Genomic DNA, 57,464 nt, shown 5'->3' on the forward strand with positions numbered 1-57,464 from the left:
CAGACCCCAAGCCGTTCATCTGGACCAAGACCGCCGAAGAGATCCTCGATTCCCTCGCCCGCTTCTGCCGACGGATCTCTGGCGCAGGACACTAGCCGCGCGTGAGCGACAGCAGTTCCCTGGCCGGTCCCACCGGCCGGTGCCCCGTGGGCCACACCGCCCGCAGGTCCCGCGCCAGCGACACGTCCGCCACCGGCACGCTCACCAGCCGCCGCATCGCCAGCTCCTCCCGCACGGCCAGTTCGCTCAGCACCGCCGGGCCCGCCCCGCTCACCGCCGCCGCCTTCACGGCCGTGGTGGAGGACAGCTCGATCAGCGGACGCGCCAGGCCGCCCAGTGCCCTGTCGAGGACCTGACGCGTGCCGGAGCCCTTCTCGCGCAGGATCAGCGGCGTCACCGCCAGCTCCGACGCCTCCAGCGGACGGCGACGGCGGGCCCACGGATGCCCCGGCGCCGTCACCACGATCAGGCGGTCGTGGGCGATGACCACGGAGTCCAGGCCGGTCGGGACGCTGAGCCCCTCGACGAACCCCAGGTCCGCTTCGCCCGACAGCAACCGCTCCGCCACCGCCGCCGAGTTGCCCGCGAGCAGTGACACCGCGGTGTCCGGCCGCTGGGCGCGCAGGGCGAGCAGCCAGCCCGGCAGCAGGTACTCGGCGATGGTCATGCTCGCCGCCACCCGCAGCCTCGAGTCCCGCCGGTCCCGCAGCGCCTGCGCCCCCGCGTCGAACGCCTCGGCCGCCTCCACGATCCGCCGGGCCCAGTCCGTGACGAGCGCCCCGGTGTCGGTGAGCCGGGAGCCGCGCGGCGAACGGTCCACCAGCGCCACTCCCAGCTGGCGTTCCATCGAGCGGAGCCGGCTGCTGGCCGCCGGCTGCGTGATGCCCAGCTCGCGCGCCGCCTGGCCGAGACTTCCGAGCCGGGCCACCGCCAGCAGCAGCTCCAGCGCCCCGAGTTCCGGCACCCGGTGCGACAGCGAGCCGCCCACCGCGTACCGGGAGTTCTCCTGTTCCGCATCGCCGCTCATAAAGACAGCTTATGTCCTCATAGAGACATACTCCCTGGTAGCGGCCCGTCCCCGGCGAGACGGTGGACACATGGTCACCGCAGCCCGGCCCCTCCCCCGTGCCACCGCACACCCGCCGCGCGCCCTCGCCGTCCGCCACCTCGGACCGAACTGGTACGCCTGCGTCATGGGCACCGCCATCGTCGCCACCGCCGGAGCCGGCCTGCCCCTCCACGTCCCCGGCCTGCGCACCGCCTGCACCGCCGTCTGGGCCCTCTCCCTGACGCTGCTCCTGGCCCTGCTCGGCGCCCGGGCCCTGCACTGGAGGCACCACCGCGACCAGGCCCGCGCCCACCTCCTCGACCCGGCCACGGCCCCCTTCTACGGCTGCCTCGCCATGGCCCTGCTCGCCGTCGGCGGCGGCACCCTCACCCTCGGCCGGGACTGGATCGGCACCGAGGCGGCGGTGGCCGTCGACGCCGTGCTGTTCACCGCCGGTACGGTCGTGGGGCTGGCTACGGCCGTCGCCGTGCCGTACCTGATGGCCGTACGCCATCGTGTGGAGCCCGGACAGGCGACGCCCGTGTGGCTGCTGCCCGTCGTCGCGCCCATGGTGTCGGCCGCGCTCGGGCCGCTCCTCGTGCCGTACCTGCCGCCCGGTCAGCCGCGGGAGACCCTGCTGTTCGCCTGCTGCGCGATGTTCGTGCTGAGCCTGCTCGCGACCCTGGCCGTGCTGCCGATGGTCTTCGCCCGGCTGGTCACCGGCGGACCGCTGCCCCTCGTCCTCACCCCGACCCTGTTCCTGGTGCTCGGCCCGCTCGGCCAGTCCACGACCGCCGTCGGCCACTTCGCGGACGTGGCGCCGGGGGTCGTACCGGCTCCGTACGGCGCGGGCTTCGGCGTCTTCGCGGTCCTCTACGGCGTTCCCGTCCTGGCCTTCGCCCTGCTGTGGTTCGGGCTCGCCGCCGCGCACGTCCTGCGCGCCCGGCGGCAGGGCATGGGCTTCGCGATGACCTGGTGGGCGTTCACCTTCCCGGTGGGAACCTGCGTCACCGGCGCCGAGGCGCTGGCCCGGCACACCGGGCTGCTCGCCTGTGACTGGCTCGCCGTCGGCCTGTACGGCGTCCTCGTCGCCGCCTGGGCCACCGCCGCCGTGCACACCACGCGCGGTCTGCTCAGCGGCTCGCTGCTCGCAGCGCCTCGCCCAGCACCCGCGGCGCCTCGGCCAGCGACGGTCCGTACCACGTCAGGTGCCGTCCGCTGACCAGCGCGCAGGGCAGGCCGGGGAAGGCCTCCGGGCCGTCGTCGGCGGTGAAGCGGTAGGGCTCGTCGGGCAGGACGACGACGTCCGGGGCGGCGGCCCGCAGGTCCTCGACGGGGACGCGCGGATAGCGCTCCGCGTGTCCCGCGTACAGGTGGTCGACGCCCAGGCGGGACAGGACGTCGCCCGCGAAGGTGTCCCGGCCCAGGACCATCCACGGCCGTCGCCAGATCGGGACGACCGCTGTCCTGCGGTACTCGGGCGGAGGTGGCGCCGACCAGGCTTCCTCGGCCTCGTCCAGCCAGCGGGGGCTGGTCCTCGCCCCGCAGGCGCGCAGCACGCGCCTCAGTTCCCGCAGGGCCTGCGGCACGTCCCGCACCTCGGTCACCAGCACCTCGACGCCCGCCTCGCGCAGGGCGGCCAGGTCGGGGACGCGGTTCTCCTCCTCGTTGGCGATCACCAGGTCGGGGGCGAGGGCGACGATCCGGTCGACCTTCGGGTTCTTGGTGCCGCCGACGCGCACCACGTCGAGGCCGGCCGGGTGCGTGCACCAGTCGGTGGCGCCGACCAGGGTGCCGGTCTCGGCCACGGCCTCCGTGAGGGACGGGACGAGCGAGACGACCCTCACCGGCGCGGCCGGTCCTGGACCGCCTCGATGTGCTCGGCCACGGCGACGACGACCACACGGGTCTCGGCCACGGTCGCCCGCCAGCGGTGCCGGACGCCGCCGGTCAGGTACAGGGTGTCGCCACGGCCGAGGCGGTAGGCGCGGCCCTCGGCCTCGATCTCGACGCCGCCGTCGGCGACGTACATCAACTGGTCGTTCCGGTACTGGAATTCACGGCCCGCGTCGTGGTCGCCGGTGAACTCCGAGGCGTGCATCTGGTGGTGACCGCGCACCAGGGAGCGCATCCGGGGTTCGAGCGGCTCAGCCTCGGCTCCCTCCAGGCGCACGACGTCGACGCTGCACGCCGGGTCGGCGGCGGCGAGGAGTTCGACCGCGGTGGTGCGCAGGGCGTCGGCGACCTTTTCGAGGGAGCTGCGGCTGGGGCGCGCGCGTTCGTTCTCGACCTGGCTCAGGAACGGGACCGACAGCCCGCTGCGCTCGGCCACGACGGCGAGGGTGAGCTCCAGCGCCCGGCGCCGACGCCGTACGGCCGCGCCCACCCGAAGGGGCTGTTCTTTGTGGTCGCCCATCGCTCGGCTCCCTCCTCGGCTCGTCGGTCCGCTTCCCTCGCGCCACGGTTCGGACTCACTGCTCCTGATGACTTCTCTGCACCCTACGCATGTTCGCCAAACCGTTTCATGCGCCCGTCACATCGCGGACACACCACCTGTCACCGGACCTCACAGATCGCGCCAGGTGATCGGCTCCCCACGGTCGCCGGACGTAGTCGTCTCCCGCGGGACGAAGCGGCCGACCAGCAGGCCGGACGGTGGTCGGGGCCAGAGGTCGGTCACTCTGTGTGATTGGCCGGATCCCGCTCGCGGAGGGGGATCCCTGACATGACCCGAGGACATGACCCGAGGGGCGGGCCCCACCACACGCTGTCAGGACGCGTGGGGAGGCCCGCCCCTCGGGCGGTTTCGGTGCGGCGGCTACCGCGGGGTCATCCGGCCGACCATGTCCGGGTGCTCCTTCAGCCACGCGGCGACCGCTTCCTCCTCGTGGCCCTGGCCGCGCTCGTTGATCTCGGCCTCCAGGCTGCCGAGCTCGTCCTCGCTCATCTTGAAGTTCTTGATCCACTTCGTGAGCCGGGGGTACTGCTCGGGGAACTTCTCGTTGGAGATGGTGCGGATCGTGTTGCCCTCGCCGAAGAACTTCTTGTCGTCCTTCAGCTTGGTGAGGTCGTACTGGCTGTACGCCCAGTGCGGCGACCACAGGACGACCGCGACGGGCTCCTTCTTGGCGTAGGCGCGCTTGAGCTCGGCCAGCATCGCCGGCGTGGAGCCGTCGACGACCTCGTACTCCTTGTCCAGGCCGTAGCCGGGCAGGACCTTCGTCTTGAGCAGGTTCATCTCGCCGGTGCCCGGCTCGATGCCGATGATCTTCCCGTCGAAGAGACCGGCCTTGCCCTTGAGGTCCTCGTAGGACGTGACGCCCTTGACGTACGAGGGCACCGCGATCTCCAGCGAGGTCGGCTCGTACCAGGTGCCCAGGTCCGCGAGTCTGTCCTTGCTCTTGTCCCAGTAGTTCTTCTGCGCGTACGGCAGCCACGCGTCGAAGTTGAGGTCGAGGTCACCGGAGGCGAGGCCCGTGTAGACCGGGCCGACGTCCATCTGCTTGAGGTTCAGCTTGTAGCCGCGCCGCTCCAGGACGTTCTTCCACAGGTAGGTGACGGCGATGTCCTCGTCCCAGGGGAACCAGGCCACGTCGATGGGGTTCTTGGCCTCGGCGGGGGTGGCGCCGGAGCCGCTCGCGAGCGGGGCCAGCTTGTCGACGACGCCGGGGTTCTTCTTCAGCCAGGCGCGGACGGCGTCCTGCTGCTTGCCTTCACCCGCCTTGTTGATCTCGGCTTCGAGGCCGGTGAGCTGCTTCTCGTCCATGTGGAAGTTCTTCAGCCACTCACCGACGACCGGGTTGTCGTCCGCGAAGCCCTTGCGGGCGACCGTGTGCACGCCGTCGCCCTTGCCCCAGGCGCCCTTGGGGTCCTTGAGCTTCTTCAGGTCGTAGTCGCTGTACGCCCAGTGCGGCGACCAGAGCGTGACGACGATCGGGTCCTTCTTGCTGTAGGCCCGCTTGAGCTCGGCCAGCATCGCCGGCGTGGAGCTGTCGACGACCTGGTACTCCTTGTCGAGGCCGTACTCCTTGAGGACCTTGCTCTTGAGCAGGCTCATCATTCCGGCGCTGGACTCGATGCCGGTGATCTTCCCGCCGAAGGTGGCGGCCTTGCCCTTGAGGTCCTCCAGCGAGTCGATGCCCTTCATGTAGGAGGGCACGCTCAGTTCCAGGGAGGTCTGGCCGTACCAGGCACCGAGGTCCTCGAGCTCGCCGCCGTACTTCTTCCAGTACTGCTCGTGGGTGGTCGGCAGCCAGGCGTCGGTCTGGAAGTCGACGCTGCCCTGGGCGAGCGAGGTGTAGAGCGGGCCGGCGTCGAACTGCTTGGTGTCGACCTGGAAGCCGCGCTCCTCCAGGATCTCCTTCCACAGGTAGGTGGAGGCGACGCCCTCGTCCCACGGGATGTAGCCGATGGTGATCTTCTTGCCCTGGCCGACGTCCTTGCCGTCGGCGACGGCCGTGGAGCCGCCCGTGCTGTTGCCGAAGACGCCCATGCCGCCCGCCACGAGGGCGAGGACGACGATGCCGACCACGGCGATCTGCGGGCGCGGCCGGTACGACCAGACCTTCACGCCCTGCGCGGCGCGTGCCCTGGCTGCGGCGCGGCGGCCCAGCGGGGAGACGTGGACGCCCAGGGCGCTGGTCATGCGGTCGAGGTAGATCGCCAGGATCACGATGGCGACGCCGGCCTCGGAGCCGAGCCCGATGTTGAGCTGGCCGATGGCCTGGTTGACGTCGCCGCCGAGGCCGCCGGTGCCGACCATGCCGGCGATCGCGGCCATGGACAGGCCCAGCATGATGACCTGGTTCACGCCGGCCATGACGGTGGGTAGCGCGAGCGGCAGCTGGACGCGCAGCAGTGTGTCGCGCGGGGTGGTGCCGAACGCCTGGGCGGCCTCGACCAGTTCCTTGTCGACCTGGCGGATGCCCAGCTCCGTCATGCGCACGCCGGGAGCGAGCGCGAAGATCAGGGTCGCGACGATGCCCGCGGAGGCGCCGGTGCCGAAGAACAGGATCGCCGGGATGAGGTAGATCATCGCGGGCAGCGTCTGCATGAAGTCCAGCACCGGCCGGACCAGTCCGCTGACCCGGTCGGAGCGTGCCGCCCAGATGCCCACCGGCACGGATATCACCAGCGCGATGAGCGTGGCGACGAGGACGAGCGAGAGGGTGATCATCGCGTTGTCCCACAGTTCGAGGGAGTCGATGAAGGCGAATCCCGCGAAGGTGAGGACACCGGCCAGCGTGCCGCGCAGCCAGAACGCGAGCACGGCGAAGATGCCGGCGAGGATCAGGGGTTCGGGCGCCTGGAGGACGGCGTTGATGCCGTCGTAGGTGCCGGTGAAGACGGTCTTGAGGAAGTCGAAGAGCCAGGCCATGTGGCCGAGCAGCCAGTCGACGGCGTCGTTGACCCAGTCGCCGAGCGGAATCCTAGGCACGGGACACCACCTTGTCCCCGCCCTTGCCCCGGGGGGAGTCGCAGGCCACCGGGGCGCCCTGCTCGTCGCCGAGGAACCCGACGAGCCGCTGTCTGGGTACGACGCCGACGGGTGCGCCTTCCGCGTCGAGGACCGTCACGGGGTGCGTCACACGGGCGCTGATCGCGCACAGTTCGGCGAACGGCGTGTCGGGCGTCGCGGTCTCGCACGAGCACCGGCCCTCGTCGCCGCGCACGTCCGTGTCCATCACGGCGGACGCGGTCAGGACGCGGGAGCGGTCGACGTCCTGGATGAAGGAGGCCACGTAGTCGTTCTCCGGGCGGATGAGGATGTCCTCGGCCGTGCCGTTCTGGACGATGCGGCCGTCGCGCATGACGGCGATGCGGTCGCCGAGGCGCATGGCCTCGTTGAGGTCGTGGGTGATGAAGACGATCGTCTTCTTCAGGGTCTGCTGGAGCTGGAGGAGCTGGTCCTGCATGTCCCGGCGGATCAGCGGGTCGAGCGCGCTGAAGGACTCGTCCATGAGCAGCAGGTCGGCGTTGGTGGCGAGGGCGCGGGCCAGGCCCACGCGCTGCTGCATGCCGCCGGACAGCTCGTCGGGCCAGGACTTCTCCCAGCCGGCCAGGCCGCACATGGCCAGGGCCTCGGCGGCACGCGCCTCCCGCTCGCGGCGGGGCACGCCCTGGACGGACAGGCCGTAGGCCGCGTTCTCCAGGACGCTGCGGTGCGGGAAGAGCGCGAAGTGCTGGAAGACCATGCTGATCTTCTTCGCGCGGACCGCGCGCAGTTCGCGGTCGGTGAGCGCGGTGAGGTCCTGGTCGTCGAAGCGGACACGTCCCGCGGTCGGCTCCAGGAGGCCGTTGAGCATGCGCAGCAGCGTGGACTTGCCGGATCCGGACAGGCCCATCACGACGAAGATCTGGCCGGGCTCCACCGTGAAGGAGGCGTCGATCACCGCCGCCGTGGTGCCGTCGGCACGCAGTTCCTCCCGGTCGGCGCCCTGCCGGAGCCGTTCGACTGCCTCGTCCGGTCGTCTGCCGAACACCTTGTAAAGCGCTTCGGCCTCAAGTCTGGATGACACGCGTACCTCTTGTCTCGACGGCCAGGAACGGAAGGCGAGGGGCCACTGAAAGTTGAATGCGCAACCGGCATCGCTCCGGAAGCCGCACCTGCCCTGGCCGGTTCGGGCCAAACGCACAGGTGGTCCAGTTCACAGGACGTTTACGCGCGGTAAGCGCTGCGTCGCCGACACGTCTCTGTCCGTGGCGTACGGCATGATGCGTGGCGTGACCGGACGACTGATGCTCCTCGACACCGCCTCGCTCTACTTCCGCGCCTACTTCGGCGTGCCGGACTCCGTGAAGGCGCCGGACGGCACGCCGGTGAACGCCGTGCGCGGACTTCTGGAGTTCATCGACCGCCTGGTCAAGGACCACCGCCCCGATCACCTGGTGGCCTGTATGGACGCCGACTGGCGTCCCCACTGGCGGGTCGAGCTGATCCCCTCCTACAAGGCCCACCGCGTCGCCGAGGAGCACGTGGCGGGCCCGGACGAGGAGGAGGTGCCGGACACCCTCTCACCGCAGGTGCCGGTCATCGAGGCCGTCCTCGACGCGCTGGGCATCGCGCGCGTGGGCGTGGCGGAGTACGAGGCGGACGACGTGATCGGCACTTTCACCGCGCGGGCCGAGGGCCCGGTCGACATCGTCACCGGCGACCGCGACCTGTACCAGCTGGTGGACGACGGGCGCGGGGTGCGCGTGCTGTACCCGCTCAAGGGCGTCGGCATGCTCCAGCTCACCGACGAGGCGTGGCTGCGGGAGAAGTATGGGGTCGACGGCAGGGGGTACGCAGATCTTGCGCTGCTGCGCGGCGACCCGAGCGACGGCCTGCCGGGGGTGCCCGGCATCGGCGAGAAGACCGCGGCCAAGCTGCTCGCCGAGTTCGGCGACCTGGCCGGGATCATCGCCGCGGTCGACGACCCGAAGGCGAAGCTGACGCCGACGCAGCGCCGACGCCTGGACGAGTCACGGCCGTATCTGGCGGTGGCACCGAAGGTCGTCAAGGTCGCGGACGACGTGCCGTTGCCGGAGGTCGACACGGCGCTGCCGCGGGTGCCGCGCGACGCCGTGGCACTGAAGGAGCTGGCCGCCCGCTGGGGGCTGGGTGGATCATTGCAGCGGCTGCTCGCGACGCTTGTCGCGTAGGCGGCAGGGGGTTTTCTTGAAGAGGTGTTTGCTTACCAACCTCTCATGTGGGGGGTGTTCACTAGAGGGGAAGTGCTAACTTAGGTAACCCTAAGCAAAGGGAACTGGGAGGCCGCCATGGCAGAACGACCGGGACGACAGCCGCGGAAGCCCCACTTCGCGCAGGTCATCCGCACCGAACGGCTGACCCCGCACATGCAGCGCGTCGTGCTCGGCGGCGAGAGTCTGGCCGACTTCTCGGCGGACACCTGCACCGACCACTACGTCAAGCTGCTGTTCCCGGCCGGGGGCGCGACCTACCCCGAGCCCTTCGACATACAGCGGATCCGCGAGGAGTTCCCGCGCGAGCAGTGGCCCGTGACCCGGACGTACACGGTCCGCGCCTGGGATCCCCAACACCGCGAGCTGACACTGGACTTCGTGATCCACGGCGACGAGGGCCTGGCCGGACCGTGGGCCCTGCGCGCCCAGCCGGGCGAAACCGTGTGGTTCATGGGCCCCGGCGGCGCCTACGCCCCCGACCCGGCCGCCGACTGGCATCTGCTCGTCGGGGACGAGTCCGCGCTGCCCGCGATCGCGCGTTCGCTGGAGGCGCTGCCCGCCGGCACCCGCGCCCACGCCTTCATCGAGGTCTCCGGTCCGGAGGAGGAGCAGAAGATCGACTCCGATGTGGAGGTCGTCTGGCTGCACCGCGGCGAGGGCCGCATCGGCGACGCCCTGACCGAGGCGGTACGGGCCCTGGAGTTCCCGGAAGGCCGCGTGCACGCGTTCGTGCACGGCGAGGCGCACTTCGTGAAGCAGCTGCGCCATCTCCTTCGGGTGGAGCGCGCGGTCGCCCGCGAGGACCTGTCGATCTCCGGCTACTGGCGGCTCGGCCACGACGAGGACGGCTGGCAGGCCTCCAAGCGGGACTGGAACGCGCGCATCGAGGCGGAGCAGGAGGGGGCGGCGCCCGCCGCCTGACCTGTCGAACTCAAGGGCGGCCCATGCTGGAGCACGGGCCGCCTTCGCGTCACCCCACGACCACCGCACTGAAGGGCCGACCCCCGAAGCAGACGCGATACATCGCGATGGCGAGTCGGCGGCAGGAGCGTGAGCACTTGGGCCCGCTACAGATACGGCGGCGTCATGCGGGCGAAACAGGGGCTACCTAATTTCTGTCACCCGACAGGAATTCCGCTCCCTGCGCTGAAGGCAGGTGCCGCCGTGACGACCACCACCACCTCCGAGGTACGCCCCGATCCCCCGCACTCCCCCGACGACCGCTCCCTCACCGAGTTCGGCTACCGCCAGGAACTGCACCGCAGCCTGGGCCGGTACGCGTCCTTCGCAGCCGGGTTCTCCTTCATCTCCGTCCTGACGACCGTCTTCCAGTTCTTCGCCTTCGGGTACGCGTTCGGCGGCCCCGTCTTCTTCTGGACCTGGCCGGCGGTACTGGTCGGGCAGCTGATGGTGGCCGCCTGCTTCGCCGAACTGGCCGCCCGCTATCCGATCTCCGGCGCCATCTACCAGTGGTCGTCGCGTCTTTCCAACCTCACCTTCGGCTGGTTCGCCGGCTGGATCATGGTGATCGGGCAGATCGTCGTGGTCGCCGCCGCGGCACTGGCGCTGCAGCTGGTGCTGCCGGCGATCTGGTCCGGCTTCCAGCTGATCGGCACCGACTCGGCGATCACCTCGGCGGACGGCGCGGCCAACGCGGCCGTCCTCGGCGTGATCCTGCTGTCGCTGACCACGCTGGTGAACATCCTCGACAACCGCGTGATGTCCGTGATCAACCGGGTCGGCGTCACCGCCGAGATCATCGGCGCGGTCCTGATCGTCGTCCTGCTGCTGACGCACTCCGAGCGCACCCCCGGCATCACCTTCCACACCGAGGGCGCCGCCCAGTCCGGTCTCCTCGGGGCCCTGCTGGTGGGCTCGTTCGCGGCGGCCTACGTGATGATCGGCTTCGACAGCGCGGGCGAGATGAGCGAGGAGACACACCATCCGCGGCGCACCGCGCCCCGCACCATCCTCGTCGCGCTCGGCGCGGCCGGCCTGCTCGCCATGCTGATCGTCCTCGGCGGCCTGCTCGCCGCCCCCAGCCTCACCGACGGGCGTCTGGCCGTGGACGGCCTGAGCTACGTCCTCACCAGCAGCCTGGGCGACGGCGTCGGCCGCGTCCTGCTGGCCGACGTGGTGGTGGCGATCGCCGTGGCCACCCTGGCCATCCAGACGGCCGCCTGCCGGATGCTGTTCTCCATGGCCCGCGACGGCCAGCTCCCCTTCTCCGGCCGCCTCGCCAAGGTCAACCCGCGCACGGGCATGCCGAGCGCCCCGGCCCTGGTGGTCGGCGTCCTGGCGGCGGCGCTGCTGCTGCTCAACTTCGCCTCCCCGGACGCCTTCCTGGCCATCGGCACCACCTGCATCGTGATGCTGTACCTGGCGTACGCGATGGTCACCGGCCCGCTCCTGGTCCGCCGCCTGCGCGGCGAGTTCGGCGCCGAGGGCGAGGCCACCGACGAGACGGGCGCCCGCCTCTTCTCGCTCGGCCGCTGGGGCGTTCCCGTCAACGCGCTGGCCCTCCTGTACGGCCTGTTCATGACCGTCAACCTCGCCTGGCCGCGGGCGGCGGTGTACGACCCGGCGGGCGGGCACTGGTACTTCCAGTGGTTCACGGTGCTGTTCCTCACCGTGACCGTGGTGATCGGCGTGGCCTACCGGGCGTACAAGGCTCGTGCGGCGGTGGCGGAGGTGCCCGAGGCGGTCGCGGTGTAACAGCCCGCTCGGTCGCGGCGTACCCGCTTACGCTTGCCCGTGATGACACGCAGCCGCCGGATCCCGCCCTCTCCCCTGCCGCAGCGCGAGGGGGTGGATCCGGTGCGGGTGCGGCTGCCCGTCGAGGGGCCGTGGGCCACCGTGCGCGCCCACCTGACGGAACGGCTGTCCGGAGCGGGTGCCGGCGTGGTCGACGGGCTGTTCGAGGCCGGGCGGGTCGTCGGGGCGGACGGGCGGGCGGTGGCGCCGGACGCGGCCTTCGTGCCGGGGATGTTCGTGTGGTTCCACCGGGACCTGCCGGCCGAGGTGTCGGTGCCGTTCCCGATCGAGGTGGTGCACCGCGACGAGCACATCGTCGTCGCCGACAAGCCGCACTTCCTGGCCACCATCCCGCGCGGCAGCCATGTCACCGAGACCGCGCTCGCCCGGCTGCGCCGGGAGCTGGGCATCCCCACGCTCGGCGCCGCGCACCGGCTCGACCGGCTCACCGCCGGTCTGGTGCTGTTCACGGTGCGGCCCGAGGAGCGCGGCGCGTACCAGTCGCTGTTCGGCGACCGCCTGGTGCGCAAGGAGTACGAGGCGGTGGCCCCGTACCATCCCGGGCTCGTCCTGCCCCGGACCGTGCGCAGCCGGATCGTGAAGGAACGCGGGGTGCTGGCCGCCTACGAGGTCGAGGGCGAGCCGAACGCGGTCAGCCGCGTCGAACTGGCCGAGGCCGGCGGGCCCGGCCTCGGCAGGTACCGGCTCACTCCCGCCACCGGGCAGACCCACCAGCTGAGGGTCCATATGAACGCCCTCGGCGTGCCCATCCTCGGCGACCCGCTCTACCCGGTGGTGACCGGCCCGGTGCCGGCCGGTGACTTCCGGCGTCCGCTCCAACTTCTGGCGCGGAGCCTGGAGTTCACCGATCCGGTCACGGGGGTGGCGCACCTCTTCCGGAGCGCGAGGACTCTTCAGGCCTGGTCCTCGTACGACGAGTGGGCGGGTCAGTAACCGCGCCACCAGCGCACGAAGCGCCGCCAGGCGCCCATCGGCCGGACCGGCTCCGGCGTCGGCACGGGCGGCTGCGGCGGGGCCGCGACCGGCTGGGGCTGGGCCACGGCCGCCGGAGCCGGCTCCGGCGGGTGGGTGCCGACCTGCCAGTTGGACCGCTGGGAGGGAACCGCGGCGTGGCCGGGCTTGTCCTTCACGTCCTGCTGCGGCCTCGGGGCGAACCGCACGGGCAGTTCCACCAGGTGGCGCGAGGCGATCGACTCGGCCCAGCTCAACTGTTCCTCGTCGCAGTCGAGTTCGACGTCCGGCAGTCGCATCAGCAGCGCGTCGACGCCGGTGTCGGCGATGGCGCGGCCGATGTCCTGGCCGGGGCACTCGTGCGGTCCGCCGCCGAAGGCGAGGTGGGAGCGGTTGCCCATCATGTTGGCGGACAGGTCCGGGCGTACTCGTGGATCGATGTTGCCCGGCGCGATGCCGAACAGCATGCCGTCGCCCTTGCGGATGCGCCGGCCGCCCAGTTCCGTGTCCTGCTTGGCGAAGTACGCGAGGACCGTGCTGATCGGCGGCTCGTCCCACAGGGACTGCTCCACCGCCTCGGGAACCGTCATCTGGCCGCCGCTGAGCTGGGCGCGAAAGCGCGGGTCGGTGAGCACCATGCGCAGCACGTTGCCGATGAGGTTGACCGTGGACTCGTAGGCGGCGAAGAGGACGAGACGCAGGTGCTCCCTGACCTCGTCGTCGGTCAGACGGGCCGGGTGGGTGATGAGGTGGCTGGTGAAGTCGTCCTCGGGCTGGGCACGGCGCCGGGCGGTGAGCCGGCTCAGCGCGTCCATGACGTAGCCATGGCTGGCGATCGCGGTCTCGGTGCCCTTGAGCGCGTCGCGGGCCGCCTGCACGAGCCGCTCGCTGTACTCGTCGGCCATGCCGAGGATCTCGCACATCACGGCCATCGGCAGGTGCTCGGCGAACTCGCTGACGAGGTCGGCCGTGCCCTGTTCGCAGAAGCGGTTGACGAGCCGCTGGGTGTGGCGGTTGATGTGCCGGCGGATGCCCCGGTGGTCGATGGTCGAGATGGCGCCGTTGACCGCGCCGCGCAGCCTGAGGTGCTCGTCGCCCTCGGCGTGCGAGGCGATGGGCTGCCAGGCGATGTGCGGCATGAGCGGGTGGTCGGGCTTGACCATGCCCTCCTGGAGCGGGGTCCAGATGCGGCTGTCGCGGCAGAACTGCGAGGGGGTGCGCAGCATGTGCAGGTTCTCGGTGTGGCCGAGCACCACCCACATCGGTACGTCGTCGTGCAGCAGCACGGGAGCCACCGGGCCGTGCTCCTCCCGGAGTTGCTCGTACAGGGACCCGAGGTCCTCCGCCTCGGGGCCGTAGAGCCGGTGCAGTCCGCCGGGGCCGCGGCCGTGGGCGGGGCAGCCGGGCGGCGGGCCGACGGAGGGGTCCGTACCGGTCAGGGAGTGGGATTCAGGCGTCACAGTGGTTGCTCCGAAGTGGATCCGGTGTCCGTGTCTGTCTGCGGGGCCGGGCCTGGCCGGCTGGGAAGCCGTGTCCGGCGTGGGAGCCGTATCCGGCCGGGGCCGGCCGGTCGCGGCGGGTGCGCGGTCATCGTCGTAGCGAGCCCGTCGTGGCGAGGGAGTGCAGGAAGCGCATCAGGGTCATCAGGGTGTCCCGGCTGGAGGCGCGGCGGCGCGCGTCGCACTCGATGATGGGGATGTCCGCGCTCAGGTCGAGTGCCGTGCGCAGTTCCTCGACGGGGTAACGGGGCGCGTCCGGGAAGGAGTTGACGGCGACCACGAAGGGCACACCGCGCTCCTCCAGGCGACCCATCACGTCGAAGCTGACCTCGAGCCGGCGGGTGTCGATCAGCACGACCGCGCCGAGCGCGCCCTCGAACAGGCCGTTCCACAGGAACCAGAAGCGTTCCTGGCCCGGGGTGCCGAAGAGGTACAGCACGAGCTGGTCGGTGATGCTGATGCGGCCGAAGTCCATGGCCACGGTGGTGGCCGTCTTGGTGTCGGAGCCGTAGTTGTCGTCGACTCCGACGCCGGCCTGCGTCATGGTCTCCTCGGTGGTCAGCGGTTTGATCTCGCTGACCGAGCCGACCATGGTCGTCTTGCCGACCCCGAAGCCGCCGACGATGACGATCTTCACCGCGGCCTCGGCGGTGTGCGGGAGGTGGTCCTCGGTTCGTGGACCCGTGATGGTGTCAGAGCTTTTGAAGTCCATGCATCACCGCTTCGAGGAGGGAACGGTCGGCCAGCGCCTGGCGGATGACCGGGGCGCGGACCGTCACCAGTTCGGCCGCCACCAGCTCGGTGAGCAGGACGGTCACCACGCTGAACGGCAGGCTGAGATAGGCCGACAGTTCGGCCACGGACAGGGGGGCGGTGCACAACCGGAGCAGCGCCGCCTGCTCGGGCGTGGCGGAGGGCGGTGGGTCGGCGCGCGCCACGATTAACGTGACCAGGTCGAGCTCGACGCGCTCGACGCCGTCGGGCCCGGTGATCACGTACAGCCGCTCGGGGTTCTTCTTCGGCCCCTCCGGGGGTTGCTGTTCCTCCTGGGGGGGTTGCGGAACCGGTTCTGGCGTGGGGAATCGCCGCTGGCGTTGCGGAGGAGTCATACGGTCTGGCCGTTGCGCCTGGGCGGGCTGGTGAGGTGCGCGCCGATCCGGATGACCAGGTCGCTCATGCGGGCGCTCATGAAGCCGGGTTCGGCGCGCACGTCGGAGAGCACCGCGAGGTAGGCGTTGGCGCCGGCGGCCATCAGGTAGAAGTAGCCGCCGTGGATCTCGATGAGCACCATCTTCATCTGGCCGTCGCTGCCCGGGATCTCCTGGGCGACGGCGGTCGCCAGGCTCTGCAGGCCGGCGCAGGCCGCGGCGACGCGGTCGGCGGTGTCCGGGTCACCGCCGTGGCGGGCGATGCGCAGGCCGTCGGCGGACAGCACCACGATCATCTGGATGCCCGGTACGCCTTTGGCGAGGTCCGTGAGCATCCAGTCGAAATTGCCTCGCTGCTGGATCACTGGGGGTTCCCCTCGTCGTCGGCCTCGACGCGGGCCGGTTCGTTGGTCGGCTGGGTGAATGCGGTGGGGGCGGGGCGCTTGAGTCCGTCGAAGAACGCCTGGACCCACAGGCCCGGCGGGGGACCGGGTGCCTTCTCGGGCTCCGGCTCGGGCTCGCGCTTCGCGGTCGACCAGATGGTCGGCCTGCCCTCCCGTTCCGCCTGTTCGATGGCGGCCTGTTCGGCGTACCGCTGGGTGAGCGAGGTCTTGACCCGGCTGCGGCGCTGCGGCAGGCCGTTTGCGGTCCACTCGGTGACCTCGGGGACGTCGTCCTCCATGGAGAGCGCGGCCGTGAACTTGGGGCTGGTGGGGCGGCGCTTCTTGACCGTGCGCTTGGGGCCCGGGAGGGCGCCGAGGTCGACCTGGGGCACGGCGGTGGCGCCGATGCCGTGGGCGAGTCCGACACCGGGTTCGGAGGTGAGCATGTCGCTCGGCACGACGAGGATCGCGCGGACGCCGCCGTACGCGGAGGCGCGCAGCGACACCTGCATGTCGTACGTCTTGCAGAGCCGGCCGACGACGGCGAGGCCCAGGCGCGGGGACTCGCCGAGGTCCTCGAGGTCGAGGCCCGCCTTGGCGCGTTCCAGCATGCCCTCGGCCTTGGCGCGGGTCTCCTCGCTGAGGCTGACGCCCGCGTCCTCGATCTCGATGGCGACGCCGGTCTGCACCTCGGTGGCGGTGACGTGGACCTTGGTCTGCGGCGGGGAGTAGCGGGTGGCGTTGTCGAGGAGTTCGGCCGCGGCGTGGATGACGGGCTCGACGGCGGTGCCCTTGACGTTGACCTTGGCGATGGACGACAGGTCGATGCGCCCGTACTCCAGGATCCGGGACATGGCGCCGCGCAGCACGCTGTACAGCGCGACCGGTTCGGGCCACTGACGGCCGGGCCGGCCGCCGCCGAGGACGGAGATGGAGTCGGCGAGCCGGCCGATCAGCGCGGTGCCGTGGTCGATGCGCAGCAGGTCGTCGAAGACCTCGGGGTTGCGGCCGTGGTCCTCCTCCATCTCGCGGAGTTCACTGGCCTGTTGGTGGACGATCGCCTGGACGCGGCGGGCGATGTTGACGAAGGAGCGCTGCGTGGAGTCGCGCAGGACTTCTTCCTGGTCGACGATCTTGAGCACGGTCTTGATCAGCGACACTTGCGCTTCGGGGAGGCCGCTCCACGCCGGGTTGAGCAGGCCGAGGTCGCGAATCACCTCCAGGGGTGTATGTCCACTGCGCATTCGGTCCAGCGCGGCCGGCGCGATCTCCTTGGCGAGGCGCGTCATCTCCTCGTCGTGGGCAGCGATCCGCCGTTCCAGATACGCGGTGTGACGGGCATGGTCCGTACGCAGGTCCCGCAGCGCGCGGCGGCGCCGGGTCGCGTCGGCCGCCGTCACGATCACCAGGAGCGTGGCCACGGCTCCGCACAAGCCGACGGCCAACCGGGCCGGTTCCGTCACCACGGCGACGGCGGCCCCGGTCACCGCGGCCATCAATATGGCGGGCAGCAACAGCACGCGCGCGTAAGGAAGTTCACGGCGACCTGGAGGAGATTGAACACTCACCATGTGGGCCCTCTGAAACAAATCGGCTGGGAGTCGGGGGAGCTTGCAGGGGGGTTTGTCATGGATCTGTCGGGATCTTCGGGATGTTTGGGAACAAGCGCACGAATACATCTCAACTCGGTGCGCTGCGGGCGAGCTTAGTCCGACCGGATCATCGCCGTGTCATATTCGGCAAGCACCTGAAACGGGGTCGCGGACAGGAGTACGCTCAGCTTCATTTACACGCTGGGCATTCATTCGCACACGGTGTGTCACGGCGTACGGGCATACGAAAACACCCACCGTGACGAGTGAAGTGCCCCTGGCGGGAGCGCGCGAGGAGCTCAGACCCCCGCGATGCGCAGCGCGGCGTCCGCCGTGGCCTCCGCGAACGCCGACACCGGGCGCTCGGGGTCGGAGCGATGGACGAGGATGACTCCCTCGATCAGCCCGAACACCAAGTCCGTACGAAGATCGAGCTCACCTTTGGCGAGCGTGCCGCCCGCCGCGGTGGCGGCGAGCAACTGCCGGTAGGCGTCCTTGAGTTCGGCGCGTACGGCATGGAAGCCGGCGAACCCCTCGGTGCGCACCTCGGGCAGCAGGTAGAGGACGCCGAGGTTGTGCGGCCCGCCGCACAGCACCTCGACGTCAGCGCGGCACAGCTCCCACAGCCGGCCCTCGGCCGGGGTGGCGTCGTCGGCCAGCAGTTCCCGGGCGTACGCCAGCGAGGGCGTGACCGTGGACTCCAGGAGCTCGGCGAGCAGCCCCTCCTTGCCGGAGACGTAGTGGTACATGGACGCCTGCCGCATGCCCGCCCGCTCGGCGACGGCACGGGTGGAGGTGGCCGCGTAGCCGAGCGTGGTGAACAGCTCCGCGGCGGCGGCGAGCAGTTCCTCGCGCGGTTCGAGGCCGCTGTCCGGCCGCTGCGCCGCCCGCGGCCTGCCGACCCGTCGGCTCCGGTCTGCACCTGCTGTCCCCATGCGTTCGATCCTCGCACACGCCCGCCCGCGGTGATCTTCGTGAGGGCCCGGTAACCGAGCGGCAACGAGGCGGCAATGCCGGCGACCCGCCCCGCCTCTAATTTCTGTCAAACGACAGAAATTAGGCATCAGCAGGACGAACGACACACGGAGCCGGAGGACCCGCGATGGCGACAGCGACCACGTACGGAGCCCGCGCCCATGCCCGCGCCCAGGAGGGCACGCGCACCGGGGCCATGCCCGTCGTACCGGCCGGCACCTGGCCGAACCCGCCCTGCGAGGCGGGTCATCTGGTGTGGGCCGAGACGGTGGCGGGCGGCAACTACACACACCGGGTGCTGGCCCGCGGCACCGAACTGCGCCTGACCGACCCGCACGGCGACGCCTGCGCGCACCTGCTGCTGTTCGCCGCCGACCGGCCCTGGGAACGGCTCAACGTCGCCGACACGGTGAAGGTCCAGTGGAACGCCTACCTCGGCGAGGACGGGCTGCTCCTCTCCGACCAGGGCCGGGTCCTCGCCTCCGTGGTCTCGGACACCTCCGGCCGGCACGACGCCCTGTGCGGCACCTCCACCCTCGTCCGCAACTGCGGGCGGTACGGCGACGGCACTCCGCAGAGCCCGTCCCCGGCGGGACGTGAGCTGTTCAAGCTGGCGGCCGCCAAGAACGGTCTGGAACCCCGCGACCTGCCGCCGTCGCTCTCCTTCTTCCAGGGCGTGGAGGTCCGCGAGGACGGCGCCCTGGACTTCACCGGCTCGGCCGGCCCCGGCGGCAGCGTGACGCTGCGCGCCGAGCAGGACGTGACGGTCCTGGTCGTCAACGTGCCCCACCCGGCCGATCCCCGCGCCGAGTACGTCAGCACCCCGCTGGAGGTGCTCGCCTGGCGCGCCGAGGCCACCCGTCCGGGCGACCCGCTGTGGGAGGCCACGCCCGAGGGCCGCCGCGCCTTCCTGAACACCGCCGAGTTCCTTGCCGCCAGGGGGATCGCATGAGCACGACCGTCGTTCCCGCACGCGCCGCCTGGTCGTCCGTGATCCGCGCCGGCGAGACCCTCACCGTCACCGACCTGCACGGCAACCAGGCCGTCGACTTCCTCGTCTACGACGCCCACGACACCTCGGTCCGCTACAGCGCCCCCGACACGATCCACGCGCAGGGCAGCATCTTCCTGACCACGGGCAGCGTGCTGCTGTCCAACGAGCACACCCCGCTGATGACCGTCCTCGCCGACGACGTGGGCCGGCACGACACGGTCGGCGGGGCCTGCTCCAAGGAGTCGAACACCCTCCGGTACGGCCATCACACCTGGTCGCAGCACGCGTGCGTGGACAACTTCCTCGCCGAGGGCGCGCGCCACGGCCTCAGCAAGCGGGACCTGGTCTCCAACATCAACTGGTACATGAACGTGCCGGTCGAGAAGGACGGCACCCTCGGCATCGTCGACGGCCTGTCCTCCCCGGGCCTCGAGCTGAGCCTGCGGGCCGAGCGCGACGTCCTCGTGCTCGTCTCCAACTGCCCCCAGATCAACAACCCGTGCAACGGCTTCGAGCCGACGGCGGTGGAGATGACGATCACCGAGGCGGGCACCGCATGACCTTCGACACCCTCCTCGTCGCCAACCGGGGCGAGATAGCCGTCCGGATCATCCGCACCGCACGCGAACTCGGCCTGCGCACGGTCGCGGTGTACTCCGATCCGGACCGCTCCGCCCCGCACGTCCGGCTCGCCGACGAGGCGGTGCGGCTCGGCCCGGCGCCCGCCAAGGAGTCGTACCTCGACGCCGACCTGGTGCTGAAGGCGGCCAAGGACACCGGCGCGGGCGCGATCCACCCCGGTTACGGCTTCCTGTCCGAGGACGCGTCCTTCGCACGCCGCTGCGAGGACGCCGGGATCGTGTTCGTGGGCCCGGCACCGGAGCAACTGGAGCTGTTCGGGGCGAAGCACACGGCCCGGGCGGCGGCCCAGGCGGCGGGGGTGCCGCTGGCGCCGGGGACGGGTCTGCTGGCGTCACTGGACGAAGCACTCGCACAGGCCGCCGAGATCGGCTATCCGGTCATGCTCAAGGCGACCGGCGGGGGCGGCGGAATCGGCATGTCGGCCTGTCACCGTGCCGACGAACTCGCCGACGCCTGGGAGCGCGTGCAGCGCGTCGCCGCCGCCTCCTTCTCCTCGGCCGGCGTCTTCCTGGAACGCCTGGTGGAGCGCGCCCGCCATGTCGAGGTGCAGGTCTTCGGCGACGGCGAGGGCAGGGTCGTCACCTTCGGCGACCGGGACTGCTCCCTCCAGCGCCGCAACCAGAAGGTGCTGGAGGAGGCCCCGGCACCGGGCCTGCCCGCCCCCGTACGCGAACAACTCGCCGTAGCAGCACGCGACTTGTGCGCCTCCGTCGACTACCGCTCGGCCGGAACCGTCGAGTTCGTCTACGACGCCGCCCGCCAGGAGGCGTACTTCCTGGAGGTCAACACCCGCCTCCAGGTGGAGCACCCGGTCACCGAGGAGATCTACGGCGTCGACCTGGTCGCCTGGATGCTGCGGCTGGCGCGCGGCGAGCAGGACGTCGTCCGCGACCCGGGCACCCCGCGCGGCCACGCCGTCGAGGCCCGCGTCTACGCCGAGGACCCCTCACGCGACCACCGCCCCAGTGCGGGCCTGTTGACACGGGTCGAGTTCCCGCCGGGCGTGCGCGTCGACGGCTGGGTGGAGACCGGCACCGAGGTCACGACGTCGTACGACCCGATGCTCGCGAAGGTCATCGCGTACGGCCCGGACCGGGCACACGCCCTGCGCCGACTGGACGAGGCGCTGGCCCGCACCCGCGTCGACGGCATCGAGACGAACCTGGGCCTGGTACGGGCGGCACTCGCGAACCGGGACTTCACCGCGGCCACGCACTCCACCGCGACGCTCACCTCCGTGAGCGATCCGACTCCGCGCATCGAGGTCGTCGCCGGCGGCACCCTCACCACCGTGCAGGACTGGCCGGGCCGCACCGGCTACTGGCAGGTGGGCGTACCCCCGTGCGGACCGATGGACGACCTGTCCTTCCGGCTCGGCAACCAGGCACTCGGCAACGCGGAAAGCGCCGCCGGCCTCGAATGCACCCTCCAGGGCCCGACGCTGCGCTTCACCCACCCCACCACCGTGTGCGTGACGGGCGCACCGGCCCCGGTCACCGTCGACGGCACGCCGGTCGCGCGGTGGGAGCCGGTGACGGTGCCCGCAGGGGCCGTACTGGAGATCGGCACCCCTTCCGAGCACGGCCTGCGGACGTACGTCCTGTTCGCCGGTGGCCTCGACGTGCCCGCCTTCCTGGGCAGCGCGAGCACCTTCACCCTGGGCCGGTTCGGCGGCCACGGCGGCCGGGCGCTGCGCACGGGCGACGTCCTGCACGGCGGGACGACCGTGCAGGGCACGCCGGTCCCGCAGACGGACCGCCCGGACTTCTCCGCCGTGTGGCACGTCAAGGCCGTCGAAGGCCCGCACGCCGCACCGGAGTTCTTCACCGAGGACGACATCCACGACTTCTACGCCGCCGAATGGAAGGTGCACTTCAACTCCGCGCGCACGGGCGTCCGTCTGGTCGGCCCGAAGCCGCGCTGGGCGCGCACCGACGGCGGCGAGGCGGGCCTGCACCCGTCCAACATCCACGACACCCCGTACTCCGTGGGAGCCGTCGACTACACGGGCGACATGCCGGTGCTGCTCGGCCCGGACGGCCCCTCCCTCGGCGGGTTCGTGTGCCCGGCGACGGTGATCAGCACCGAACGCTGGAAGCTGGGCCAGCTGCGCCCGGGCGACACCGTGCGGTTCACGCCGGTCGACGTGGCGGGCGCCCTGCGCCCCACCATCGTGGACGGCGGCATCCTCGCCCGGGACGGCGAGGTGACCTACCGCCGCAGCGGCGACGACAACCTCCTGGTCGAGTTCGGCCCGATGGAGCTCGACCTCGCCCAGCGCATGCGCGTCCACGCACTGATGGAGGCGGTGGCCGAACAGGGCCCGGAAGGCATCACCGACCTGACGCCGGGCATCCGCTCCCTCCAGATCCAGACGGACCCGCACCGCCTGCCCCAGCACGAACTCCTCACCGCCGTAAGGGAGATCACCACCAACCTCCCCCCGAGCGACGAACTGGTGGTCCCCTCCCGCACGGTCCACCTCCCCCTCTCCTGGGACGACCCGGCGACCCGCGAGGCGATCGCCCGCTACATGACGGGCGTCCGCGACGACGCGCCCTGGTGCCCGTGGAACATCGAGTTCATCCGCCGCGTCAACGGCCTGGAGTCGGTGGCGGACGTGTACGACACGGTCTTCGACGCGGAGTACCTCGTCCTCGGCCTCGGCGACGTCTACCTGGGCGCCCCGGTCGCCACCCCCCTCGACCCCCGCCACCGCCTGGTGACCACCAAGTACAACCCGGCCCGCACCTGGACGGCCGAGAACTCGGTCGGCATCGGCGGCGCGTATCTGTGCGTCTACGGCATGGAGGGCCCCGGCGGCTACCAGTTCGTGGGCCGGACGACCCAGGTCTGGTCGGGCTGGCAGCAACGCGGGGCCTTCGAGCCCGGCTCCCCCTGGCTCCTGCGCTTCTTCGACCGGATCAAGTGGTACCCGGTCGACGCCGACGAACTGATCGACCTGCGCGCCGACATCACGTCCGGCCGCTTCGTACCGCGCATCGAGGAGGGCACCTTCTCGCTGGCCGAGTACCAGGCCTTCCTGGCGAGGAACGCCGAGTCGATCGACGAGTTCAGGTCCCGTCAGCAGACGGCGTTCTCCGCGGAGCGGGACGCGTGGGAGGCGGCGGGCGAATTCACCAGGGCGGAGGCGGCGGCCGCTCCGGCCGCTCCGCCGGCGGAGGTGACCGTCCCGCCGGGCGGCCGCCTGATCGAGGCCGAATTCGCCGCTTCCGTCTGGCAGTTGAATGTCCAGCCGGGTGACGAGGTGACGGCCGGACAGCCGCTGCTCGCCCTGGAGGCGATGAAGATGGAGTCCAGGGTGCACGCGCCGATGGACGGCGTGGTCGCGGAGATCCTGGTCAGGCCCGGGGACCAGGTGGAGGCGGGGGCGTCACTTCTGGTCCTGGCCCTCGCCGCACAGTGAAAGAGGAACCAGAAATGTCCACCACCCTCTCCCGCGTCCGCGCCGCCTACGCCCGCATCGAAGCGGTCGACCGCCCCGAGATCTGGATCGACCTGCGCCCACAGCCGGAGGTCGAGGCGGAGGCCCGCACGATCGACGAACGGGTCGCCGCCCACGAACCGCTCCCCCTCGCCGGACGCCTGCTCGCCGTCAAGGGCAACATCGACGTGGCCGGCCTGCCCACCACCGCCGGCTGCCCGTCGTACGCCTACCACCCCGAGGCCGACGCCCCGGTCGTCGCCCGCCTGCGCGCGGCGGGCGCGATCGTGCTGGGCACCACGAATCTGGACCAGTTCGCGACGGGCCTGGTCGGCACCCGCTCCCCGTACGGAGCCGTCCGAGGCGCCCTCGACCCGACGAGGATCAGCGGCGGCTCCAGCTCCGGCTCGGCCGTGGCGGTGGCCCTCGGCATCGTCGACCTCTCCCTCGGCACGGACACCGCGGGCTCCGGCCGCGTCCCGGCCGCCTTCAACGGGATCGTCGGCCTGAAGCCGACCCGCGGCCTGGTCCCGACCACGGGCGTGGTCCCGGCCTGCGCCTCCCTCGACTGCGTGACGGTCTTCGCCCGCACCCTCCCGGAGGCAGAGCAGGCACTCGCCCACATGGCCTCCCCGGCCGACCGCGACCTCCCACCGCTCCCCCAGCGAACGCCGGGCCCATGGCGGATCGCGGTCCCGCCACGCCACCAGCTCGGCGACCTGGACGACGGCTGGGCACAGGCCTACGAGGCCACGGTGACCCAACTCGTCCAGGCGGGCGCATCAGTGCAGGAACTGGACCTCGGCCCCTTCACCGAGGCCGCCGCGATGCTCTACCAGGGCGCGTTCGTAGCCGAGCGCTACACAGCAGTCGGCACCTTTGTCGACAAGGCGATGGCCGAGCAAGACACCTCCCTCGACCCCACGGTCGCCGGCATCATCACCCGCGCCCGTGACATCCCGGCCCACCAGCTCTTCGCCGACACCGACCGCCTGACGGCCCTGCGCACCCGCGCCCGCACGGAACTCGCAGACGCGGACGCCCTCCTCCTCCCCACCGCCCCCGGCCATCCCACCCTCGCCGAGGTGGCCGCCGACCCGCTGGGGGCCAACGCCCGCCTGGGCCGCTTCACCAACTCCACCAACCTCTTCGACCTGGCGGCGGTCGCCGCCCCCGCCGGAGAGGTCAACGGCCTCCCCTTCGGAGTGATGCTGATCGGCCCGGCGTTCACGGACGAACGCCTGGCCCGGATCGCCGCCCTGCTCCAGCCGGAGACGCGTCTGGCGGTGCTGGGCGCCCACCTCTCCGGCCAGCCTCTCAACCCGCAACTCCTCGCCCTGGGCGCCCGCCTGGACCGTACGACCACGACCGCACCCGCGTACCGCCTGCACGCACTGGCCACACAACCGCCGAAGCCGGGCCTCGTCCACGTGGGCGCAGGCGGTTCCGCGATCGAGACAGAGGTATGGCGCCTCCCCGCGGAAGCCCTGGGCAGACTCCTGACCGCCCTCCCCCGCCCGATGACCCTGGGCAGCGTGGAACTGGCGGACGGCAGCCGACTCCCCGGCTTCCTGTGCGAACCGGACGCTCTCACGGACGCCGAGGACATCACGTCGTACGGCGGCTGGCGACCATACCTGAACCGCTGACCGCCCCACCCACCCGCACCCGCGTACGGCGACAAAAGACCACGTCTCCAGCCACGGACATCAGCCCCACCCACCCGCACGGCGTACGACGGCAAAGGGACCGCGTCTCCAGCCACCGACATCAGCCCCACCCACCCGCACCCGCGTACGGCGGCAAGGGGCCGTGTCGGGGGGTGTCCGCCCGCAGCGGTTGGCGCGTCAACGCCGGCACCTCGGCAGGCAACCGATTCCGCGCCGTTCCGAGGACGGACACCCCCCGACACGGCCCCGACCACCCCCCGCCACCAGGCGCAGGGCGCAGGGCGCAGGGCGCAGGGCGCAAGGCGCAAGGCGCAAGGCGCAAGGCGCAAGGCGCAAGGCGCAAGGCGCAAGGCGCAAGGCGAAGAGGACTCACCCCACCGACGAGTAAGCGACAACCCCCCGCAGCAGCTCGTCAACGGCCTTACGCGCGTTCTTCGCGACCGTAGACCCCTCCGCATGCGCGGCGGCCGAGATCTGCCCCAGCACATCGATCACCTGCTTGCACCACCGCACGAAGTCACCCGCCGGCATCTCCACCTCGCGCAGCACTTCGTCGAGACCCTTCCCGGAAGCCCACATGTACGCCGCCCAGGCGAAGCCGAGGTCCGGCTCGCGCTGGCCCACGCCCTCCGTCTGGGTGATCCGGAAGTCCTCCTCCAGCGCGTCCAGACGCCCCCAGATCCGGACCATCTCGCCGAGCGCGGCCTTCGCCTTACCCGAGGGCACCTTGGGCGCCATGGCGTCGTCGGAGACCCGGGACTCGTACACCAACGCCGAGACACAGGCGGCCAGTTCGGCAGGGGCCAGCCCCTCCCACACACCGGCCCGCAGGCACTCACTCGCCAGCAGATCCAGCTCGCCGTACAGCCGGGCCAGCCGCTTGCCGTGCTCGGTGACCTCGTCGGCGCGCAGATAGTCCAGCTCGGTCAGCAGCGCGACGATCCGGTCGAACGTCCGGGCGATGGTGTTCGTACGCCCCTCGATGCGCCGCTCCAGCTGCGAGGTGTCCCGCAGCAGCCGGTGATAGCGCTCGGCCCAACGCGCGTGATCTTCCCGGTCGTTGCAGCCATGGCAGGGGTGCGCGCGGATGGCCGTGCGCAGCCGGGCGATCTCCCGGTCGTCGGCGGCCTGGGACCGCTTCTTGCGGGCCCGCTCCGGCGGAATGTGCCCGGCCTTGGTGCGCAGCGCGGAGGCGAGGTCCCGACGGGACTGCGGGGAGCGCGGGTTGAAGGACTTCGGGATCCGCATCCGCTCCAACGCCTCGACGGGCACCGGGAAGTCCATGGCCGCGAGCCGCTTGACCTGCCGCTCGGAGGTCAGCACCAGCGGACGCGGTCCGTCGTGGTGCTCGAACCCCCGATGGCCGTTCGACCGTCCGGCCGGCAGCCCCGGGTCCAGCACCAGCGCCAGGCCCGCGTACTTGCCGGTCGGGACGTGGATGACATCCCCCGGCTTGAGCTTCTCCAGCGCGACGGCGGCCTCGACGCGCCGCTGGCTGACGCCCTGCCGGGCCAGCTCGGTCTCCCGGTCCTTGAGTTCGCGGCGCAGCTGCGCGTACTCCTCGAAGTCGCCGAGGTGACAGGTCATGGAGTCCTTGTAGCCGTCCAGCCCCTCCTCGTTGCGCTGCACCTGCCGCGAGATCCCGACCACCGACTTGTCGGCCTGGAACTGCGCGAAGGACGTCTCCAGCAGCTCCCGCGAACGATGCCGCCCGAACTGCTCCACCAGATTGACCGCCATGTTGTACGACGGCTTGAAGCTGGAGCGCAGCGGATACGTGCGCGTGCCGGCCAGTCCCGCGAGGTGTTCGGGGCTCATGGCACGCTGCCACAGCACGACAGCGTGGCCCTCGACGTCGATGCCTCGCCGGCCGGCACGGCCGGTCAGCTGGGTGTACTCGCCGGGCGTGATGTCGGCATGCTGCTCGCCGTTCCACTTGACGAGCTTCTCCAGCACCACGGACCGCGCGGGCATGTTGATGCCCAGTGCCAGCGTCTCGGTCGCGAACACCGCCTTGACCAGGCCGCGTACGAACAGGTCCTCGACGACCTCCTTGAACGTCGGCAGCATGCCCGCATGGTGGGCCGCGATGCCACGCTCCAGGCCCTCCAGCCACTCGTAGTAGCCGAGGACGTGCAGATCCTCCGTCGGGATGGAGGCCGTGCGCTCCGCGACCAGGGCGCGCACCTTCTCCCGCGCCTCGTCGTCGTTGAGCCGCAGGCCGGCGTGCAGGCACTGCTGGACGGCGGCCTCGCAGGCGGCACGGCTGAAGATGAAGGTGATGGCGGGCAGCAGGCCCTCGGAGTCCAGCCGTTCGATGACCTCGGGCCGGCTCGGTGTCCAGATGCGGGAGCGCTGCCGGCGTTCCCGCTCGCGGTCGGCTTCGCGCATCGCGCGGCCGCGTTTGCGGTCCTGGTACGACGGCCGGCTGGCCTCCATCCGGGCCAGCCGTGAGAGGTCGGGATTGACGGCCTTCTTGTGGCCCTCACCCTCCTCGAACAGGTCGTACATCCGCCGCCCGGCGAGCACGTGCTGGAACAGCGGCACGGGCCGGTGCTCGGAGACGATCACCTCGGTGTCGCCGCGCACGGTGTCGAGCCAGTCGCCGAACTCCTCGGCGTTCGACACGGTCGCCGACAGCGACACCAGCGTGACCGACTCCGGGAGGTGAATGATCACTTCTTCCCATACGGCCCCGCGGAAGCGGTCGGAGAGGTAGTGCACCTCGTCCATGACCACGTACCCGAGACCGAGGAGGGTCTGCGAGCCCGCGTACAGCATGTTCCGCAGCACCTCGGTGGTCATCACGACCACCGGGGCGTCCGAGTTGACGCTGTTGTCGCCGGTGAGCAGGCCGACCTTGTCCGCGCCGTAACGACGGCACAGGTCGGCGTACTTCTGGTTCGACAGGGCCTTGATGGGTGTCGTGTAGAAGCACTTCTTGCCCTGCTGCAGGGCGAGGTGGACGGCGAACTCGCCGACGATCGTCTTGCCGGAGCCGGTCGGCGCGGCCACCAGGACGCCCTTGCCCGCCTCGAGCGCCTGACAGGACTCGATCTGGAAGGGGTCGAGGCCGAAGTCGTACATCTCGCGGAAACCGGCGAGCGCGGTGGCCTGCTCGACAGCGCGCCTACGTGCTGCCGCATACCGCTCGGCCGGTGAGAGGTCCTCTGTCATCGTGCTTTCGAGACTACCGGGCCCCACTGACAACAGGACGATCATTATCCGGATCCGATGACGATAAACATGCAATTCCCGCAGCTCACGGCCCTAGGATCCGGACGGCGGCCGGCATACAGCGCGCGGTCAGCGGCAACGGCCCGAGCGGCTCGCCGTCGGCGTACCCGGTGATCCCCTGTGCGGCGATCTCCACCTTGGCCGCCCGCAGCACGGTGACCTTCGGGTGGTCGACGTGCCGGCCCCGGTACACCGCGGGGAACACCCTGAGCAGCGTCGTACGGCTGCAGTCCCCGACCACCGTGACGTCGAACAGTCCGTCGGTGAGGTCGGCGCCCGGGCAGATCCGCATGCCGCCGCCGTACGAGGACCCGTTGCCGACGGCCACCAGGGTCGCCTCGGTCTCCGTGACGTCACCGTCGTCCAGCGTGATCCGGTACGGATACGGGCGGAAGGCGGCGAGTTCGGCGAGCATCGCCAGGTCGTACTTGAGACGCCCCGTCGGCCATCGCATGCGGTTGCCGCGGTCGTTGACCCGGGAGTCGAAACCGCAGGCGAGGACCGTGCCGAACCACCGGCCGTCCACCCGGCCGAGGTCGATGTCGCGCAGCCGGGCGCCCTTGAGGGCGTCGGCGATCAGGCGGCCCGCGGCGGCGGCGTCACGCACGGGCAGACCGAGGGCGCGGGCGAAGTCGTTGCCGGTGCCGACGGCGACCAGGCCGAGCGGGGTACGCGTTCCGGCGACGGCCTGCAGAGCCAGATTCGCCATTCCGTCGCCGCCGACGGCGATCAGGGCGCCGGTGCCGTCGGCGACGGCGGCACGCGCGCGTGCGAGGGCGTCCTCGGCGTTCACGCCGACGACCGTACGCACCGAGAAGCCGGCCGCCCGGACAGCCGAAGCGGCCGGCTGCGCCGCGTGGGCGCCCCGGCCGCGACCCGCGGTGGGGTTGACGAAGAGGGTGATCTCGCTGGTCACGCCACGGACGTTACAAGTGCGGCCGACTCGGTCAGGTCACGTCGTCATAACCGTTGACCCGTTCCGCGCTCGCCTGCTCGGGCAGTGCCCGGCTGGCCGAGACGGTTTCCACCTCGCCGACTTCCTCGGGGGTGAGGTCGAGCTCGGAGGCCTCGTCGTCGGCGGGGCCCTCGGCCTCGCGCCGAGCCCGGCGCCTGTCATTGGCGAGAGCGATACCGGTCGCCATGAAGTACATGATCCAGATGGGGCCCGCCAGCGCCAGCATGGAGATGGGGTCCGTGCTGGGGGTGGCGATCGCGGCGAAGAGCGTGATGCCCATGATCATGCCGCGCCACCAGCCGGCCATCTTCTTGCCGGAGAGGACGCCACCGAAGTTCAGCATCACCAGCAGCAACGGCAATTCGAAGGAGAGACCGAAGACGATGATCATCCGCATGATGAGCTGCAGAAGGTCATCGAGGGGAAGCTGGTTGTCACTTCCGATGATGGAGAATTCCAGCATCACCGTCGCCATCTTGGGCAGCGACCAGTACGCGAAGTACGCCCCCGTGAGGAACAGCGGGAATCCGGCACCCACGAAGGCGAGGCCGTACTTCTTCTCGTGCCGGTGCAGACCCGGCGCCACGAACGCCCAGAGCTGGTAAAGCCACACCGGGGTGGCGAGCACCACGCCCGAGGACAACGACACGGTCAGAGCGAGCGTGAACGGGCTGAGCAGACCGTTCTGCACGATCCGCGCGCACTCGGTGTTCTCCGTGTTCTCCGCGAGTTCGGCGAAGCTGTAGTTGCACCCCACCGCTTCCAGAATGGGGTCCGTGAAGAACTGAATGATGTCCTTGTAGAAGAAGGCGGCGATGACCGTGGTGACAACGATCGCCAGCAGGCTCTTGACAAGGCGGTTGCGCAGCTCACGAAGGTGCTCCCCGAGGGGCATCCGCCCCTCGGGATCCTTCTCCTCTGTGCGGGCAGACTTCAGCAACCCACGTTCCCATCTCGTGCAGCGGGCCGGAGGTCACCGGCCCTGCGTCAGCGCTTGGTCGTGTCCGTCGGCTCGGTGACCGGGCGCGAGCTCGTCACGTCACCGGGAGCGGCCTGGATGGTGCGCTGGACGGGGGGCTGCTGGTCGTCGTGCGGCGGGGCCGCGGGAGCGGACGCGTTGTCCTGACCCTCGGACTTCATCGCCTTGGCCTCGCTCTTGAGGATCCGCGCGGACTTGCCGAGCGAGCGCGCCATGTCCGGAAGCTTCTTGGCGCCGAACAGCAGGATGATGACGACGAGGATGAGAATGATCTCGGGGGCGCCGAGCCTTCCGAACATAAGTCTTTACCTTCTCACCGAGGCGGCTGGGGTGGGGAGCTGTCCGACCGGTCGGACATGTGTCCGATCGACCGTGCTGACAGCGATCGTAACGCTCAGGGGTAAACGCCTGGCAATCCCTGTGCGTACTCCCGGTCAGCGGTCCGGGCCTCGTTCTCCGGGCCGCGACGAGCAGCGTACCTGGCGGAACCACCAAGTCGACAGGGCGAAGTGGCCCAAAGCGCATCACACCCGTAACTCACAGAGACCACACTGGACGACTCACAGTGAGTCCACGGAGCGCGCCGCGCTCATGGAGGCACGCTCCAGATCCTCCGCGGCCCGGTTGATGCGCCGCGCCGAGTCCGTGACCTGCCTGCCCAGGCGCTGAGCCTCCAGGAAGACCCGTACGGCGAGCACACCGAGAACGGCGAGACCCAGAAAACCCACAGCTACCGCGAACATCGGCCAGAACATGATGCCGAGCCTAGAGGGTCGGATGGAGCCGCAAGGTCCTGACCCCGCCGCCCGTCAGCAGCTCGACGATCCGCTCCCCCGCCGGTTTGCGGACGACCGTCGAGCAGTCGGGGCAGGTGAAGGAGTAGAAGGTCGTACGGCTCGTGGCGCCGATGGCCAGGCGCAGGGCGCTCGCGGCGAGCTCGAAGCGGCCCCGGCAGTCCGGGCAGCCCGCCCTGAACGTCACCGGGGTCACGTTCCGCATCCCGGCGAACGCGGCGGCCACCGTGACTGCCGCGCCCGGCGTCGACGACTCGCTCAAAGCCCCTGCTCCTGCCTGTCGCCCTGTCCGTCGTACTGCCCGTCGTGGACCACCGGCGCTCCGGGAGCGCCGTGCGCCTCGATCCCGTCGTACGCCGCCAGCGCCTCGCGGGCCGCCTCGCGGGCACTGTCGGCGAGGTCGCGCGGCGAGACGATCCGGCCGTCCCGCCCGAGCCGCAGCGCCAGCCGCTTGAGCGACGCCGGTTCCGGGGTCCGCAGGGTGATACGCAGCCCGCCGTCCGGAAGTTCATCCGAACTGTCGTGCGGGTAGTACTCGGCGACCCAGCGTCCGCCGGGGCCGACCTCGACGACCACCTCCGGATCCTCGGCGGCGGGCTGCACCAGTCCCTCGGACAGGTCCCGCAGCTCGACCTCGGGCGGCGCGGACGGCTCGTCGAGGATCTTGATCTCGGCGACCCGGTCGAGCCGGAAGGTGCGGCGCGCCTCGGAGCGGCGGCACCAGGCCTCGACGTAGGTGTGACCGACGCTGACCAGCCGGATCGGGTCGATCTCGCGCTCGGTGACCTCGTCGCGGGCGGGCGAGTAGTAGCGGATCCACAGACGGCGTCGCTCGGAGATGGCCCGGTCGACGTCCGCGAAGACGCCGCCCTCGGACTCGAAGGTCACCGACAGCCGGGAGCTGGCCCCGGCCTGCTCGCCGGCCGCGGCCTCCACCTTGGCGGTGGCCCGCAGCAGCGCCTGCCGGTCGCTCTCGCGCAGGCCGGGCAGCGTGGACACCGCGCGGGCGGCGACCAGGAGAGCGGTGGCCTCGTCGGCGGCGAGCCGCAGGGGCTCGGCGACGTCATCGGGGTTGTGCCACCAGATGCGCTCGCCGTCGGTGTCGATGTCGAGCAGATCGCCACCGCGGAAGCTGGTACCGCACATGGGCAGCACGTCGAGGTCCGAGACCAGCTCGTCCTCGGTGATCCCGAAGGCCCGGGCCACGTCCTCGACCCGGGCGCCGGGACGCTCCCTCAGATACGTCATCAGGGAGAGCATCCGCCGGGTCTGGTCGATGGCGTTCGCCGGCCTGGCCGGTTTTCCCACCACGTTCTTACGCCCCCTCAGCCCTTGGCCACGGCACGTAGCCGGTCCAGCACGTCGGCCCGCAGCTCGGCGGGTTCCAGGACCACCACGTCCGGACCGAACTCCACCAGCCAGGCGTCCAGACCGTGACCGTACGGAATCTCCAACTCGTCCCAGCCGTCCCCCAGTTCCCGGACCGAGACGGCCTTGGCCCGCAGGGGGTAGCCCGCCTCGGAGCGCAGCCGGATCAGCGCGGAGCGGTCGGCGGTCTCGCCGGCCCAGCTCGCGACGGTCTCACGGACGGTGACGACGTCGGGCACGGGGGCGGTGTAGCGGGCGCCGCGGGTGCGCACCTTGCCGGTGATCCGGGACAGCCGGAACACCCGCTCGGCGCTGCGGTCGCGGTCCCAGCCCGCGAGGTACCAGTGGCCGCGCCAGCATTCCAGCGCCCACGGCTCGACGTGCCGGGGCTCGGGACGGGCGGCGGTGGCCTTGCGGTAGTCGAAGACGACCGGGCGGCGGTCGCGGCAGGCCAGCATCAGCGGCTCGAACGCGGCCTCGTGCACCGGGATGCGTGGTTCCAGTGCGCCGTGGGTCTCGTACGGGTCGAAGTCCTCGGGGAGTCCCGCGGCGCGCAGCTTCTGCAGGGCGCCACTGGCCGCGCCCGCGAGCCGGGCCTGTTGCCACACCTTGGCGGCCAGGCCCAGGGCCGCGGCCTCCTCGGCGTCCAGGGTGACGGGCGGCAGGCGGTTGCTGTCGCGGCGGGCCAGGTAGCCGATCTCGCCGTCCAGGTTCTCGACGGTCTCGATGACCAGGCCGAGTTCGCGCAGATCATCCTTGTCGCGCTCGAACATGCGGTTGAAGGAGTCGTCCGACCCGGCTTCCAGGTAGGCCTCGATGGACTCACGCAGCTCGCGCTTGCTGAGCGGCCGCCGCGTCCCGAGCAGACACAGCGCCAGGTTCATCAGTCGCTCGGCCTTGGCAATGGCCATCGGCGCCCTTCGCCTCCCTATGGTGCTTACGGACGATGACCGTACCGCCCCGAAGTGGCGCGGCAAAAGCCGAGGGCCCATGCCCGGACAGGCATGGGCCCCAGGTGGTCGAGACCGGTCTGCGGCGATCAGACCCCGAGGAGGTCGACCACGAAGATCAGCGTCTCACCGGGCTTGATCGCCGGGGTCGGGCTCTGGTTGCCGTAGGCGAGGTGGGCGGGGATGGTCAGCTGGCGGCGGCCGCCGACCTTCATGCCCTGCACGCCCTGGTCCCAGCCCTTGATGACCCGGCCGCCACCCAGCGGGAAGCGGAACGGGGTGCCGCGGTTCCAGCTGGCGTCGAACTCCTCGCCGGTGCTGAAGGCAACGCCGACGTAGTGGACGGTGACGGTCTGGCCGGCCTGCGCCACCTCGCCGTCGCCCTCCCAGATGTCCTTGATCTCCAGCTCCGCCGGGGGCTCGCCACCCGGGAAGTCGATCTCGGGCTTGTCGATGCTCACGTCTCTAGCTCCTGCTTGTGTACGGAAAGGCAACGGGCACAGTCTTGCATCTCGGCGGGATCACATCTTCGCGAGGATGTCGACCGAGAAGACCAGCGTGGAGTCCTTCTTGATGCCGCTGTCGGCCGGCGGGCTGTCGCCGTAACCCAGGTCCGGAGGCACGACGACGAGGACGCGGCTGCCGACCTTCTTGCCGGTGAGCCCCTGCGACCATCCCTTGACGACCTGCTGGAGCGAGAACGACGTCAGCGCCTTGCGGCCGTACGTCGAGTCGAATTCCTTGCCGGAGTCCCACAGAACGCCCTTGTACTGCACGAGCACGGTGTTCTCGGCGGTGACCTTCTCGCCGTCGCCCTCGATGACGTAGTTCGCGACCAGCTTCTTCGGCGCGTCGCTCTTGGGGACCTCGATGGAGGGCGCCTTGCCGTCGGTGTTGGTGCCGACCTTCGGCACGTCCACGTTGTCCTGCGCGACGTTCGTGCCCTTGGCGGAGCTCTTCGCGTTGAAGGTCTCCAGCAGGTCGATGACGAACACCAGCGTGTCGGTGCCCTTGATGCCGCCCTCCGCGTAGCCCTCCTTGCCGTACCCCCAGGTGGGCGGGGTCGCGAGCTGGACGCGGCTGCCGGTCTTCTTGCCGGTCAGGGCGTACCGCCAGCCGTCGATGATGCTGCCCGCGGCGAGCTGGATGAGCAGGGGCGTCTTGCGGTCGTAGGAGTTGTCGAAGACCTTCGCCGTGTCCCAGATCTGACCGAGGTAGTTCGCCTGGATGTAGTCGTTCTCGGCCGCCGTGGTGCCGGTGCCCGGGATGATCGTCTTCACCGCGAGGTCCTTGGAGGGGGCGCCGCTGCCCTTGGCGACCGTCGGCTTCTCGCCGAACTTGGCGCCCGCGGTGATCGCCGGCAGTGGCCCGTCGACGATCTTCGGCGCCGGGACGGGTCCCGAGGCCGACGCCGAGGGCGACGCGCTGTCGCTCGCCTCACTGGAGCCGGACTCGTCGTCGCCGCATCCGGCGAGCGTGACAAGTCCTGTGGGTACGGCGATGAGGAGTGAGCGTCGGCGCACAGTGGGGGCCTCGTAATCGTCGATCTTGTTGATGGCGTGCGCGCAACTCTACGGCGTGAGAAGGGCGCCGTACGTGAAACGTACGGCGCCCGTGTTGCGTTCCGGACGTTCCTCCGGAACGGGTTGCTCACATTCCTGCGATCAGCTTCTCCACCCGCTCGTCCACGGACCGGAACGGGTCCTTGCACAACACCGTTCGCTGCGCCTGGTCGTTGAGCTTGAGGTGGACCCAGTCGACCGTGAAGTCACGGCGCTGTTCCTGCGCCCGCCGGATGAAGTCGCCGCGCAGTCGCGCCCGAGTGGTCTGCGGAGGAACCGACTTGCCTTCGAAGATCTTCAAGTCGTTGCAGATCCGGGTGGCTTGGCCCCTCTTCTCCAGCAGGTAGTACAGGCCACGCCGGCGGTGGATGTCGTGGTAGGCGAGGTCTATCTGCGCGACCCGCGGGTGGGACATGGTCATGTTGTGCTTGGCCCGGTACCGCTCGATGAGCTTGTACTTCATGACCCAGTCGATCTCGGTGCCGATCCGGTCGAGGTCCTCGGCCTCGATCGAGTCCAGCGTGCGGCCCCACAGCTCCAGGACCTGTTCCACGGTGCCGGTGCGGATGCCGCGGCGCTCGCAGAAGTCCACGGCCTTCTCGTAGTACTCGCGCTGCACCTCCAGGGCGGAGGCCTCGCGGCCGCTGGCCAGGCGGACCTTGCGGCGGCCGGTGATGTCGTGACTGACCTCGCGGATCGCCCGGATCGGGTTCTCCAGGGTGAGGTCGCGCATCACGGTGCCCGCCTCGATCATGCGCAGCACCAGGTCGGTGGCGCCGACCTTGAGCAGCATGGTCGTCTCGGACATGTTGGAGTCGCCCACGATGACGTGCAGGCGGCGGTAGCGCTCGGCGTCGGCGTGCGGTTCGTCGCGGGTGTTGATGATCGGCCGGGAGCGGGTCGTCGCCGAGGAGACGCCCTCCCAGATGTGCTCGGCCCGCTGGCTGACGCAGTACACCGCGCCCCGCGGGGTCTGCAGCACCTTGCCGGCGCCGCAGAGAAGCTGCCTCGTGACGAGGAACGGAATGAGGATGTCCGCGAGCCGGGAGAACTCCCCGTGCCGGGCCACCAGATAGTTCTCGTGGCAGCCGTAGGAGTTGCCCGCCGAGTCGGTGTTGTTCTTGAAGAGGTAGACGTCGCCCGCGATTCCTTCCTCGTGCAGGCGTCGTTCGGCGTCCACCAGTAGTCCTTCGAGAATGCGCTCGCCCGCTTTGTCGTGGGTGACCAGTTCGGTCACGTTGTCACATTCGGGTGTCGCGTATTCCGGATGTGATCCCACGTCGAGATAGAGGCGGGCGCCGTTTCGCAGAAAGACATTGCTGCTGCGGCCCCATGACACGACACGGCGGAAGAGGTACCGCGCCACCTCGTCGGGAGACAGGCGCCGCTGTCCCCTGAACGTACACGTGACGCCGTACTCGTTCTCCAGCCCGAAAATGCGGCGGTCCATGAGTGAACATTACGCCCGATCCCCCGAGCTGAAACGGGGTTCGACGGCACGGTTTGGATCATTTTCCGATGAAGACGCAACAACCGCTCCCCCGGCGGACGCTGCGAGGACCCGTCCGGTGGCCAGCAGAACCAGCAACGACACGCCTCCTGCGGCGCCCGGCATGACGAAGCCCCACAGGGCCCCGCCCGCCTCGACGACCGGACCCGCGAGGCCCGTTCCGAGGGACGCGCCCACGGTGAACGTCGTCACGAGCCAGGAGAACGCCTCGGTGACCGTCCCGCGCGGGGCGTGCCGGTCCACCAGGAGGAACGCGCAGGCGATGGCGGGCGCGAGGAAGACACCGGCGAGGACCGTCAGCAGCGTCATGGCGACCGCGCCCGGCATCAGAGTGAGCGGCAGGTAACACACCGCCAGGAAGGCCACCAGGACCTGCAGTCTCCGGGCGGGCTCGCCGGTCCACTGCCGCGCTCCGTAGAACACGCCGCCGATGAGCGCGCCCAGGCCGATGCCCGCCATCAGCCAGCCGTACACCGCGTCACCGCCGTTGTCGTCCGCGTACGACACCGAGGCGACGGTGATGGAGCCGAGCGCGATCCCGACGAAGAGCAACGCGCCGAGGAGCGCGAGAAGGCCGGGCGACCTGAGGGCGCCGAGCCAGTGCGCCTCGCGCGGCGCCGAGCGCCACGCGCGCGAGGGCGGCGAGACGACCACCCAGAGGGCGCCCAGCACGCCGACGACGTTCAGGACGAGCAGCGCCGCCTGTGCCGACCAGAGCGCCGTGCACAGGGTCACCAGCAGCGGCCCGACGGTGAACAGGATTTCCTGGGCGACCGCGTCCATGGCGTACGCGGTGTGCACCTGGTCCTCCTTGGCGAGGACGTTGGGCCACAGCGCCCGCAGGCCGCCCTCCAGGGGCGGCGTGAAGAGCCCGGCGGCCGCCACGGCGGCGTAGGCGAACGGCAGCGGGTCGGTGCCCGTGAAGGCGAAGACGGCCATCGCGAGGGCCGACAGAAGCGCGGCGGGCAGCTGGACGCGCGGCTGGCCGTGCAGGTCCACCAGCCGCCCGAGCACCGGCTGGCCCACGGCGTTGGCCACGCCGTAGGCGGCCGCGAGCCCGCCGGCCAGGCTGTACGTGCCGCCCTCCGCGCGCACGAACAGCACGATCGCGATCGCGGCGGTGGCGTTCGGCAGCCGCCCCACCAGCGTGCCGGCGAGCAGCCGGACGGCGTGCCTCGCCCTGAGGATGTCCAGGTATCCCGCGACCATGTCCCGCCCTTTGCTCGCCCGGTGCGTCCGGTGCGCCCGGTGACGCGTGAGGTGTTACGTATAACGTCCTCCGTCATACGTACCATGTGCGCTGTTCACGCGTCCAGACGAAAGAGCAGGCAGCCGGTGGCACGAGGCAGCACCCGCCCCACCAGCCGTGACGTCGCCCAGGCCGCCGGCGTCTCCCAGGCCGCGGTCTCCCTGGTTCTCGGCGACAAGTGGCGTGGGCGGGTGTCGGAGACGACCGCCGAGCGCGTCCGGGAGGCCGCGCGGGAGCTGGGTTACCGGCCCAACCTGGCGGCCCGCAATCTGCGCCTGGGACGTACCCGCACGGTGCTCCTGGTGGTCCCCGCGCTGACCACGGAGTTCTTCGCGGGCGTCTACACGGGCGCGGCCCGCGTGGCCGCCGAACACGGATTCGGTGTGGTCCTGTACCCCTCCCCCGAGGGCATCGGTCCCGCCCGGGACCCCTTCGCCTCCGCGCAGGCCGCCCTGGACGGCGTCATCGCCTCCTCCATGGCCGCCGACGCGCTCACCGCCATCCGCGGCGACCAGCTGCCCCTGGTGATGCTGGACAGCGACCCTTCCGGAAGCCTCGGGGCGGCCACGGTCAACCTGGACATCGTGGACGGCGTACGACAGGTCGCCGAGCACCTGCTGGGCCTGGGGCACCGCCGCTTCCTGCACCTGGCGGCGGACGTGCCGTCCTGGACCTTCGAGGTGCGCGCCCACGAACTGGCCGCACGGGTCGGTGCCGTGCCCGGCACCACGGTCCGCACGGCCCGCGCGCCGATCTCCATCGAGGGCGCCGTGACCGCCGCCGAGGCCGCCCTGTCCGTCCCCGGGCCACGGCCGACCGCGCTGGTCTGCGACGACGACAAGCTGGCCGCCGGTGCCTACAAGGCGCTGCGCCGCCTCGGCCTGCGGGTGCCCGACGACGTGTCGGTCACCGGGCTCGACGACCTCGCGCTGGCCACCGCCATCGACCCGGAGCTGACGACCGTACGGCTGGACGCGGAGCTGTTCGGCGAACGCGGGATGCGGGCCCTGCTGGCGGTCCTGGAGGGCCGTACACCCGAGGCCGGGGACATTCCCGTCGAGCTGGTCGTACGGGGCTCCACGGCGCCACCTGGCGCCTCCTGACGCGCCTGTGCCCCGGCCGAGGGTCGGCCGGGGCACTTCAGGTCGCGGTGGGCTAGGTCTCGTCGGGTTCTTCGGCGCTCTCCGCCTCGGTGGTCGCGCCGCCGGCCTCCAGCAGCCGGCCGAGCTGCCCGCCGACGATGCGCTTGAACTTGCGCTTCTGAGGACGCGTACGGTCCAGCACGGCCACCTCCAGGCGCTCCGCGGGGATCTCCCGCTCGCTGCCGTTGGTGTCGCGGGACAGCGCCTGGACGGCCAGCTTCAGCGCCCCGGCGAGCGACATGCCGTCCTCGTGACGCTGGTCCAGGTAGGTGCTGATCGTCTCGGCGTTGCCGCCGACCGCGACCGAGCCGTGCTCGTCCACGATCGAACCGTCGTGCGGCAGCCGGTAGATCTGGTCGCCCTCGGGAGTCTCCCCGACCTCGGCGACGACCAGCTCCACCTCGTACGGCTTCTCGGCCGCGCTGGAGAAGATGGTGCCCAGCGTCTGGGCGTAGACGTTGGCGAGACCGCGGGCGGTCACGTCGTCACGGTCGTAGGTGTAACCGCGCAGGTCGGCGTACCGGACGCCGCCGATGCGGAGGTTCTCGTACTCGTTGTACTTGCCGGCGGCCGCGAAGCCGATCCGGTCGTAGATCTCGCTGAACTTGTGCAGCGCGCGGGACGGGTTCTCGCCGACGAAGACGATGCCGTCGGCGTACTGCAGCACGACCAGGCTGCGGCCGCGGGCGATGCCCTTGCGGGCGTACTCCGCCCGGTCGGCCATGGCCTGCTGGGGTGAGACATAGAACGGCGTCGACACCGGTTATCCGTCCCTCTCTTCTGAGTTCCGTCGAATTCCCTGGATCACCTTGGTAAGAACCGGCCCGTCGGCTAGAGCAGCGCGGCGCGCGGGCCGTCGGGCTGCTCCAGGCGCCGCTCCAGGATCGAGCGGGCGATCTCGGAGGACTCGTCCTCGGCGAGGCGGCGGAAGCCGTCCTCGGTGATCACGGTGACGATGGGGTAGATCCGGCGGGCGACATCGGGACCGCCGGTCGCCGAGTCGTCGTCTGCCGCGTCGTAGAGGGCCTGCACCACGAGCATCGTGGCCTCGGCCTCGGTCAGGCCGCCGTGGAAGAGCTTCTTCATGGCGCCCCGGGCGAAGACCGAGCCGGAGCCCGTCGCCGCGAAGTTGTGCTCCTCGGAGCGGCCACCGGTGACGTCGTAGGAGAAGATACGGCCCCTGCCCCGGTCCACGTCGTACCCGGCGAACAGCGGGACCACGGCCAGGCCCTGCATGGCCATGCCGAGGTTGGAACGGATCATGGTCGACAGGCGGTTCGCCTTGCCCTCCAGGGAGAGCTGCGCCCCCTCGACCTTCTCGAAGTGCTCCAGCTCGAGCTGGAAGAGCTTGACCATCTCGACCGCGAGACCGGCGGTGCCGGCGATGCCGACGGCCGAGTACTCGTCGGCCGGGAAGACCTTCTCGATGTCGCGCTGTGCGATGACGTTGCCCATCGTGGCGCGGCGGTCACCGGCGAGCACGACACCGCCGGGGAACGTCACGGCCACGATCGTGGTGCCGTGCGGCGCCTCGATCACGCCCTGGGTGGGCGGGAGCTGCCGGTTTCCCGGGAGGATCTCCGGCTGGTGCTCGGACAGGAAGTCCATGAAGGAGGACGAGCCGGGCGTCAGGAAGGCAGCCGGCAGACGCCCGGTGCTACGAGGGTTGGCTTCCACGCGATTCCTTCCACGTAAGGCGGCGGCCCGACGGGAACGGCCGAGCCGATCATCAAATCTGTGCACGGACCATACCCGTGCGAACGCCGGTCATCCGTCCCGGCGACGACCTGCTTGCGCGGGCCGACTCCGGGACGGACAACGGGCGTTACTGACCGCCCTTTTGCACGAAGGAACGCACGAAGTCCTCGGCGTTCTCCTCGAGGACGTCGTCGATCTCGTCCAGTACCGAGTCGACGTCGTCGCTCAGCTTCTCCTGGCGCTCCTTGAGGTCTTCGGATGCCTGCGCCTCGGGCGCCTCCTCGACCTCCTCGGTGTTGCGCGTCGCCTTCTGCTGTCCGCCGCCGGTGTCCTTGGTCGCCATAACCCTCACCCCGCTCGGTTCGACGTTCTTGATCAGACCCTACAAGCAGGGTCCGACATCGGCCCCGCAGTTCCCTCAACGTCCGGGGACCACCTCGATGATTCCCGGACGGCGGGGATTCCACCCTGTGGGACCGGGTCGGCCCCGAGTACCCCCTCAGTTGCCCGACAGCACCCTGACCAGGTCTTCCGCCGTCCGACAGCGGTCCAGGAGCTCCTTGACGTGATTTCGCGTTCCGCGAAGTGGTTCGAGGGTTGGAACCCGCTGGAGCGAGTCCCGGCCCGGCAGATCGAAGATCACGGAGTCCCAGGAGGCGGCGGCGACGTCGTCGGCGTACTGCTCCAGGCAGCGGCCGCGGAAGTACGCACGCGTGTCCTCCGGTGGCTTCGTACGGGCCCGCTCGACCTGGTCGTCGCTCAGCAGCCGCTTGATACGGCCGCGGGCCGCCAGACGGTTGTACAGGCCCTTGTCGGGGCGTACGTCGGCGTACTGGAGGTCGACCAGGTGCAGCCGGGCGGCATCCCAGTCGAGATCGTCACGGCGCCGGTAGCCCTCCATGAGTTCCCGCTTGGCGACCCAGTCCAGCTCGCCGGCCAGGCTCATGGGGTCGTTCTCCAGGCGGTTGAGCGTGTCCTCCCAGCGGGCCAGGACGTCCTTGGTCTGCTCGTCGGCGTCCGCGCCGTACCGCTCCTCCACGTACTTGCGCGAGAGCTCGAAGTACTCCATCTGGAGCTGGACCGCGGTGAGGGTCCGGCCGCTGCGGAGCGTGACCAGACGCTTGAGCGTCGGGTCGTGGGAGACCTGGTGAAGGGTGCGTACGGGCTGCTCAACGGCCAGGTCGACGGCGATGAAGCCATCCTCGATCATGGACAGGACGAGAGCGGTCGTGCCCAGCTTCAGGTAGGTGGAGATCTCCGAGAGGTTCGCGTCGCCGATGATCACGTGCAGGCGGCGGTACTTCTCGGCGTCGGCGTGCGGCTCGTCGCGGGTGTTGATGATCGGACGCTTGAGGGTGGTCTCCAGGCCCACCTCGACCTCGAAGTAGTCGGCGCGCTGACTGAGCTGGAAGCCGTGCTCGTGCCCGTCCTGGCCGATGCCGACGCGCCCCGCCCCGGTGACGACCTGGCGGGAGACGAAGAACGGCGTCAGGTGGCGCACGATGTCCGAGAAGGCGGTTTCCCGCTTCATCAGGTAGTTCTCGTGCGTCCCGTAGGAGGCGCCCTTGTTGTCGGTGTTGTTCTTGTAGAGGTGGATCGGCTGCGCTCCGGGGAGCTGAGCGGCACGCTCGGCCGCCTCTGCCATGATCCGCTCGCCGGCCTTGTCCCACAGGACGGCGTCCCAGGGGTTGGTGACCTCGGGAGAGCTGTATTCGGGGTGCGCGTGGTCGACGTAGAGCCGCGCGCCGTTGGTGAGGATCACATTGGCCAGCCCGATGTCCTCGTCGGTGAGCTGGCTGGAGTCGGCGACCTCGCGGGCGAGGTCGAAGCCTCGCGCGTCCCGCAGCGGGTTCTCCTCCTCGAAATCCCAGCGGGCCCGGCGGGCCCGGTGCATCGCCGCCGCGTAGGCGTTGACGATCTGGGACGAGGTGAGCATGGCATTGGCGTTGGGGTGACCGGGGACGGAGATCCCGTACTCCGTCTCGATGCCCATTACTCGCCGTACGGTCATGCGGCCCTCCTTGCCCGGCGGCGCCCTCGGTCGGGGGCGCCGCTCAAGTACCGCTGGCGCTCCGGTGCGTGTGCGGTGCCCGTCCCCGCACTGCGCGACTCGGCGGTACCGAAGAGCCTAGAACGCCACTGCGCTGGTGGGGAGATCATTTGCGTCATTGCCTTGCTCCAGCATCGCCCGAAAAACAGTCGGCTGCGGGTACCCGGTGAGGGCACCCGCAGCCGCCCTGTCTTTTACAGGTACTGACCGGTGTTCGCCACCGTGTCGATGGAGCGTCCGGTGTCCGCACCCTGCTTTCCGGTGATGAGCGTACGGATGTAAACGATCCGCTCGCCCTTCTTGCCGGAGATGCGGGCCCAGTCGTCCGGGTTGGTGGTGTTGGGCAGGTCCTCGTTCTCCTTGAACTCGTCCACGCAGGCCTGCAGGAGGTGGGAAACCCTCAGGCCCTTCTGGGTGTGCTCCAGGAAGTCCTTGATCGCCATCTTCTTGGCGCGGCCCACGATGTTCTCGATCATGGCGCCGGAATTGAAGTCCTTGAAGTAGAGGACTTCCTTGTCGCCATTGGCGTAGGTGACTTCCAGAAAGCGGTTTTCCTCGGATTCGGCGTACATGTGTTCCACGGCCGTCTGGATCATGCTCTGGACGGTGGTGGTCCTGCTGCCACCGTGCTCGCCGAGGTCGTCGGAGTGCAGCGGGAGGCGCTCGGTGAGGTACTTGCCGAAGATGTCCTTGGCCGCTTCGGCGTCCGGACGCTCGATCTTGATCTTCACGTCGAGCCGGCCGGGTCGCAGGATGGCGGGGTCGATCATGTCCTCACGGTTGGAGGCACCGATCACGACCACGTTCTGCAGGCCCTCCACGCCGTCGATCTCGGCGAGCAGCTGCGGGACGATGGTGTTCTCCACGTCCGAGCTGACACCGGAACCACGGGTGCGGAAGAGGGACTCCATCTCGTCGAAGAAGACGATGACGGGGGTGCCCTCGCTGGCCTTCTCTCGAGCACGCTGGAAGACCAGGCGGATCTGCCGCTCGGTCTCGCCGACGTACTTGTTCAGGAGCTCGGGGCCCTTGATGTTGAGGAAGAAGCTCTTGCCCGTGGCCTGTCCGGTCACCTCGGCGACCTTCTTGGCCAGCGAGTTGGCGACGGCCTTGGCGATGAGCGTCTTGCCGCATCCAGGAGGCCCGTACAGCAGGACGCCCTTGGGCGGCCGCAGTTCGTGCTCCTTGAAGAGGTCGGGGTAGAGGTACGGGAGCTCGACCGCGTCGCGGATCGCCTCGATCTGGCCGCCCAGACCGCCGATCTGCTCGTAGCCGATGTCCGGGACCTCTTCGAGGACGAGCTCCTCGACCTCGCTCTTCGGGACGACCTCGTAGACATAGCCGGAACGAGGTTCGAGCAGCAGGGCGTCACCGGGACGGATGACGACGTCCAGCAGCGGCTCGGCGAGCCGTACCACCCGTTCCTCGTCGGTGTGCCCCACCACGAGGGCGCGCTCGCCGTCCTCGAGGATCTCCTTGAGGGTGACGATGTCGCCCACGCTCTCGTACTCCATGGCCTCGACCACGTTGAGAGCTTCGTTGAGCATCAGTTCCTGGCCGCGCCGGAGCTCGTCGACCTCGACGCTGGGGCTGACGTTCACCCGTAGTTTGCGGCCGCCGGTGAAGATGTCGGCGGTGCCGTCCTCATTCGCCTGCAGGAAGACACCGAAGCCGGCCGGCGGCTGCGCGAGCCGGTCGACTTCCTCCTTGAGAGCCACGATCTGGTCTCGGGCCTCACGGAGCGTGTTGGCGAGTCGCTCGTTCTGAGCGGACACGCCGGCCAGGTTGGTCTGCAGCTCGACGATCCGCTCTTCGAGAATCCTCGTGTGTCGCGGAGAGTCGGCGAGCTTACGTCGCAGGACGGCGATCTCCTGCTCAAGGTAGGCAATCTGCCCGTCGGGGTCCTCGGACCCTCGTCCCGGGCGGATGCCGCGGTTCATGTCGTCGTCGTGGGCTGCCACGGTCCTCACCTCCTCCAAGGGGAGCTGGACGCTTCCAGACCCTACCTGGGTGGGTGTCGATTGAAACCCCTAGATCAAAAGACTGTCGGGGTGTGTCCGATCTTCACCCTTGCGCTCTCCCTCACGCCAGGGGAATACCCACGGAACATGATTGGAAAGCTGCCGGAGGTAGGGTCAAAGTGTTCAACACCCGTCAGAGCTGGCCGGATTCCCGTTCGGCTCGACGCAGAAACGGCAGGAGAGATGAGCGTGCAGCAGCAGGCCGGGGCCGCCAGCGACGATCTGGAGGTCTGGATCGACCAGGATCTGTGTACCGGCGACGGCATCTGCGCCCAGTACGCGCCCGAGGTGTTCGAGCTGGACATCGACGGCCTGGCCTACGTGAAGGGCTCCGGCGACGAGCTCCTCCAGGACAAGGGCGCCACAACGCCCGTACCGTTGCCGCTTCTCACCGATGTGGTGGACTCGGCGAAGGAATGTCCGGGCGACTGCATCCACGTTCGCCGCGTTTCGGACAAGGTCGAGGTCTACGGCCCTGACGCCGAGTGACAACGGCACCACAAGCCGTTACCGCTGTCTGATATCTCACACGTCGGGGTTGCGCGGTTCAGACGTTCTGTGCCCCGGCGGGTGTCGAGCGGACGAACGCGCCGTTCTTCCACACCCACTTCGCGCTGTCCTTGACGTCCGGGCAGCAACTGGGCACGTCAGCGGACGAATAGCCGAGGAGCGTCGCGAGGACGGCTCCGTCCCGGAGGGCGAAGTCGGTCACGGTGCGTCGGTCCTTGGGGTCGACCAGGGTGGCGACCACCCGGGGCTTGCCGCCGTCCGCCGCCCGGGTGAGGACGTACACGCCGTCGGGCGGGGTTCCCATCGCCGCGTCGCAGTGCACCACGACCGCCGTCTCCGGCCTGCCGTCGCCGTCAAGGTCTCCGGAGGCCTTCTTCACCACGAGCTCCTTGACCCGACCGCACTCGATCGGGAAGTCGACGCCCGTGGGGTCGAGGGGCCCGGTGACGGCCGGGGCGCCCTTGGTCTCCGGGCCGGCCGCCTGGGCCGCCGTGGCCGCGTTGGGTTGCAGGACCGAGGAGAGGGCCACGACCGCGGCGACCGCCGTCGCGGTGGCGACCCAGTGGATCGGACGGGTGTGGGTGTGTGCCAGTTCCGGGACGGCGGATTGCTGCACTAGGAGTGTCTCCCGTGGGGCTGTACCGGTGGGGGTGGCCTGCATGGTGCCACACGTCACAGTGCGAGGGAACGGCGGGGTGGCAGTTCACAGTCCACTGGCTCCGCGAACCGGGCCGGGGCGTGGGTGTTACGGATTCTGGCTCCGCGTCAACGTGGATACGCCGCGGCCGAGTTCCCGGAGGTGCCCGGGAACTCGGCCACGGCGTTTGTGCGTTGTCGCGGCACGACGCCGCCCTGCAGGCCGTGCTCTAGCGGCCTGCGCCCGCGTCGGCGTTGGGGCCGGTGTAGTCGTCGCCGTAGGCGCCCTTGGCGGGGCGGCGGCGGCGCATGGGCGGCTCTACGCCGTCGGCGAGGCGGCGGGCGGTGAGCAGGAAGCCGGTGTGGCCGATCATCCGGTGGTCCGGGCGGACGGCCAGGCCCTCGACGTGCCAGTTGCGGATCATCGACTCCCAGGCGGACGGCTCGTTGAAGCAGCCGAACTCACGGATGGACTCGACGGTCCGCGCGAGCTGGGTGGTGGTCGCCACGTAGCAGCACAGGATGCCGCCGGGGACGAGCGCCTTGGAGACGGCCTCCAGGCACTCCCACGGGGCGAGCATGTCGAGGATGACCCGGTCGACGTCGGGGTCGCTCAGGTTGTCCTGGAGGTCGCCGACGGTGAGCTGCCAGGCCGGGTGCGGGCCGCCGAAGTAGCGCTCCACGTTCTGCCGGGCGATCTCGGCGAAGTCCTCGCGGCGCTCGTAGGAGTGCAGCATGCCCTGGTCGCCGATGGCGCGCAGCAGGAAGCTGCTGAGCGAGCCGGAGCCGACGCCGGCCTCGACGACGCGGGCGCCGGGGAAGATGTCGGCGAAGGCGAGGATCTGCCCCGCGTCCTTCGGGTAGACGACGGCTGCCCCGCGGGGCATGGACAGGACGTAGTCGGGGAGCAGGGGGCGCAGCGCGAGGTAGGCGACGTTCCCGGTGGTGCGGACAACGCTGCCCTCGGGAGCGCCGATCAGTTCGTCGTGCGGGAAGGAACCCTTGTGGGTGTGGAAATTCTTCCCGGCCTCGAGCGTGAACGTGTAGTGGCGGCCCTTGGGGTCGGTCAGCTGAACCTGGTCCCCGACCTTGAAGGGCCCGCGCCTGCGGGCGGCACCGGTCGGTTCGGACATGTGACCAGCCTACCGGCGTTTGGGGGAGGCGCCGACCACCCGGTGTTCAGCTCGGGCGGGCCATCGCCTTCACGAAAGCCCGCTCCACGTCGGCCGCCGACAGGACGCCGTAGATCTCGCCGGTCTCCTCGACGACCAGGTACTCGGTGGCCGGCGTGGTGCGCAGGGCGTCCAGGAGGTCCTCGCCCGCCAGCTCCGCGGAGACCCGCATGCCCTCGGTGAGGTCCTGGGCGAGGCCGCTGACGGCGACCCAGGGGCGGCGGTGTTCCGGTACGCCCACGATGGCGGCCTCGCGGACGAGCGACAGCGGGTTCCCGTCGGCGTCGACGACGACCAGGGCGCGTGCGCCGGCGGCGTTGGCGCGGCGCAGGGCCTCGGAGAGCGGGGTGTTCGTCTCCACGGGGACCGCGCGGCGGGTGAGGTTGCGGGCGCGCAGCTCGGGCAGGTGTTCGCGCAGGCGGGCCATGCGCAGGCTGTTGCCGGCGCCGGTCCAGATGATGGCGGCGAGGATCGCGGCGAGCAGGGCGTCCATGACGGTGTCCATGCCGACGTTGTCCTCGGCGTTGGAGCCGAGCGCCCCGGACTGGGTGAGCAGCGGCAGGCCGATCAGGACACAGACGGCGAGGGCGCGGCCGACCCAGGCGGCGGCGATGGTGCCGCTCATCGGCTTGCCGGTGAGCTTCCAGACGACCGCGCGGAGCATACGGCCGCCGTCGAGGGGCAGGCCGGGCAGGAGGTTGAAGGCGGCGACGATGAGGTTGGAGATCATCAGGCCGGCCAGCAGCACCCCCGGGACCGTGCCGGGCTCGACGGGCAGCAGGGCGAGGTAGAAGAGGCCAGAGAGGACGAGGGAGAGCAGCGGGCCGACGAAGGCCAGCCAGAACTCCCGCCCCGGTGTCTCGGCCTCCTTCTCGATCTCGGAGACCCCGCCGAAGAACTGGAGCTGGATGCGGCGGACGGGCAGCTTGAAGCGGAGAGCCGCGACCGTGTGGGCCAGTTCGTGGATGAGCACGGAGGCGTAGAAGGCGACCGCGAAGAAGAGCGAGACCAGGTAGCGGGCGGCGCCGAGCTCCGGCAGCACGCGGTCGAGCTGACCGCCGAACACCCAGGTGATCAGGGCGGCGACGAGGAACCAGCTGGGCGCGACATACACCGGCACCCCGAACGGCCGCCCCATCAGCAGCCCGCCGCCGGGCCCGGGTTCCCGGGGGCGCCTGGGCTGACGGCCCTTGGCGAGACCGGAGCGGGCGAGGGTGCGGTCGCCGGCGGATGTGTCGTGGTGGGGGTCTTCCCCGGGGTGGGGGGTGGCGCCGGGCGCCGGGTCACCGGCTCCCGCGTCCCCCGCGTCTCCCGCTTGACCTGCGGGTACCTGCGTCTCGGGACCCCACGGATCCTGCCCGCGCTCTGCGGAACCACGGACTCCGGAACCCTCGGGCGCGGAGGCCTCGGCGTCGCCGCCGGGTTCCGCCGGGCCCTGGGCTTCGGAGCCGAGGCCCGCGGCGGCCTGGCTGCCGGATCCCTGCGCCTCGGGGCGGTGCGGTGGGAGACCGGCTGCCGCCGCGCCCTGCGCTTCGGGGCCGTCGGCTCGCGGAGCCGTTGCTCCGGTGCCGGAATCCGCGGGCCCGCTGCCTTCGTGACCGCCGACTTCGTGACTGCCGGCTACGTGGCCCTTGACTTCGGGGCCCTTCACTTCGTGGGGCTGAGTCTGGGCCTGGTGCCCCTCTGCGTCGCTGTCCGTAGCGGCGTCCCCTGTGTTCTCCCCCTGGGGCGCGTCCAACCGTCGTACGACCATGGTCGGTTCGTCGGGTGGAGTGGTCTCGTCGGTGCCGGTGCGCTTCGAGGCCGGGTTGGGGCGTGCGGGGTCGGGGGCCGGGGCCGCAGGTGCTGCGTGGTGCTCGGCCGACTCGTCGTTGCCGGGCCGCGGCCGCCCGCTACCGCCGCTCTCGTCCACGGTGTCCCCTCGTTCGAAGCGTCTCCCGTGCCTGCCGGACGGGAGGGTCTCGGGTCGATGGTATGCGGCCGTGGCGACGCGTTCCGCCCCGGCACCCCCGTGTTTCCCCCGTCGTCGCACCGGCCACGACCGTGACTGGGTCACTGTCAGTGGCGGGCCGTATGGTCTGTCGTCATGGAGACGAGCACAGAGGGCGTCACAGCGGCCACCGGCGGCGACACCGCGGACGTGGAGCAGCCGGTCACGGCCGAGCCGGCGGCGACGGCAGAGGCGGTGGACAGCGCGGCCACGACGGTCCCGGTCCGGTCCACCGCCATAGCGCCGGCCTCCCTGTCCCCCTCGCGTGCCAGTGACTTCATGCAGTGCCCGCTGCTGTACCGGTTCCGGGTGATCGACCGGCTGCCCGAGAAGCCGAGCGAGGCGGCGACCAGAGGCACGCTGGTGCACGCGGTGCTGGAGCGGCTCTTCGACGCCCCGGCCGCGGAGCGGACCGCGCCCCGCGCCAAGTCGCTCATCCCCGGTCAGTGGGACCGGCTCAGGGAGTCTCGCCCAGAGGTCGTCGAGCTGTTCGCCGACGATCCGGAGGGCGAGCGGCTGACGCGCTGGCTCGGCGAGGCGGAGCGGCTGGTGGAGCGCTGGTTCACGCTGGAGGACCCCACGCGGCTCGAGCCCGCCGAGCGCGAGCTGTTCATCGAGGCCCAGTTGGACTCCGGGCTGAAGCTGCGCGGGATCATCGACCGGGTCGATGTGGCGCCCACCGGCGAGGTGCGGATCGTCGACTACAAGACGGGCAAGGCGCCCCGGCCCGAGTACGCCGAGGGTGCCCTGTTCCAGATGAAGTTCTACGCCCTGGTGGTGTGGCGGCTGAAGAACGTGATTCCGCGCCGGCTGCAACTCGTCTATCTCGGCAGCGGTGACGTGCTGACGTACGACCCCGTCCTCGCCGACCTGGAGCGCGTCGAGCGCAAGCTGCACGCGCTGTGGGAGGCGATCCGGGAGGCCACGGACACCGGCGAATGGCGGCCCCGCCCCACCAAGCTGTGCGGCTGGTGCGACCACCAGGCGCACTGCCCGGAGTTCGGCGGCACTCCCCCGCCCTATCCGCTGGCGGTGAGGGCGCCGGAGTCCCAGGACGCTCCGCAGGGCAGAATGGGGCCGGACTAGCGAAGGAGACTTACGTGGCCATCCGCGTCCTACTGGTCGACGACCAGCCGCTGCTGCGCACCGGCTTCCGGATGATTCTGGAGGCCGAGCAGGATCTCGCGGTCGTCGGGGAGGCCGGAGACGGCCTCCAGGCTCTGGACCAGGTGCGGGCCTTGCAGCCCGACGTGGTTCTGATGGACATCCGTATGCCCCGGATGGACGGTGTGGAGGCGACCAGGCAGATCACCGGGCCCGGGCGGGACGGCCCGGCCAAGGTGCTGGTGCTGACCACGTTCGACCTCGACGAGTACGTGGTGGAGGCGCTGCGCGCGGGAGCCAGCGGTTTCCTGCTCAAGGACGCCCCGGCCAACGAGCTGGTCCAGGCGATCCGGGTGGTGGCCTCGGGCGAGGCGATGCTCGCACCGAGCATCACGCGCCGGCTGCTCGACAAGTACGCCACGCATCTGCCGTCCGGCGAGGAACCGGTCCCGGACACGCTGCACACCCTCACCGACCGTGAGGTGGAGGTGCTGAAGCTGGTGGCGCGCGGCCTGTCCAACGCGGAGATCGCCGCCGACCTCTTCGTCAGCGAGACGACCGTCAAGACGCACGTCGGTCACGTCCTCACCAAGCTGGGGCTGCGCGACCGGGTGCAGGCGGCGGTGTACGCGTACGAGAGCGGGCTGGTGCGCCCCGGCGCGCAGTAAGGGGTCCTTTCACTATGAGCGTCCGATCAGGTCGCGTGGTCTGGTGCCGTGCATCGCAAGGCGCCGGAGCGGCCTCGATGGGGGTCCCCCCGCGCGAGGTTGTTCGAGCGTGGGGGAGGAGCCACGTGGGCGTTTCGGCAACGCGGCGAGGTGCGGTGCCAGACCACGCGACCCGGACGGGCATAGTGAAAGGACCCCTAAGGGCGTGCAGATCTTCGACTCGTAGGTTTCCGGTCGATGGTTCGTTGGTCTGGCATGAGCGCGTTGGATGGGCAACGGGCCGTGCCGGCGGCCAAGTTCGAGGCGTTTCTGCCGCACCTCGACGAGCGGCGGCGTCGCCTCGCGACAGGGGCGGAGGCCCAGTTCCTCGGCCACGGTGGGATCAGGGCCGTCGCCAGTGCCGCCGGTGTCCGCGAAGCCAATGTCTCCGTCGGGCTGCGGGAACTCGACTCCGGCCAGGCTCCGTCGGGACGCGTCCGCCGACCCGGCGCCGGCCGCGAACGCGTCGTCGACCGGAACCCAGCCGTTCGGGAGGCACTCCTGACGCTGGTCGAGCCCGACGTCCGCGGAGATCCCAGGTCGCCGCTGCGCTGGACCACCAAATCCACCCCCGCACGCTCGCCGAGCGGAAGGGGGGCACAGCCCAGGTGGGCAGGGCGGGCCCCGGAGCCGCGGCGGCCCCGGCGGCCCCGGCGGCGAGGGTCAACAAACGACGTCGGGTGGGGCTCGTGACGGTGCCGTCTTCGCGGTCCGTGCACGACTACTTTCCCGCGGGGGTGCTGTCCGGCGGGGTGGCCCGGTGCGGTTCCACGACCGGCAGCCACACCCGCACCGTCGAAGGCCCGCGGTTCGCCCAGGAGTGGTAAGGGACCAGGACGATCTCCGTGCGGTCGGCGGACGGCGCGGCGGCGGTCGCGTCGAGCGGCCGGTAGGGCCAGGTCCCGTCGCGCTGTACGTCGTACGCGGTGATCTGCCCGGCGGTGACCACCGTGCCGTCCGTCCCGTCCTCGGGCGGGACGGACGCATCCACCCGGATCACGTCGACCTCGTGTCCGTCCGGCAGGTCCACGGACTCGGCGCAGTACACCAGCGGCCCGCGTTGGACGGCGACCGTGCCGCGGACGGCGTCGACACGGGGGTCGGCGCGGATCCAGCGCGGCCGTACGGGCAGTTCGAGCCGGATCTCGTCACCGGGCCGGAAACGGCGGGTCACCTCGGCCATGCCGGGGGGCACGGTACGGCGGGTCCCGTCCGGGTCGACCAGCCATGCCGTGGCGCCCGCCGTCCAGGCGGGGACGCGCAGCGACACGGTCCAGGGGCGGTCCGACGACGACCGGTCGATGCGGACGGTCACGTTCCCGCCCGTCGGGTAGTCGGTCCGCACGCGCAGCGCGACGCCGTGGCCGCCTGGGAGCGAGGTGGCGATCTCCGCGTCCGCGTACTGGTGCAGCTGTACGCCGTGGTCGTCGGCCGTCGCGAGGTACGCGGGCAGCTGGGCCAGCGTCCGCGCCACGTTGGTCGGGCAGCAGGACACGGCGAACCAGGGCGCGCGCAGGCTGGACTCGGCGCGCGGGCTCACCGCGTCCACGGCGGGCACGGCGCCCCGGTGGCGTCGGTGCAGGGTGTTGGCGTAGAAGAAGGCCCGGCCGTCCTGAGCCGGGGACGTCGCGACCACGTTGAAGAGGGTCCGTTCGGCGAGGTCGGCGTAGCGCGGCTCGCCGGTGGCCAGCAGGAGCCGCCAGCTGAGCATCACGGAGGCGACGCCGGCGCAGGTCTCCGAGTAGGCGCGGTCCGGCGGGAGGACGAAGTCGTCACCGAAGGACTCGTCCCGGTGGTGCGAGCCCATGCCGCCGGTGAAATAGGTCCGTCGGGCGACCGTGGCCTCCCACTGGCGTACGACCGCGTCGAGCAGGTCGTCGTCCCCGGTCTCCACGGCCACGTCGACGGCGCCGGCCGCGAGGTAGAGGGCGCGGACGGCGTGGCCGCGCAGCACCGTGGCCCGTCGTACGGGCAGGTCGTCCTGGTAGTAGACGCGGCCGAACTCGCCGTCGGCGAGTGTGCCGTGGCCGCGGCGGTCGATGAAGAGCGCGGCCTGGTCGAGGTAGCGCTGCTCCCCCGTCAGCCTGGCCAGTTCCACCAGGGCTGTCTCGATCTCGGGGTGGCCGCAGACGCCTTCGATGCCGCCTGGCCCGAAGGTGGCGCAGACATGGTCCGCCGCCCGTCGGGCGATCTTCGCCAGTTCGCCCTCACCCCGGGCCCGGGCCCAGGCGACGCCCGCCTGGATCAGGTGTCCGTGGCAGTAGAGCTCGTGGCCCCATTCGAGGTCGCTGTAGCGGGGCGGCTGTCCGGGGTGGCCGAAGGCGGTGTTCAGGTAGCCGTCCGGTTCCTGGGCGAGCGCGACGGCCTCGGTGAGTGCGGCGATGTCCGTGTCGAGCGTGCCGGCGGGGCCGGCCTGCCAGGCCATGGCTTCGAGGAGCTTGTAGACCTCGGAGTCGGCGAACTCCCGGCCGCGCCGGTCCCGGTGGGCGCGGCCCTGCGCTGCGGCCCGGAAGTTGCCGGTCCAGCCGAGGCGTTCCATCCAGTCGCGGCAGTGTTCGAGGGTGGCGCTCTCGTTGGTGTGCCGGCGGCGGGCCCAGAAGCCCCCGGTGATCCTGACCTCGTCGAGACCGAGCGGTCGCAGCCTGCCGCGGGTCGGTGCCACCGGCAGGACGAGTGACCCCACTGGTGACCCCACTGTGTTCTCCTTCACCACTTCATGCCTTCGGTTCGTCCCTTCGGTTGTCCGGCCGGGTCGTCCGGCCGGATGGTTCGGCCACGTCGTGCGGCCAGGTCATCCGCGCGTCGGCCCTCAGCCCTCAGCCCTTGAGCGCGCCGGACATGAAGCCCCGTATGTAGTGCCGTTGCAACAGCAGGAACAGGAGGAGGCAGGGCACGGCGAGAACCACTACGCCCGCCTCGGTGGCGCCGTAGTCGACAGCTCCCATGCTCTGCTGCCGCAGATTCGCGACGGCCAGTGGCAGCGGCGCCTTCTCGTTGTCCGAGATGAGGATCAGCGGTGCGATGAAGTCGTTCCAGGCCGCGAGGAACGCGAAGAGACCGACGGTGATCAGTCCCGGTCGTACCGCCGGGAGGAGGACCCGCCGCAGTGCACCCGCCGTGCCGCAGCCGTCGACCAGCGCCGACTCCTCCAGTTCGCGCGGCACCGCCTCGAAGGAGATCCGCATCATGAAGGTGGCGAACGGCAGTTGGAACATGGCCAGGACCAGGCTCAGCCCGATCAGCGAGTTCTGCAGGTGGAGCCTGCCGAGCAGGACGTAGAGAGGGATGAGGAGGGTGGCGTACGGGACCATGAGGATGGCCAGGGTGAGCAGGAACAGCAGGTTCTTGCCGGGGAAGTCGAAGCGGGCGAAGGCGTAGCCGCCCAGCAGTGACACTCCGAGGGTCAGGACGACGGTCAGCGCGGAGACCACGGTGCTGTTGAGGAGGTACCGCCACAGGCCGGCGTCGTAGTCGAGCAGTGTGCGGTAGTTGCCGAACCCGTAGCCGGATTCCTGTGCGGTGCCCGGCTGTCCGCTGACGGAGGCCCAGGCGTTCCACAGCAGCGGGAAGAGGAAGATGACGGCCAGGCCGCCGGCGACGACGACGTAGGACGTCCGGCCGAGGGTGCGGGTCAGCACCGTGGTGTCCCTTCTCTCGAGGTACGCCTCATGACTCGTCGGCGTGGCGCAGAGCGCGGAACTGAAGGGCGTTGAACAGGAGCAGTACGGCCAGCACGAGGATCGACAAGGCGGCCGCGGTGCCGAGGTCCATCCGCTGGAAAGCCTCGCGGTAGATCAACTGGACGACGGTGACGGTGCTGTTGTCCGGTCCGCCCTTGGTGAGGATGAAGAACTGGTCGAAGGCGAGCAGCGATCCGGTCACACACAGCAGCAGCGTCAGGGCGAGGGACGGCCGTAGCAGCGGCAGCGTGATGGAGCGGAAGATCTGGCCGCGGCTCGCGCCGTCCATGCGGGCGGCCTCGAACACGTCCTGGGGAATGCGCTGGAGGCCCACGAGGAGGATCAGCATGTAGAAGCCGGCGAACTTCCAGACGATCAGGAAGACCGTCGACAGCAGGGCGGAGGTCGGGGTGCCGAGGAAGGACACCGGGTCGTCGACGAGGCCGAGTTCTTCGAGGATGCGGCTGAGCGGGCCGGTGCTGGGGCTGTACAGGCCCCAGAACAGCAGGGAGGCCGAGGCCAGTCCCAGGGCGCCGGGCAGGAAGTAGACCGTACGGAAGAAGCCCGTCCCGGGCCGGGACTCCTGCACCAGCAGGGCGAGGCCGAGGGCGAGTCCTAGGAGTACGACCGTGACGATCACGGTGTAGAGGAGGGTGAAGCGGACCGCGGGCCAGAACAGGGTGCTGTCGGTCGCGTCGGTGTAGTTCTCGGGGGCGTTGAGGCCCCGGTCGCCCGCGAGGAGCGGCCAGTCACTGAGCGACATCTGCCCGACGAGCAGCAGCGGAAGCAGGAAGAACACCGCGACGAACACGGCCGTGGGGGCCGCGTAGGCAAGGCCCTTCGCTTGACGGGATCGCCATCGGGGCGGGGTGGTGCGGGAGGGACGGGCCCGGCGTTCCGGCCGGGTCCTGGGTTCGGCCGCCGCTGGGTCGGCTGCCTTCACCTGCATGGCTCTCCTCTGCCGTGTGACGTGGGAAGGGTCTGCCGGAGCCGGGTGACGTTCAGTCGGTGAGTGAGGCGCTGACCGCGTCGTTGTCCTTGTCGAGGGACGACCCGTCGCCGAAGACGGCGTCGCGCATCAGTTTCAGCCACGGCCCGTTGGGGTCGTTGAAGGTCTGGCCGAACTTCAGCGCGTACGGGGTACGGCCGTCGGCCACGAGTTCGTTGATCGTCACCAGCCGCGGGTCCGCCTTGGAGTACTTGTTGGACGCGAGGTCGGTGCGCGCCACCACGTCCTTGTGCGCGGCGACCACCTCGACCTGTGCTTCGTCGCCCAGTGACCAGGCGAGGAAGTTCCAGGCCTGGTCGGCCGACTTGCTGGTGGCGGAGATGCCGATGGCGTCACCGCCGACGAAGGTGGACCTGCCGCCGTCAGGTCCGGGGATGGGGGCGACGCCGAGGTCGAGGTTCTTGGGCATCAGCCCCAGGGTGGTCGACGGCATCGGCATGACGCCGACCTTCCCCTTCGGGAAGACCCCGGTCCAGGTCGTGCCTGTCTCCTCGCGTGCGCCGGGGGCCACGATGTCGTCCTTCACCCACCCGCGGTAGGTGTCGTAGACCTTCCGCGCGGTGTCGGAGGAGAGCTCTGCCTCGGTTCCGTCCTTGTTCAGCACATCGTCGCCCGCGGCCCAGATCGACGGCCACCAGGTGAAGACGCCACAGCCGCCGCAGTTGCCGCCGAAGAAGGTGCCGTCGACGCCCCCGCCCAGCGCGTCCACGGCCCGTGCCTGCCGGTCCCACTCGCTCAGGCTGGTGGGTGGCTTGTCGGGGTCGAGCTTGGCCTTGCGGTAGAGGTCCTTGTTGTAGAAGAGCACCGACAGGTCGAGGGTGTGCGGTACGACGTACTTCTTGTCCTCGTAGGTGCCGGCCTTGATGTGCGACTGGGCGAGGTTCTCGGCGAAGGGCAGGGCGTCGATGCGTTCGGTGAGGTCGGCGAACAGTCCGTTGGAGGTGTAGTTCGGGACGAACACCACGTCGGAGGCGAACAGGTCGGGCAGGTCCTTGGACCCGGCGGCCGCTCCGACCTTGGCCTGGTAGTCGTCGGTGGGGACGACGGTCAGCTCGATCTTGTTCTTGTGGCCCGCGTTGTATGCCTTGACCAGCGCCTCGCTCTGCGGCCGGGTCGCCGCACGCGTCCACATCGTCAGCGTCGCGCCGTCGTCGACGCCGTCGGCGTCCGCCGCCCCGCTGCCTCCCCCATCGCCCGAGCCGCCCTCTCCCGACCCGCACGCCGTGGCCAGACTCGCCGCGGCGAGCAGGGCGACGGCGCCGGTGACGAGACGGCGTACACGTCCACGTGATCCGACCGTGCTCCCCATGTTCGCTCCCCCTCTTGGCGCGGCAGGCCGTGCCCGGCCGGCCGTCGGGACGATGGATCCGATGGCTGTGGTGGCGCTGGACCGTCAGACGGAAAAAGACCGAAAAGGAATTCTGGAACGCTAGAACTCGACCCGGTGCTCGTCAATCCCTTTGCACAGAGCCGGTGTCGACGGATCATCGCAAGGCAGTGCACATCCGCGTCCGAAATCTTTCGCGTACTGTTTTACGCCTGACGTGTCAGTCCCGACGGCCCCGGCACGCGACACGAGACAGGAGCACCCATGGCACAGGCCACCGACCCCTCTCGTTCGCAGCCCGCCACGCTCACCGACGTCGCCCGGTTGGCGGGCGTGTCCGTCGCCACCGCGTCCAAGGCCCTCAACGGCCGCAGCCAGGTGCGTGCCGAGACCCGGCAGCGGGTCATCGACGCGGCCGAGCGGCTGTCGTTCCGGCCCAACCAGCTGGCCCGCGGTCTGCTCGCCGGGCGCACGGGCACCGTCGGTCTGCTCACCAGCGACCTGGAGGGCCGGTTCAGCATCCCGATCCTCATGGGCGCCGAGGACGCCTTCGGAGCCGGCGAGGTCGCGGTGTTCCTCTGCGACGCCCGTGGCGACGCGATCCGCGAGCAGCACCACGTCCGCGCGCTGCTGGGCCGCCGGGTCGACGGCCTCATCGTGGTGGGCAGCCGCACCGATCCGCGTCCGTCCCTGGGCCGCGAGTTGCCCGTCCCCGTCGTCTACGCGTACGCACCGTCGGAGGATCCGGCGGATCTGTCCATCGTCCCCGACAGTGTGGGCGCCGGCCGGATCGCCGTGGACCATCTGCTCGCCTGCGGCCGCAGCCGGATCGCGCACATCACCGGCGACCCCGGGTATCTCGCGGCGCAGGAGCGGGCCTTGGGCGCCCGGTCCGCGCTCGCGGACGCCGGCCTCACCCTGGTCGGCGAACCTCGGTTCGGGGTGTGGTCGGAGGGCTGGGGACGGGCGGCCACCGCGATGCTGCTCGACCAGCACCCGGACGTCG

49 protein-coding genes and 1 pseudogene (1 of these 50 running past the window's edge) are annotated in these 57,464 nt (G+C 70.6%); 15 read left to right on the forward strand and 35 right to left on the reverse strand.

Annotation, left to right across the window (positions count from 1 at the left end; genetic code table 11):
• Positions 1-91: 91 nt before the first annotated feature.
• Positions 92-1,027, reverse strand: coding sequence for a LysR family transcriptional regulator (locus ACZ5XS_RS37720; RefSeq protein ID WP_468659155.1), 936 nt, complete (start codon positions 1,025-1,027; stop codon positions 92-94).
• 70 nt (positions 1,028-1,097) lie between these two features.
• Here ACZ5XS_RS37720 and ACZ5XS_RS37725 point away from each other — a divergent pair, with 70 nt between their 5' ends.
• Positions 1,098-2,270 (forward strand): TDT family transporter, encoded by a 1,173-nt coding sequence (locus ACZ5XS_RS37725; RefSeq protein ID WP_468659157.1) that lies wholly within the window; start codon positions 1,098-1,100, stop codon positions 2,268-2,270.
• On the opposite strand, the gene ACZ5XS_RS37730 is transcribed toward ACZ5XS_RS37725, so the two are convergent.
• The 4 genes from ACZ5XS_RS37730 to ACZ5XS_RS37745 all read right to left on the reverse strand — a co-directional run bounded on the left by ACZ5XS_RS37730 (position 2,182) and on the right by ACZ5XS_RS37745 (position 7,566).
• Positions 2,182-2,895: a helical backbone metal receptor gene (locus ACZ5XS_RS37730; protein ID WP_468659159.1), complete on the reverse strand. Its 714-nt coding sequence runs from the start codon at positions 2,893-2,895 to the stop codon at positions 2,182-2,184. The two genes, ACZ5XS_RS37725 and ACZ5XS_RS37730, sit on opposite strands and share 89 nt — an antisense overlap.
• Positions 2,892-3,464 carry a helix-turn-helix domain-containing protein gene (locus ACZ5XS_RS37735; RefSeq protein WP_468659161.1) on the reverse strand — a complete coding sequence of 191 codons (573 nt, stop codon included), beginning with the start codon at positions 3,462-3,464 and terminating at the stop codon, positions 2,892-2,894. The genes ACZ5XS_RS37730 and ACZ5XS_RS37735 overlap by 4 nt, the downstream gene beginning before the upstream one ends.
• Positions 3,465-3,866: 402 nt before the next feature.
• Positions 3,867-6,485, reverse strand: coding sequence for an ABC transporter permease/substrate binding protein (locus ACZ5XS_RS37740; protein ID WP_468659163.1), 2,619 nt, complete (start codon positions 6,483-6,485; stop codon positions 3,867-3,869).
• On the reverse strand, positions 6,478-7,566 hold the full coding sequence (locus ACZ5XS_RS37745) for a quaternary amine ABC transporter ATP-binding protein (protein WP_468659166.1): 1,089 nt from the start codon (positions 7,564-7,566) through the stop codon (positions 6,478-6,480). The genes ACZ5XS_RS37740 and ACZ5XS_RS37745 overlap by 8 nt, the downstream gene beginning before the upstream one ends.
• 196 nt (positions 7,567-7,762) lie before the next feature.
• Between ACZ5XS_RS37745 and ACZ5XS_RS37750 the strand changes: the two genes are divergently transcribed.
• From ACZ5XS_RS37750 to ACZ5XS_RS37765, 4 genes are all read left to right on the forward strand, one after another.
• Positions 7,763-8,692, forward strand: a complete 930-nt coding sequence (locus ACZ5XS_RS37750) for a 5'-3' exonuclease (protein WP_468659248.1) — start codon at positions 7,763-7,765, stop codon at positions 8,690-8,692.
• A 117-nt stretch (positions 8,693-8,809) separates the two neighbouring features.
• Positions 8,810-9,655: a siderophore-interacting protein gene (locus ACZ5XS_RS37755; RefSeq protein WP_468659169.1), complete on the forward strand. Its 846-nt coding sequence runs from the start codon at positions 8,810-8,812 to the stop codon at positions 9,653-9,655.
• Between the two features lie 243 nt (positions 9,656-9,898).
• Entirely contained in the window at positions 9,899-11,449 is a 1,551-nt protein-coding gene (locus ACZ5XS_RS37760) for an amino acid permease (RefSeq protein WP_468659171.1), read from the forward strand.
• Positions 11,450-11,491: 42 nt separating this feature from the next.
• Positions 11,492-12,442 (forward strand): RluA family pseudouridine synthase, encoded by a 951-nt coding sequence (locus ACZ5XS_RS37765; RefSeq protein ID WP_468659173.1) that lies wholly within the window; start codon positions 11,492-11,494, stop codon positions 12,440-12,442.
• Here the strand turns inward: ACZ5XS_RS37765 and ACZ5XS_RS37770 are convergent.
• The 6 genes from ACZ5XS_RS37770 to ACZ5XS_RS37795 form a co-directional block, all read right to left on the reverse strand.
• Entirely contained in the window at positions 12,436-13,920 is a 1,485-nt protein-coding gene (locus ACZ5XS_RS37770; RefSeq protein ID WP_468659175.1) for a cytochrome P450, read from the reverse strand. The genes ACZ5XS_RS37765 and ACZ5XS_RS37770 overlap by 7 nt on opposite strands.
• Positions 13,921-14,047: 127 nt before the next feature.
• Positions 14,048-14,671: a GTP-binding protein gene (locus tag ACZ5XS_RS37775; protein ID WP_217239741.1), complete on the reverse strand. Its 624-nt coding sequence runs from the start codon at positions 14,669-14,671 to the stop codon at positions 14,048-14,050.
• The gene (locus tag ACZ5XS_RS37780) at positions 14,652-15,068 is read right to left on the reverse strand and encodes a DUF742 domain-containing protein (protein ID WP_468659177.1); all 417 of its coding nucleotides are present in this window, start codon (positions 15,066-15,068) and stop codon (positions 14,652-14,654) included. The genes ACZ5XS_RS37775 and ACZ5XS_RS37780 overlap by 20 nt, the downstream gene beginning before the upstream one ends.
• On the reverse strand, positions 15,065-15,472 hold the full coding sequence (locus ACZ5XS_RS37785) for a roadblock/LC7 domain-containing protein (protein WP_468659179.1): 408 nt from the start codon (positions 15,470-15,472) through the stop codon (positions 15,065-15,067). Before ACZ5XS_RS37785 ends, ACZ5XS_RS37780 begins: the two co-directional genes overlap by 4 nt.
• Positions 15,469-17,061, reverse strand: coding sequence for a sensor histidine kinase (locus tag ACZ5XS_RS37790; RefSeq protein ID WP_468659181.1), 1,593 nt, complete (start codon positions 17,059-17,061; stop codon positions 15,469-15,471). The genes ACZ5XS_RS37785 and ACZ5XS_RS37790 overlap by 4 nt, the downstream gene beginning before the upstream one ends.
• A 320-nt stretch (positions 17,062-17,381) precedes the next feature.
• Positions 17,382-18,017 (reverse strand): TetR/AcrR family transcriptional regulator, encoded by a 636-nt coding sequence (locus tag ACZ5XS_RS37795; protein WP_468659183.1) that lies wholly within the window; start codon positions 18,015-18,017, stop codon positions 17,382-17,384.
• 167 nt (positions 18,018-18,184) lie between these two features.
• Here ACZ5XS_RS37795 and ACZ5XS_RS37800 point away from each other — a divergent pair, with 167 nt between their 5' ends.
• From ACZ5XS_RS37800 to atzF, 4 genes are read left to right on the forward strand one after another with little or no spacing between them, the layout of a single operon-like run.
• Entirely contained in the window at positions 18,185-19,009 is an 825-nt protein-coding gene (locus tag ACZ5XS_RS37800) for an urea amidolyase associated protein UAAP1 (protein ID WP_468659185.1), read from the forward strand.
• A complete protein-coding gene (locus tag ACZ5XS_RS37805) occupies positions 19,006-19,611 on the forward strand; it encodes an urea amidolyase associated protein UAAP2 (RefSeq protein ID WP_468659187.1) in 606 nt (201 codons plus the stop codon). Before ACZ5XS_RS37800 ends, ACZ5XS_RS37805 begins: the two co-directional genes overlap by 4 nt.
• Positions 19,608-23,120 (forward strand): 5-oxoprolinase/urea amidolyase family protein, encoded by a 3,513-nt coding sequence (locus ACZ5XS_RS37810; RefSeq protein WP_468659188.1) that lies wholly within the window; start codon positions 19,608-19,610, stop codon positions 23,118-23,120. The genes ACZ5XS_RS37805 and ACZ5XS_RS37810 overlap by 4 nt, the downstream gene beginning before the upstream one ends.
• Before the next feature lie 14 nt (positions 23,121-23,134).
• Entirely contained in the window at positions 23,135-24,787 is a 1,653-nt protein-coding gene (atzF, locus tag ACZ5XS_RS37815; protein WP_468659190.1) for an allophanate hydrolase, read from the forward strand.
• A gap of 390 nt (positions 24,788-25,177) precedes the next feature.
• On the opposite strand, the gene ACZ5XS_RS37820 is transcribed toward atzF, so the two are convergent.
• The 12 genes from ACZ5XS_RS37820 to ACZ5XS_RS37875 form a co-directional block, all read right to left on the reverse strand.
• Positions 25,178-28,030: a DEAD/DEAH box helicase gene (locus ACZ5XS_RS37820; protein ID WP_468659192.1), complete on the reverse strand. Its 2,853-nt coding sequence runs from the start codon at positions 28,028-28,030 to the stop codon at positions 25,178-25,180.
• 40 nt (positions 28,031-28,070) lie between these two features.
• On the reverse strand, positions 28,071-28,961 hold the full coding sequence (locus ACZ5XS_RS37825) for a diacylglycerol kinase (RefSeq protein ID WP_468659194.1): 891 nt from the start codon (positions 28,959-28,961) through the stop codon (positions 28,071-28,073).
• Positions 28,962-28,992: 31 nt separating this feature from the next.
• Positions 28,993-29,940, reverse strand: a complete 948-nt coding sequence (gene tatC, locus ACZ5XS_RS37830) for a twin-arginine translocase subunit TatC (protein WP_468659196.1) — start codon at positions 29,938-29,940, stop codon at positions 28,993-28,995.
• Between the two features lie 47 nt (positions 29,941-29,987).
• A complete protein-coding gene (gene tatA, locus ACZ5XS_RS37835; protein ID WP_383864993.1) occupies positions 29,988-30,278 on the reverse strand; it encodes a Sec-independent protein translocase subunit TatA in 291 nt (96 codons plus the stop codon).
• A gap of 261 nt (positions 30,279-30,539) precedes the next feature.
• On the reverse strand, positions 30,540-30,734 hold the full coding sequence (locus tag ACZ5XS_RS37840) for a hypothetical protein (RefSeq protein ID WP_266442604.1): 195 nt from the start codon (positions 30,732-30,734) through the stop codon (positions 30,540-30,542).
• Positions 30,735-30,744: 10 nt separating this feature from the next.
• Positions 30,745-31,035, reverse strand: coding sequence for a hypothetical protein (locus ACZ5XS_RS37845; protein WP_468659198.1), 291 nt, complete (start codon positions 31,033-31,035; stop codon positions 30,745-30,747).
• The gene (locus tag ACZ5XS_RS37850; protein WP_468659200.1) at positions 31,032-32,084 is read right to left on the reverse strand and encodes a helix-turn-helix transcriptional regulator; all 1,053 of its coding nucleotides are present in this window, start codon (positions 32,082-32,084) and stop codon (positions 31,032-31,034) included. The genes ACZ5XS_RS37845 and ACZ5XS_RS37850 overlap by 4 nt, the downstream gene beginning before the upstream one ends.
• Before the next feature lie 14 nt (positions 32,085-32,098).
• Positions 32,099-33,052 (reverse strand): helix-turn-helix transcriptional regulator, encoded by a 954-nt coding sequence (locus ACZ5XS_RS37855; RefSeq protein ID WP_468659202.1) that lies wholly within the window; start codon positions 33,050-33,052, stop codon positions 32,099-32,101.
• 128 nt (positions 33,053-33,180) lie between these two features.
• Positions 33,181-33,552 carry an FKBP-type peptidyl-prolyl cis-trans isomerase gene (locus ACZ5XS_RS37860; protein WP_210922268.1) on the reverse strand — a complete coding sequence of 124 codons (372 nt, stop codon included), beginning with the start codon at positions 33,550-33,552 and terminating at the stop codon, positions 33,181-33,183.
• A 60-nt stretch (positions 33,553-33,612) separates the two neighbouring features.
• Entirely contained in the window at positions 33,613-34,614 is a 1,002-nt protein-coding gene (locus ACZ5XS_RS37865) for an FKBP-type peptidyl-prolyl cis-trans isomerase (protein ID WP_468659204.1), read from the reverse strand.
• A gap of 127 nt (positions 34,615-34,741) precedes the next feature.
• Entirely contained in the window at positions 34,742-36,103 is a 1,362-nt protein-coding gene (pafA, locus tag ACZ5XS_RS37870) for a Pup--protein ligase (protein ID WP_468659206.1), read from the reverse strand.
• Between the two features lie 9 nt (positions 36,104-36,112).
• Positions 36,113-37,372, reverse strand: coding sequence for an MFS transporter (locus ACZ5XS_RS37875; protein WP_468659208.1), 1,260 nt, complete (start codon positions 37,370-37,372; stop codon positions 36,113-36,115).
• Between the two features lie 126 nt (positions 37,373-37,498).
• On the opposite strand from ACZ5XS_RS37875, the gene ACZ5XS_RS37880 reads away from it, so the two are divergent.
• The gene (locus ACZ5XS_RS37880) at positions 37,499-38,515 is read left to right on the forward strand and encodes a LacI family DNA-binding transcriptional regulator (protein ID WP_468659209.1); all 1,017 of its coding nucleotides are present in this window, start codon (positions 37,499-37,501) and stop codon (positions 38,513-38,515) included.
• A 52-nt stretch (positions 38,516-38,567) separates the two neighbouring features.
• On the opposite strand, the gene prcA is transcribed toward ACZ5XS_RS37880, so the two are convergent.
• The 5 genes from prcA to arc all read right to left on the reverse strand — a co-directional run bounded on the left by prcA (position 38,568) and on the right by arc (position 44,263).
• A complete protein-coding gene (gene prcA / locus ACZ5XS_RS37885; protein WP_217239761.1) occupies positions 38,568-39,314 on the reverse strand; it encodes a proteasome subunit alpha in 747 nt (248 codons plus the stop codon).
• A 71-nt stretch (positions 39,315-39,385) separates the two neighbouring features.
• Entirely contained in the window at positions 39,386-40,231 is an 846-nt protein-coding gene (gene prcB / locus ACZ5XS_RS37890) for a proteasome subunit beta (protein WP_468659211.1), read from the reverse strand.
• A 148-nt stretch (positions 40,232-40,379) separates the two neighbouring features.
• Entirely contained in the window at positions 40,380-40,595 is a 216-nt protein-coding gene (locus ACZ5XS_RS37895; protein ID WP_030038375.1) for a ubiquitin-like protein Pup, read from the reverse strand.
• 156 nt (positions 40,596-40,751) lie between these two features.
• Positions 40,752-42,263 carry a depupylase/deamidase Dop gene (dop, locus tag ACZ5XS_RS37900; RefSeq protein WP_468659213.1) on the reverse strand — a complete coding sequence of 504 codons (1,512 nt, stop codon included), beginning with the start codon at positions 42,261-42,263 and terminating at the stop codon, positions 40,752-40,754.
• Between the two features lie 233 nt (positions 42,264-42,496).
• The gene (gene arc, locus ACZ5XS_RS37905; RefSeq protein WP_217239763.1) at positions 42,497-44,263 is read right to left on the reverse strand and encodes a proteasome ATPase; all 1,767 of its coding nucleotides are present in this window, start codon (positions 44,261-44,263) and stop codon (positions 42,497-42,499) included.
• A gap of 243 nt (positions 44,264-44,506) precedes the next feature.
• Between arc and ACZ5XS_RS37910 the strand changes: the two genes are divergently transcribed.
• Positions 44,507-44,812 (forward strand): ferredoxin, encoded by a 306-nt coding sequence (locus ACZ5XS_RS37910; RefSeq protein ID WP_217239764.1) that lies wholly within the window; start codon positions 44,507-44,509, stop codon positions 44,810-44,812.
• 58 nt (positions 44,813-44,870) lie between these two features.
• Here the strand turns inward: ACZ5XS_RS37910 and ACZ5XS_RS37915 are convergent, their stop codons facing one another.
• The 3 genes from ACZ5XS_RS37915 to ACZ5XS_RS37925 all read right to left on the reverse strand — a co-directional run bounded on the left by ACZ5XS_RS37915 (position 44,871) and on the right by ACZ5XS_RS37925 (position 48,553).
• On the reverse strand, positions 44,871-45,449 hold the full coding sequence (locus ACZ5XS_RS37915; protein WP_468659216.1) for a hypothetical protein: 579 nt from the start codon (positions 45,447-45,449) through the stop codon (positions 44,871-44,873).
• Positions 45,450-45,699: 250 nt separating this feature from the next.
• Complete coding sequence (locus ACZ5XS_RS37920) at positions 45,700-46,602, reverse strand: tRNA (adenine-N1)-methyltransferase (protein WP_217239766.1); 903 nt, start codon at positions 46,600-46,602, stop codon at positions 45,700-45,702.
• 46 nt (positions 46,603-46,648) lie between these two features.
• Positions 46,649-48,553, reverse strand: a complete 1,905-nt coding sequence (locus ACZ5XS_RS37925; RefSeq protein ID WP_468659218.1) for a site-2 protease family protein — start codon at positions 48,551-48,553, stop codon at positions 46,649-46,651.
• A gap of 174 nt (positions 48,554-48,727) precedes the next feature.
• On the opposite strand from ACZ5XS_RS37925, the gene ACZ5XS_RS37930 reads away from it, so the two are divergent.
• From ACZ5XS_RS37930 to ACZ5XS_RS37940, 3 genes and pseudogenes are all read left to right on the forward strand, one after another.
• On the forward strand, positions 48,728-49,717 hold the full coding sequence (locus ACZ5XS_RS37930; RefSeq protein WP_468659220.1) for a RecB family exonuclease: 990 nt from the start codon (positions 48,728-48,730) through the stop codon (positions 49,715-49,717).
• A gap of 14 nt (positions 49,718-49,731) precedes the next feature.
• Positions 49,732-50,403 (forward strand): response regulator, encoded by a 672-nt coding sequence (locus tag ACZ5XS_RS37935; RefSeq protein WP_030038367.1) that lies wholly within the window; start codon positions 49,732-49,734, stop codon positions 50,401-50,403.
• 255 nt (positions 50,404-50,658) lie between these two features.
• Positions 50,659-51,012: pseudogene (locus ACZ5XS_RS37940) on the forward strand (ISAzo13 family transposase); the annotation flags it as partial.
• A gap of 151 nt (positions 51,013-51,163) precedes the next feature.
• Here the strand turns inward: ACZ5XS_RS37940 and ACZ5XS_RS37945 are convergent.
• The 4 genes from ACZ5XS_RS37945 to ACZ5XS_RS37960 all read right to left on the reverse strand — a co-directional run bounded on the left by ACZ5XS_RS37945 (position 51,164) and on the right by ACZ5XS_RS37960 (position 56,440).
• Positions 51,164-53,137 (reverse strand): glycoside hydrolase family 127 protein, encoded by a 1,974-nt coding sequence (locus ACZ5XS_RS37945; RefSeq protein WP_468659222.1) that lies wholly within the window; start codon positions 53,135-53,137, stop codon positions 51,164-51,166.
• A 121-nt stretch (positions 53,138-53,258) separates the two neighbouring features.
• On the reverse strand, positions 53,259-54,080 hold the full coding sequence (locus ACZ5XS_RS37950; protein WP_468659224.1) for a carbohydrate ABC transporter permease: 822 nt from the start codon (positions 54,078-54,080) through the stop codon (positions 53,259-53,261).
• A gap of 28 nt (positions 54,081-54,108) precedes the next feature.
• Complete coding sequence (locus ACZ5XS_RS37955) at positions 54,109-55,071, reverse strand: carbohydrate ABC transporter permease (protein WP_468659226.1); 963 nt, start codon at positions 55,069-55,071, stop codon at positions 54,109-54,111.
• 52 nt (positions 55,072-55,123) lie between these two features.
• Positions 55,124-56,440: an ABC transporter substrate-binding protein gene (locus ACZ5XS_RS37960; RefSeq protein WP_468659228.1), complete on the reverse strand. Its 1,317-nt coding sequence runs from the start codon at positions 56,438-56,440 to the stop codon at positions 55,124-55,126.
• A 282-nt stretch (positions 56,441-56,722) separates the two neighbouring features.
• On the opposite strand from ACZ5XS_RS37960, the gene ACZ5XS_RS37965 reads away from it, so the two are divergent.
• On the forward strand, positions 56,723-57,464 hold the 5' portion of the coding sequence (locus ACZ5XS_RS37965) for a LacI family DNA-binding transcriptional regulator (RefSeq protein ID WP_468659230.1). It continues 287 nt past the right edge of the window; only the first 742 of its 1,029 coding nucleotides appear in the window; it begins with the start codon at positions 56,723-56,725; its stop codon lies beyond the right edge, outside the window.

It is taken from the genome of Streptomyces sp. NPDC033131 (assembly GCF_055578365.1).

What these genes read in the sequence shown, in the direction of transcription:
- ACZ5XS_RS37780 (WP_468659177.1), bottom strand. Translation starts at nt 15,068, where the DNA reads ATGACTCCTCCGCAACGCCAGCGGCGATTCCCCACGCCAGAACCGGTT.
- ACZ5XS_RS37920 (WP_217239766.1), bottom strand. Translation starts at nt 46,602, where the DNA reads ATGTCCGAACCGACCGGTGCCGCCCGCAGGCGCGGGCCCTTCAAGGTC.
- ACZ5XS_RS37765 (WP_468659173.1), top strand. Translation starts at nt 11,492, where the DNA reads ATGACACGCAGCCGCCGGATCCCGCCCTCTCCCCTGCCGCAGCGCGAG.
- ACZ5XS_RS37875 (WP_468659208.1), bottom strand. Translation starts at nt 37,372, where the DNA reads ATGGTCGCGGGATACCTGGACATCCTCAGGGCGAGGCACGCCGTCCGG.
- tatA (WP_383864993.1), bottom strand. Translation starts at nt 30,278, where the DNA reads ATGTTCGGAAGGCTCGGCGCCCCCGAGATCATTCTCATCCTCGTCGTC.
- ACZ5XS_RS37855 (WP_468659202.1), bottom strand. Translation starts at nt 33,052, where the DNA reads ATGGCCATTGCCAAGGCCGAGCGACTGATGAACCTGGCGCTGTGTCTG.
- pafA (WP_468659206.1), bottom strand. Translation starts at nt 36,103, where the DNA reads ATGGACCGCCGCATTTTCGGGCTGGAGAACGAGTACGGCGTCACGTGT.
- ACZ5XS_RS37755 (WP_468659169.1), top strand. Translation starts at nt 8,810, where the DNA reads ATGGCAGAACGACCGGGACGACAGCCGCGGAAGCCCCACTTCGCGCAG.
- ACZ5XS_RS37790 (WP_468659181.1), bottom strand. Translation starts at nt 17,061, where the DNA reads ATGGTGAGTGTTCAATCTCCTCCAGGTCGCCGTGAACTTCCTTACGCG.
- ACZ5XS_RS37795 (WP_468659183.1), bottom strand. Translation starts at nt 18,017, where the DNA reads ATGGGGACAGCAGGTGCAGACCGGAGCCGACGGGTCGGCAGGCCGCGG.
- ACZ5XS_RS37960 (WP_468659228.1), bottom strand. Translation starts at nt 56,440, where the DNA reads ATGGGGAGCACGGTCGGATCACGTGGACGTGTACGCCGTCTCGTCACC.
- ACZ5XS_RS37720 (WP_468659155.1), bottom strand. Translation starts at nt 1,027, where the DNA reads ATGAGCGGCGATGCGGAACAGGAGAACTCCCGGTACGCGGTGGGCGGC.
- ACZ5XS_RS37930 (WP_468659220.1), top strand. Translation starts at nt 48,728, where the DNA reads ATGGAGACGAGCACAGAGGGCGTCACAGCGGCCACCGGCGGCGACACC.
- ACZ5XS_RS37805 (WP_468659187.1), top strand. Translation starts at nt 19,006, where the DNA reads ATGAGCACGACCGTCGTTCCCGCACGCGCCGCCTGGTCGTCCGTGATC.
- ACZ5XS_RS37750 (WP_468659248.1), top strand. Translation starts at nt 7,763, where the DNA reads ATGCGTGGCGTGACCGGACGACTGATGCTCCTCGACACCGCCTCGCTC.
- ACZ5XS_RS37735 (WP_468659161.1), bottom strand. Translation starts at nt 3,464, where the DNA reads ATGGGCGACCACAAAGAACAGCCCCTTCGGGTGGGCGCGGCCGTACGG.
- ACZ5XS_RS37800 (WP_468659185.1), top strand. Translation starts at nt 18,185, where the DNA reads ATGGCGACAGCGACCACGTACGGAGCCCGCGCCCATGCCCGCGCCCAG.
- ACZ5XS_RS37775 (WP_217239741.1), bottom strand. Translation starts at nt 14,671, where the DNA reads ATGGACTTCAAAAGCTCTGACACCATCACGGGTCCACGAACCGAGGAC.
- ACZ5XS_RS37955 (WP_468659226.1), bottom strand. Translation starts at nt 55,071, where the DNA reads ATGCAGGTGAAGGCAGCCGACCCAGCGGCGGCCGAACCCAGGACCCGG.
- ACZ5XS_RS37910 (WP_217239764.1), top strand. Translation starts at nt 44,507, where the DNA reads ATGAGCGTGCAGCAGCAGGCCGGGGCCGCCAGCGACGATCTGGAGGTC.
- ACZ5XS_RS37895 (WP_030038375.1), bottom strand. Translation starts at nt 40,595, where the DNA reads ATGGCGACCAAGGACACCGGCGGCGGACAGCAGAAGGCGACGCGCAAC.
- ACZ5XS_RS37820 (WP_468659192.1), bottom strand. Translation starts at nt 28,030, where the DNA reads ATGATCGTCCTGTTGTCAGTGGGGCCCGGTAGTCTCGAAAGCACGATG.
- ACZ5XS_RS37840 (WP_266442604.1), bottom strand. Translation starts at nt 30,734, where the DNA reads ATGTTCTGGCCGATGTTCGCGGTAGCTGTGGGTTTTCTGGGTCTCGCC.
- ACZ5XS_RS37725 (WP_468659157.1), top strand. Translation starts at nt 1,098, where the DNA reads ATGGTCACCGCAGCCCGGCCCCTCCCCCGTGCCACCGCACACCCGCCG.
- atzF (WP_468659190.1), top strand. Translation starts at nt 23,135, where the DNA reads ATGTCCACCACCCTCTCCCGCGTCCGCGCCGCCTACGCCCGCATCGAA.
- ACZ5XS_RS37810 (WP_468659188.1), top strand. Translation starts at nt 19,608, where the DNA reads ATGACCTTCGACACCCTCCTCGTCGCCAACCGGGGCGAGATAGCCGTC.
- dop (WP_468659213.1), bottom strand. Translation starts at nt 42,263, where the DNA reads ATGACCGTACGGCGAGTAATGGGCATCGAGACGGAGTACGGGATCTCC.